The sequence below is a fragment of the Motilimonas thetidivivens genome (assembly GCF_046452435.1).
Taxonomy (GTDB): domain Bacteria; phylum Pseudomonadota; class Gammaproteobacteria; order Enterobacterales; family CBDFNC01; genus Motilimonas.
On sequence record NZ_JBKFDK010000003.1, the window covers coordinates 57672 to 114941 of the forward strand.

Here is a 57270-nt window from a genome sequence, read left to right on the forward strand (position 1 = left end):
CTTTACCCAAGATGGAAGAAGAATATCAACTTATGGTATGGGGCCAGCGCCCAGTCAGTGCCCCTTGGGTGCCCGCCCATATTCTCGTCGAGATGGAGCGGATCGTGCAGGCGCAACATGCGGGCAGCGCTTGTACCAGTGAGGTTGAATAAAGATGCTAGATACACACTACAGTGCCACCGCATGGCAACAAGATAAAGCAAACCAAGTTAAACGGCCAGAAACAGGATTGCGTTACGCCACTTGGAGCAAAGGAAGCATCAAGCTACCTTGGTCACAGCATTACTCTAAGGTTGAACCTTATCAGTATATTGCCGACCGTATTTATGACGCAGAGGAAACAGGAGAAGAAGCCTCTTCTTGGAGTCATACGCGACTTCAATACACAGGGGTTAAGGGTTATACAGCTTTCATAGTAAATTTTCTAGGAGGGGGCTTTGTATATAGTTTTTTGGGAGTTTGTTACTTTATTGCGCTGATACTTATGTATTTGACCGATAAAAATAATTCAATATTCATGACTACTACAGAATTAACAATTATCTTAACAATTATAGTTTTTGGTATCTGTTGTCGTACTCTTTATTCCTATTTCGAAAAACACCCCGAATGGTTTGCTACCGATAATGGCGATGGTTTTTTTCGCCAAACTGGCATGGTCAAAGTAAAAAAGCGCTTCGGTTTAGTCAGTTATCCCTTTACCGATTTTGACGCCTTTGTCGATTTACATGTGGATAGCACCTCAGGGCAAATTTATACTAATTTGGCCGTGGTGCACCGCAATCAAAAGGCAGTATTTTATCTTAACTTAACCGGTGAGTTGCAGGCCACGCCGCAGCAGCATTACCTTTGTTGGGAAATGTTGCAACGTTTTATGGATGTCAGCCAGCCGCTGCCCGATATCCCCCAGCTTGAGCCCTTTAGGCCGTTAGACGCGACTACCGCTGCCCATGATAAGGCCACAGGCCGCAAGGCCGATAAATGGAAAAAAATGTCACCGAAATGGTTTGAGCAGCGCGTGGCCAAGAAATTAAAAAAAGAGCAGACTCGCTTTAATTGGGAAGACATCCCCGACTTATTTGATCAGCAAACTCAGCAGCAAAAGCAGCAACAAGCCCTAAAAGCCGAGCAAGAGGCAGCAGCCTTAAAAAGCGGCAAGGTAAAGCGCTGTCCAAGCTGTAAAGAGTTGGTTGCCAAGCTGGCAGCAAGCTGTGAGCATTGCGGTTATCTAATAAACCAATATGATGCCAGCCAGTTTGTGATGTCGCTACATCAAGCCATCAATCATGGAGATTGGGCCCTTGCCAAGCAGCACCTAGAGCAAGGCGCCGATGCCAATGCCGTTGACGCTAAAGGTTATACACCGTTACAGATTGCAACTAAACGTGGTGATCAGTTAATCATTTCACTGCTATGTGATTACGGGGGAAAATAACATGTAGGTAAATGCACATTAGATTCGCTACGCGAGGCGTTTGAAATCGACAAGCTGATTGACGTTTTCATTCGCCCTGCAAGCCAAGTGCACGTCTTCATCAGTGCGTTAGCTTTTAGGCGTGCCAGTCATGACGAGAGAGTAGAGTATGCCTGTGTATTCAAACGAATGTTACAAATCGGAAACTGCCAATAGCTTGGTTCTTAAAAAGCCAACGCTGCTTGCTGAAACCTTGCAAAAGACCCGAGAGTTGTATGCTGGCATACCTGGTAACTGGTTAAATAAGGAAAGTATTGAAGAATTCATTAGAGAGGGAGATGTAGATGAAGAAATGCTCAATCAAGTACGCGAATCTGCACTTTGCTTTAATCATGAATACCTAAGAGTCCCAGCTTATGAGAAGAGGAGGGGATTGTTTTTTCTACTTCAGACTCTATCTGGATTGGGAAGGGTGATAAGCCTTTATGGCGCTCCTTTGTTTTTGATTATATGCCTAGGTTTTGGTTATTTATCCTATCATATGGGAGATGAATTCTGGTTTGGCGTTATACGCATGACAAAGATATTTTTGTTTAGTATTTTGCTTCCCTGCTTTATCGTTGATTGGGGGATCAAAGCCATTTTACACTACTTTGGGCAACAGCTGTTTGGTGGCTTTACTACGGAATATGAATTTTGCCGAGTTTCTGGTCAGGTTAAGGTCTTTGAGCCGGAAACGGGCACTTTAAAACATTGTTTTCCTTTCTCTGAGTGCGTGGCTGAAACTTGGGCGCAAGTGGGGCATCAGGGTATCGTTATTCGCCATCCTCTGCTCTTACGTCACTACAGCAACCCAGTGATTAAAATTGATGGAGGGCGTTTGGGTGCTGATCGCACTCTTATCGATACCTATGTAACTTGGGATTTTATTCAACGTTATATGGATGTAACCAGCCCTCTTCCTGATATTCCTATTCTGGAATACTGGCGCAGACAAGATGCCACCACAAGACGTTTTGATGAGCGCTCTGGACGCAACCCAAGATACTGGCGGGAGCTGACTAAAGATCAAATAGAAGACGTATTATCACAACAGGATAAGTTAAATGAAGCCGTTTATCGTGCTCGTCTAAACCAGCTCAATGTGGCTAAGTAGGAGATTTTTAAATCGCGAATCATTGGTTTCCACAGTGTGTTTTTGGCTTTGTCGCTATATTTATTCGCGGTTTAAAAACCGCTCCTACCGCATCGTAAGGGAAGTCGGCAAGGGTTCTACGCCTTGGTTTAGCCATATTTAGACACAATAATCGTGATTTAAATTCAATATGTTAGCTGGTGATAACTGGGTTATAGATTTATTGTTAATAGTGTTGGGTTAGAATGCTTTATCTTTTTGTGACTTAATTGCTGAATCGAATGTCCTTGTATCACTCACCTAACCGCGAATACGCAAACACGGCCTATCATGGCCAAGGGCCAAATCCTGCGCCGGCAGCCAATGATAGCTTTTTTAAATCCGTCATCACCAAGGCGAAACTGCCATGGGGGGATATCAATTGGCTTAATCCAACAAAATATCAATATAATAAGGTGGCTGAGCCGGGTAAGTTAAGTCACGATACCTCCATCGATCATCAAACTTATCGCATCGAAAATGGCCCAGATCTTAGTAAATCCATGTCTAAAAATTGCTAACCTTTTTTGTTGGTGTATTGAGCTTTCCGATGGCTTGGGGATATATGTTTTTACTAGCTTTTACATCTACAGTTGTATTCTTTGCAGGTGACGTGTCTGCCGCATTAAAAGCGCTATTCTATATGGGTGCCTGCCCATATTCTCGCCGAGATGGAGCAAATTGTGCGTACGTAGATGGCGCAAGAAAATCAGGTAGAGCAGGTTGAAACGAGTTAATTTTTTTATAGCTGCCATTAAAATATGACAGCTTCAAACAGCCCAGTTATGGCTTTTTAGCCAGTTTTAAATGCTTATAAAAAAATGTTAAGCCCTTGAACAGCATTAACATCAACTCAAGGGCTCAGTGATTTAATATAAATCAATGATGTAAAGGGTTCCTGTATCAATCACTTGATTATCTTTATCAAGGTATTTTTGCTCAAGTTTGCCCTTGCTTGACCAAGTAGAAAAATCATCGTCATTGAGCACCCCAAGGGTGGTGGGGTTGATTAGCCATAAACCCTCTAGTTTATCGTGGGGATAATTCAGTTCTTTCACTAAGTCAGCGACAAGTGTTTTACTTACTGGTGTTATCTGGTGTGCGGCTAATGCCTTCCAACCTTGCTCCATTACCGTTTGCTCAAGGGTTTTTCCTTGTATCGTTAGGCCGAGTTTTTCATCTTGGACTAAGGAATCGCCACTTATAATGGTTTCTAAGTTCGTCGCGTTAGCTAGGCTAATACGATAAATGTGTTTCATGGCCTTAGGATCATCACGTAAAAATGCACCATCTCGTTCAATCACTAAGAATTCGTTTGGTGAGAGCGCAACAATACCCGAGTTAGCGTTTTGATTTTTCTCTTGTTGGTAGAGGTACTGGCCGATTTCCCCTGTTCTTAGGTTAATTGTGACCAATCTAACTAGATTCAAATCTTTGACTGTTTTGTCTGGATTATGCATGGTTGATTGCATTATACCGACTAATGTGGACTCGTCTGGCGTAACGGTTAAGCCTTCCATACCACGGTTAGGGCGTCGATTGGCAAACTCGGCAGGTAGGTTTAGTTGGGTGCGCTTGTCATTGCTAAAGGGATTGATGCGGTTAAGTTCAACACCATCACTGTTGAAATGCACTATATGTGGGCCGTATTCATCGCTAACCCAAAATGTCCCGTCTTTTAAAGCAACAAGTCCCTCACCATCGAGTCCAAAATCATCGAGTTTGAGAGGATTGGTTTGTGAGTTGAATGGTTTATCCGTGTTTTCCGTAATGGGCTGGCCTTTTGTGTCGTAAGGCGTTTCGCCAGTGCCGCCCAAGCCAGAATGATTTGGCAGCCCCGTGATGGGAGTGCCATCGGGTCGTTTTAATAAAATAGTTCGAATAAGGGTTACTTTGCCAGTGGCATTAATTTCAAACAAGCCAATGCGCGGAGTGTAATCTGGGGTGGGAAAAATTTTTCCTTTTCCATGTTCACCTTTTTCATAGGTGGCATTGGGGCCACGATCGGTCAAGGCATAAAATTGATTTTTATTGGTTGGATGCGCCGTCATATCTGAGCCAAAGCCGCCATTGCGGATCTCAAGCATTTGATTGGGTTTGGCAGCATTTACAATATCGTTTCGTAATACTTGATAGGGAAGTGGTGAACTACTTTGTTGTTGGGAAACATGAGCAACAATGGGTGTGTTGGCTTGGGTTAAACCACTATTGAGTAGAAACGCTATCGCTAAACTAGAAAGCCCTATTTTTACCGTCATTTTATTGCCTTTTTTAGTTATGTATTGATTAAACATGGAAGGTTGAGCGGGTCAGAGGGTATAGCGCTAAGATGTAAATTGTGTTTCAGTTTGATGATGCTTTTATGGGAGTTGATTTGCTAAATCCAGCGGTGACATAAATGGTTGAGGTTATTTGTTTAGCTCTTAGTTTAGCGAGTAAAAACATTGAGTAATATTGACTTGCCAAGTACAGCTAGATTGGACTAGTGGCTGCTACGTCGCATAATTTTTTATATAAATCAGGCTGACAAACCACGAGTAGATGAATTGGGTTATTGAAGATCAAGGCTGGCTTCAAACCAGCCTTGTACCAACACTAATAACGAGCAGTCGCTCATTTGGCGTTATTCGTTAATCAGTAAGCTTGCGATATCGGCGGCTGAGTATTCGTGCTTGTATTGGTTTACGACAAGCTGCACGCTGTGCTCGGTCATGCCTTTTACCGCGCTGTCGTAATGCTTTTTCAAGGCGTCAAAATCGACTTTACTGTCATCTCTTACTTTTAGGCGCACGCGAGTAATACAGTGATCGATGGCTGTGATGTTTTCTTTGCCGCCAAGTAATGCAATGGTTTGGGTGATTAGTTCGTTCATGGTTAATCCTTGTTGGTCCTTCATTGTCAAAATAAAAAATCATAGCATCATCATTTTATTATAGTTTTGATGTTTGCCAAGTTTTGCCTAGGACGGTTACCAAGGCTTTTGACGCATGATCAGGTACAAGGCTTCCACTTTGCTTCTGGCCCAAGGTGTTTTACGTAAAAACTTTAGGCTGGATTTGATGCTGGGATCGTGGGTGAAACAGCGAATGTTGATGCGTTTGCCGAGCTCATCCCAACCATAATAGTCGACCATTTCGGTGAGGAGTTTTTCTAGGGTAATGCCATGCAAGGGGTTGTTTGCTTGCACGGGTTTATCGTTACTGGGTTTATTCATTTTTAGCTCACGCTGTTGGTTGTTCTGGAAAGGAAAAGGCTTGGCCTGATTCTAACCAAGTTGGGTATTTTTTCATGATCGATTTAAATAGCTCACTGCTGATCATACTGTTTAACCAGTTGCGAACGAGGGGATAAGGCGCGGTTTCAAACCATTTGCTATCGACCATGGCAAATTGGCGGATAAAAGGCGCAATGGCCAGATCGGCCAGACTCAGTTGTTTACCCGTTAAATACCGGTGCTCGGTTAAGCCGCTTTCTAGTTGTGCAATAAACTCACACGCGTTGGCGAGGTAATCGGCTTGGCTTAGCTCAGGATGGCGATCGGCGTATTTATACTTATCTAACCAAGGTTTAAAGTCTTGATCGTTTTGTTTGATGAGCGCCATATCGTCATTTAGGCTTACTTTAAGTAAGCCAAGCGGGTCCTCTTGCTGCAGGGCCCACAGCATGATGTCTAGGCTTTCATCGATGACGGCACCGCTCTCAAGTTGTAGCACGGGGATGGTACCTTTAGGTGAGATAGCGAGCATTTCTGGGGGTTTATGTTTGAGCACAATTTCGCGTAGTTGCACGCGTTGCCCACTGGCGGCGATGGCAAGTCTAGCGCGCATGGCATAAGGGCAGCGGCGAAACGAATAGAGGATATTTGTCATGGGTTTAACACGTGTTTCATTAAATGGTGCATTATAGGATGCAGATATTAACACATTGTCTGTGTGTTTAGCCTTGGCAATTGATACTTGGTGTTAACACCAACCAGTGCGCCATTGCTTTGCTTGTTTTAGTTCTCGCCAGTCGATTTCATATTCGTTATTGCTATAAACAGCTTGGATCACGCAGCGCACTACCTTGTTGTCTTCGTCGTATTCTACCTCGGAGATGATAAAGTGCTTTTCTTTGTGCGTGGGACTGACCTTGGTCCACTTACTGTGTAGTAATTTTTTGGCTAACACTTGATTCATTAATACTAAGCTCGTTGTTGGGATATTGATTAGTTACGGATAATTATCGGTTACGCATAATTAAGGGTTACGTTTAATATAGTAATTAGGTTCAAGCTAGCTTGCCCGAGGACGTGAGCTGGCTTTTTAGTTTGGCCTATCGCATGTCCAGACAGGGTGTGACATAATGCGCGGCTATTTTATCATCTAACCTTTTATTTAGTTTGGGATCACTGTGCTTACTACTGCAAATCTGACCATACAATTTGGCTCTAAGCCACTGTTTGAAAATGTAAATATCAAGTTTGGCGAAGGCAATCGTTACGGCTTAATTGGTGCTAATGGCTGTGGTAAATCAACCCTGATGAAGATCTTGGGTGGCGATTTAGAGCCTTCTTCTGGCAGTGTGTCGAAAGACCCCAATGAGCGTATCGGTAAATTAAAGCAAGATCAGTTTGCTTATGAAGAGTTTAGTGTGATCAATACGGTGATCATGGGCCATACCGAATTATGGGCGGTGCAGTCAGAGCGTGACGCGATTTACGCCAAGGCAGAGATGACCGACGAAGACGGTATTCGCGCCGGTGATTTAGAAGCCGAATACGCCGAAATGGATGGTTATACCGCTGAATCTCGCGCCGGAGAAATCTTAATCGGGGTAGGCATTCCAGTTGAACAACACTATGGTTTGATGAGTGAAATTCCGCCGGGCTTGAAGCTGCGTGTGTTATTGGCTCAGGTGCTGTTCTCGGATCCCGACATCATGTTACTTGATGAGCCAACCAACAACTTGGACATTAACACCATACGTTGGTTAGAAGGCGTGCTGAAAGAGCGTAACTGCACCATGATCATTATTTCCCACGACCGTCACTTTTTAAACAGTGTGTGTACCCACATGGCCGATCTCGATTACGGTGAAGTGCGCCTTTATCACGGTAACTATGATGAGTATATGACCGCGGCGACGCAGGCAAGAGAGCGTTTGTTGGCCGATAACGCCAAGAAGAAAGCGCAAATTGCTGAGCTAAAAACCTTTGTAAGCCGTTTCTCGGCTAACGCTTCAAAGTCGAAGCAAGCCACATCGCGTGCTAAACAAATTGATAAAATTCAGCTTGATGAGGTTAAACCATCAAGCCGTCAAAGTCCGTTTATTCGTTTTGAGCAAGAAAAGAAATTGCATCGCCAAGCCCTAGAAGTAAGTGGTTTAGGCCATGCCTTTGATGAGCCGCTTTTTGCCGGATTAGATCTGATGGTAGATGTGGGTGAGCGCATTGCGATCATCGGCCCCAACGGTATTGGCAAAACCACGTTGCTAAAATGTCTAGTAGGTGATTTAACACCAAAACAAGGCACGATTAAGTGGTCTGAAAATGCGCAAATTGGCTACTACGCGCAAGATCACAGCCATGACTTTAGTGAGGATATTCCTTTGCTGGACTGGATTGGTCAATGGTCTTCACCGGGCGATGATGAGCAAACCTTACGCAGCATTTTAGGCCGTATGTTGTTTTCACAAGATGATATCAAGAAAACCGTTGGCGTATTATCGGGTGGTGAGCAAGGGCGTATGTTGTTTGGTAAGTTGATCATGCAAAAGCCAAATATCTTAGTGATGGATGAGCCAACCAACCACATGGACATGGAAACCATTGAGTCACTTAACTTAGCATTAGAAAATTATGCAGGCACGCTATTGTTTGTTTCCCACGACCGCGAGTTTGTATCATCACTGGCAACGCGTATTATCGAGTTAACGCCAAACGGTATTGTTGACTTCCAAGGCACTTATGATGACTACCTGCGCAGTCAAGGCGAAGCTTAATCCGCTATTGCCATCAGCTAGCAGATTTTAATAATACTATTTTCAAGGCCCGATAATGTCGGGCTTTGTTGTTTTAAAAAAGAGCAATGAAGTAATGACAAATTCTATCACAGGCACTATTAGCAAAATGCGCACCGAATTGCTTGATGATGAGGCACAATATTATCTGCCTATCAGTCATCAATCGGATGTTACAGAGCTACATTTAAACCCACTTATCGGCCAAGTGATTAGCTTTAGCCATACCGGCAACATCTATTGTGATGCTTGTGCTAAAAAGACCAAGAAAAGCTATTCACAGGGACATTGTTTTGTTTGCATGAAAAAGCTCGCGCGTTGTGACATGTGTATTATGAAGCCTGAGACTTGCCACTTTGAGCAAGGGACTTGCCGCGAGCCGCAGTGGGCCGAGCAGTTTTGCATGACTGATCATTTTGTCTATTTGGCCAATACGTCTGGGCTTAAAGTGGGCATTACCCGTCATAGCCAAATCCCCACCCGCTGGATAGATCAAGGTGCGACGCAAGCCCTGGCTATCTTAAGAGTGAAAAGCCGTTTGCTATCGGGATTGGTGGAAATTGAGCTGGCCAAGCTAGTAGCGGATAAAACCAACTGGCGCGCCTTGTTAAAGGGCGATGCTGCGGATATTGACTTGCATGCCACAGCGCAGCAATTGTTACCGCAAATAGCGCAGCAGCTGGCTCATCTAACCGAGCAATATGGCGAAGATGCCATTACCCCAGTGGATTTGCCGCTGCAATCTATCCGTTATCCGGTCGAGCAATATCCAACCAAGATCAGCAGTTTTAACTTAGATAAGTCGCCAGATGTCAGTGGCACTTTATTGGGTATCAAGGGCCAATATCTGATATTGGATACGGGGGTGATCAACCTGCGCAAATACACTAGCTATGAAATTAGCTGGCTAAGCTAATATCAACTAATCCTCTGCTATTTTTTCACTTTTAGAGGATACAACTGTTAACTTCGGGTTAATTTAGTTGTTTCCTCTGTCCGTTTTGCGCAAGCTCAAATTTTTTGAATATTGTTTGGTCTGAGTATTGCTCTATCTGATTTTGTTGGATAAAAAAGCTGCTGCAAATGCAATACATAAAACTAACAACTGCTATTTGGGTGTTTTGCATGTTATTACTTTGTTAATAGCGGTAGAGCACTTCACAATAGCGCTAAGGGTGGAAAATGACTCAATCAAACTCACTGTTTGCCAAGCTGGCAAATGGCAGCTTAGTGCTGCAAATCATTATAGGGATAGTAGCCGGTGTGGCGATTGCCAGCATTTCTAAAGATGCGGCCCTGCAACTGGCGTTTTTAGGGGACTTGTTTGTTGGTGCGCTAAAAGCCGTTGCACCGATTTTAGTGTTTGTGTTGGTGGCGGCCTCCATCGCTAACCAAAAGCGTAATGCCCACACCAGTATGAAGCCGATTATCATGCTGTACCTTGTTGGTACGCTAGCAGCATCGCTTACCGCTGTGCTGTTTAGTTTTGCTTTTCCGACCACGCTGGTACTGGTCACGGGCGTAGAAGGCACAAATCCACCGCAAGGCATAGGTGAGGTGTTAAATACCTTACTATTTAAACTGGTTGATAATCCTGTTAATGCACTGCTAACTGGCAATTACATCGGTATCTTGGCTTGGGGTGTGGGTCTAGGCTTTGCGCTACACCATGCGACCTCAGCCACTAAGCAAGTGTTTTTGGATGTCAGCCATGGCGTTTCAAGCATAGTGCGTTTCATTATTCGCCTTGCACCTATCGGTATCTTTGGTTTGGTAGCAGGTACGTTTGCCACTACAGGTTTTGCGGCCATTGCCGGTTACGTGCAGCTGCTGGCGGTTTTACTTAGCGCCATGTTGTTTATTGCTCTGGTAGTAAACCCATTGATTGTTTACGTTAAAATTAGACGTAATCCTTATCCTTTAGTGCTGCAATGTTTACGTGAAAGTGGCGTGACGGCGTTCTTCACCCGTTCAAGTGCGGCCAATATCCCAGTGAATATGGCGTTGTGTGAGCGCTTAAAGCTGCATGAAGATACCTATTCTGTGTCTATTCCACTAGGCGCAACCGTGAACATGGGCGGTGCGGCAATCACTATTACTGTGCTGACGTTGGCTGCGGTGAATACGCTAGGCATTGAAGTAGATTTAATGACAGCCTTGCTTTTGAGTGTGTTAGCGGCGGTATCGGCCTGTGGTGCATCGGGTGTAGCCGGTGGTTCATTATTGCTTATTCCACTTGCTTGTAGCTTGTTTGGCATCAGTAACGATGTGGCGATGCAAGTGGTAGCAGTAGGCTTTATCATAGGTGTGATCCAAGATTCAGCTGAAACAGCCCTTAACAGCTCCACCGACGTGGTGTTTACCGCAGCGGCGTGTGAAGCGGATGAAAAAAAGGCTAGCTAGGTTTTAAGCTAACTGCTTATTTGATTATCTTTGGGTCGCTGCTGCGGCCCTTTGTTTTTATGGCCATTGTTATTGCTGGCTTGGTACAGGTAAAATAACCGCTATTTGGCTCTCCATTGTTTTATTTTTCTTAATTGTCTATAGGCCCTTGATGACCTCTATTTGTTCGCCAACGTCATTACCACCGAGTTTGCAAGTGGTGGTGGGATCAACTAACCCCGTTAAAATAGCCGCTGCTCGCGGTGCAATAGCTAAGCTTTTCCCTGACTATGAAGTGAAAGTCCAAGGTGTCGTTGCACCCTCTGGTGTTGCCGAGCAGCCCATGACAGACGCTGAAACCCGTTTGGGGGCCGTGAATCGCTGTCAATATTGCGCTTTGCATTACCAAGGCTATTTGTTTGTGGCGATTGAAGGCGGCGTGGATAATTTTATCGATGGTCCGGCGACGTTTGCTTATGTGGTGATCAGTAATGGCACCCAGCAATCCGTGGGCCGCAGCTGTCAGCTGCCATTACCGAGCCGGGTTTACCAAGCTTTAGAACAAGGAGAAGAGCTCGGTAACGTGATGGATCGTTTGTTTAATACTACTAACATTAAGCAACAAGGCGGTGCCATAGCTTTGCTCACCGCGCATCAAGCCTCACGCACCAGTGTCTATGAACAAGCGTGTATTTTGGCCTTGGCGCCCCTTATCCACAGTGAGCTATATCAGCAGGTGAGCGATGCAATTTGATTGGGTGGTGTTTGACGCCGACGATACCTTGTTTAAATTTGATGCTTTTGCTGGTTTAACTCAGCTGATGGCTGAGTTTGGTGAGCCTTTTAGTCATGGCGATTTTAAGCTATATCAGCAGACCAATTTGCCCTTATGGCAAGCGTATCAAGCGGGGGCTATTTCCGCTAGTACGTTGCAGTGTCAGCGCTTTGAGGGGCTAGCCTTGCGATTAGGGGTGAGTGCGGCAAGTTTAAATGATCGTTTTATTGCCATCATGGCGCAAATTTGTGAGTTGCTACCTGGTGCAAAATCCTTGTTAATGGGGCTAGCACAACGCGCTAATCTGGCCATTATCACCAATGGATTTACCGCAATGCAGCATACTCGACTGCATCATCATGGCTTAACTCACTTGTTTGATCATGTGATTATTTCTGAGCAAGTCGGCGCGGCTAAACCCGATGCCGCCATCTTTCAGCATGCGCTACGTCAGTTTGATGTACAAGATCCCAAGCGAGTTCTGATGGTCGGCGATAATTTAGAAACCGATGTGCTGGGTGCACAGCGCCTAGGCATGCAAACCTGTTGGTTAAATCACACCGGCAAACCTTTCTCCCATACCGAGGTCGATGAGCCTGATTATCAAGTGGCCAGCTTAGATGAGTTAGCGCATCTGCTGTTGCGATAAGGGCTGGAACGAAAATGCAGCCACCTGATCTCGGCCTGCATTTTTGGCTTGATAGAGGGCTTGATCGGCTTCTGCTATCAAGGTTTTGATATCTTTATCGTATTCATACTCCGTGACCCCCGCACTGATGGTGATTGCAGCCGGAAAGGGCGGACGTTGGCTTGAATATTTCACGATTTTGATCATTTTATCTATCAACTTACAAGCCGTAGCCAAATTCACTTGCTCAAGTACTAAGATAAACTCTTCGCCGCCCCAGCGGCCAACGAAATCGACAGCGCGAATATTTTGTTGGATCAAATGTGCGAGTTGTTGCAGCACTAAATCGCCGGTCTGATGTCCGTGTTCATCGTTGATATCCTTAAAGAAGTCGATATCAATCATGGCAATAGCAAAGGCCATTTGATTATCATGGTGTGCATTGTTTGGGTGCTGTTCACGTTGGATTTTGTTGAGAATTTGCTTTAAGTGTTGGTTAATTGCGTGGCGATTAGCGATCCCCGTTAAGGCGTCGGTACAGGCTTGTTGTTTTATTTTCTCACGTTCGGATAAATCATCAATGACCACAATACTGTGCTTGCTATTGTCGGCATGATAGGTCGCAATTGCTATGTTGGCTGGAAAGATGTCGCCACTGATTTTTTTAGCGGTAAAGCTGCGACTGCGATCGGCCATGGGTTTTACTCGCTCAGAGCGCTGAAACTCGTTGCGAAGCTGAATATGCTTTTGCCTTATATCATCAGGAACCAAATCATCAATCCTCAGACTGCCTAAGGCTGATTTGTCGAAATGAAATAGTTCCATGGCGCTGGGATTGGCTTGGGTGATCACCCCATTTTCATTGGCGGTGATAATAGCACTGGGCGCACAGCTAAAAATAATCTCTTTTTCGATGTAGGCTATGCGTAGTTTTTTGTAGCCAAACAGCATATAGGCTATGGCTAAGATACTGACAATAAACAATATATTAACAATTAATAAGAGTTGCTTAGTGATTGCATCGTAGTCTTCCCCCATCTGTTTTAGCATGGCTAAAGGGTGCTGCTGGTGGCTATTTAATATTTCCTTTATTGCGTTCACCGCTAAGGTGTCATCAACCTTAACTTGCTGGTCAATTTCACTGATACTGGCTCCTTGAGCTATCATGGCCCGCAAAATCGGCAGCTTATTGCGGTAGTTGTTGATGACGGTTTGTATATCCAGTACTTGGTTAACATGCTCTGGAGATAATGCAAGGTAACGATCTAACGCTTCAAGACTTTGTTTGACCTGTATTTCGGCATTGATTAAATAATCTGGATTATGACGTAGCACGGCATTTTTGAAATTATGGATAAAGCCACCGTAACCTGTGATATAGATAGCTTGGTTTAGGTAATTTGCTTTCTTTATTTCTAATTGGGTGAAGGCTTCTAAATTTGACCGGGTACCATGTATTCGCATAAAGGTGGCATACAATAATGTCATGATCAGGATGAACAGCCCTAAAGTGACGATGACTACTTTTAATCTTGGCATTGCGCAGGACGGTACGTTTGTCATTGTCTACCCATCTTCATGTTTATTTAATGTAAATTGTAGTTACCGTGATTTGAATTTGCTTAAATTTAGGTTTGATTTATGTTGTTTGTGGCAACATGGGGGAGCTGAGTGAACGTAACCGTCGCTAGCTTATTCCGCTTTAAGGTCTCTGTTTAAGACTCTGTTAATGCCTCTGATAAGGCCTGTTGTTGGTATTGGCGTATTAAAGGCAGGAAATCCTCAATCGGCCGATCTAGGCAATTACTGCTGAGGTAGATGTGATAACCCAAGAGTTGGTTTAGCAAGGTGATGCGATGCCCTAACATGGCATTAAGGCCGCGGTAGCGGGTTTTATTTGGGCTGATAAAATCACGGACATCAAATAAATGATCGCTCGCACAGCTAGGGCAATCGCTGTGATGGCGCATGGCTAAAATGAGTAAAGCCCGTTGCTCAACAATAAAGTGACTGCATAAACGGGGCGATATCGTGTTAAGCAGTGCTTCAGGGTGCCTCAGCTTGATGCCTAAATAGGCAAGCTGTTGTGATGGGTAACCTAAGGTGGGGATATCGACGCGTTGAATATCCTGCCATGCCAATGTAAAGCTACCCTTACTGTGAAAATACGTTAAGCCCGTCTCATCTAATTTGATGCTGATTTCAGGCTCTACTATTTTGGCGATGCCAAGCATCATGCTAATAAACGCTGCTAGCAATAATAACAGCAGGCTTAGGCTATATTGCGGCCAAGCCAGCATAGCGGAAATCAACAACATTAAAGCAATGGCACTGCCATAGGTTAAGGTATAGGCATTGCGCTTAGTGCTGGGTTTGACGGCTAAGGTTTCGATATTGCTTCCCCCTTGCTGACGAGTGGATATTGCAAACTAAACACCACGCCCTGCTGGGCATTGTAGGCTTTGCACGTGCCTTGATGATGCTTTTGGATAATGCTCACTATATATAAACCTAGGCCAAGGTGGCTCTTGTCTGGCTCGGCCTTGGGCATTTCATCACTGCGCATTGACACTAACGAATCAAAGATCGTGAGCCCATGTTGTTCTGGTAGCGCTTGTCCTTGGTTGTATACGTTTATCTGCCAGTTTAGTTCATCTTTGCTTAGGGTTAGGGTGATGGTTGTCCCTGGCGTGGCAAAGTCGATGGCATTGTCTACTAGTTTATCCAGCGCTTGCACCACTAGCTCTGGGTATATCCACGCAGTAAAGTCATCGTCAAGTTGATTGATAAACTCAATCCGTTGCTCTGGCCAAGTGTGCTGGTAGGCTTGGCTTAGCTCGTGAAGTAATTCGGCTACCTTTACTTGGTCGCATTCAAAATCATTTAAACTTTGTTCAAGTCGCTTAGCTTCGCTCATAGCGGTAATAATTTGGCTCAGACGACGACAACCATCGCTAGCTCGGGTGATGAATATGCTTTGTTCGTCATGGCTAACGCCAAGGTGGTTTAAGTTATCCAGTGATGAGCGGATCACCGCCAGAGGGGTACGCAGTTCATGGGATAGCTTTGAGGCAAGGCTACTGAGATAATCCGTTTGTTGTTGTTTGAGCGTTAAGAGTTGATTGAAATTACGTGCCAGCTCACCTAGCTCATCTTGACTCTGCATCAGCGGCAAGTTGCCGTTAAACTCACTATCTTGATTCATTTGCGCTGCGGCGCTGGCACTGAGGCGGTTGACGCGCCAGGTGAGCCAAGTGGCATAACTTAGCAGCCCTAACACAATGACACAAAATGCGATCAAGCTGATAAACAATAGACGATTGAAACTGCTACCCGCGAGGCGGATCAATACCTCACCGCCTTGGCTGGCGATGAGGTAATATTGGCTGTGTTGATTAACTTGTATTGGTTCAACCATTAACAGATGGCTGCGATAGCCCTGTTTAAACCAAGTGGGCTGTTTAAATTGGCTGACAAATTCGGGATATACCAGCTGATTTCGCTCAAACAAATCTCGCCATTGCGGCTGGGTGTCGTTTTGTTGTAGCCAAGCGTACACTTTTTCCATCAACCAAAAACCGGGGATATCTCGATTAACTTTGGGTCCGCTGACCTCACTTAATAACCAGCCTTGTTGATCGACCAAGGCTAATTGGATCCCTTGTTGCACTAGCGGTGTCAGTAAGGCGGTGAGCTCATCATTTTGATGTAATAGTGGCCGTAAACTGCCTTGGGTTCCAAGACTGAAGATCTTCTTCTCGCTGACACTGTCTTCCACGTCAGCAAGTGGGTGGGCGTTGATAGCTTTACTGAATTCACGTTGATAGATTTGCCAATCAAGGCCTAACCCTTGAGCAAAATCACTGAAGGGTAGCTTTAGCTCGATATCCGCGCCTTGTTCATTTTCACGCCAAAAACCTAAGGCTTGATGACGACTTGTGGTCTTTGCGTTGGTTGCATTCAGGTAGAATTCGCCCGCGCCTGATACTTGAATCGGGTAGTGGATGATCTCCCCTTGTTGATTTAACCCTTGCAGTACGATTTGTTGCCACTGGGTTGCTTGGGGCTGATTGTAACGGGGTTTGTCTGTGTTGAGTTGGATCCATAGATACAAATATTTATCTTGGATCTGGGCGCTGAGTTTGAGCGCTTTTTGCTGCGGTTTCGCTTGCCATTGCAGGCTTGGTGGCTGTGGTTGTTGCCAATCGTTGGCGTAACCGTCTAATTGTATTTGATCTTTAGCTTTAACCGCATAAACAGCGGCGCCAAATGTGCTCGGGTGAGGCTGGCGCAGTGCACTGGGTTGCTGTTGTAACACTAGGGCTGCACTCGCCAAGGAGTTCGCTAACATTTGCTCTTGGCTGGTGGCCAAGACTTGAGTAATTTCCTTAATGCTTTGACAACCCGCCCAAGGAAGGCCCAGCATAACAATTGAGATAAGTAATAGCTGGGTCTTTAATTTCACTGTGCACTCCAGCGATAGCCCATGCCATAAGCGGTGCGAATATGATCAAAATTGTCGTCGATCTGCTTGAATTTACGACGGATCCGTTTGATATGTGTGGTGATGGTGTTGTCATCTTGCACCACATTGGCGGCGTCCATCAGCTGTTGGCGCGACTTAACTTGACCGGGGTACTTAGCAAGCGCATGGACAATCCAAAATTCGGTCAGGGTTAATTCTACCGGTTGCTGACCCCAAGTAATGGTCATAGTGAGATTGTTTATTTCCATTTCACCGCGGATCAGCGTGTCACTATTTTGATTGCCGCGTTGCTCAAGGGCATCAACCCGCCTGAGCAGGGCTTTCACTCTGGCGATCATTTGGGTTAGGCTAATGTCTTTGGTTAAATAATCATCGGCTCCGAGTCGTAACCCCGACACTTCATCTAGCTCACTGTCACGCGCGGTGAGAAATATAATGGGTAAGGTAGCTGACTGCTCGCGTAACTGCCTGCAGAGGTCAAATCCGCCTTCATATTCATCGGCTAAGCCAACATCGATAATGGCTAAATCGGGCAAACCATGCTCGACAAAATAATTAAGTGCTTCACTGCGCGTGGCAAAGACATGGACGGTAAAACCTAAGCGTTGAAAAGAGGCTTGATAATTGGCTGCAATGGTTGGCTCATCTTCGACTAAGGCGATAATGCGTTGCATAGCTTTCCTTGATTGGTTCTTTGAGTGCGATTTTTTCTTAATAACAAAAGCTAAGCACTGATTTTCCCATGTTTTTTTTGCGCTTTGTCAGCAAGATCACGTTAATTACTCTGTATCGGTTTTGAATCTGTTGTCACGGTCTATTATTTAATAGACTGCTGCTTTTTACTAGATCAAGCATAAACTTTAACGATTGTTGCAACAAAAGGTGTTTTATGCGTACTTATATTGGCCTATTTTTGCTCTGTTGGTTATGGTGGATGAGCCCTGTAGCCTATGCCAAACAAACCATTACGGTATGGGATCAGCTTTTAACTCATCCCAATAACATAGTGCCGCAATTGTTGATCAAAGCATTGGATGTAACTAAGCCCGAATACGGTGATTATGAGCTTGTGGCTTCTGATCCGATGGAGCAGGGACGTGTGATCCGCTTTCTTGCGCAAAGTCCTAATATTGACATTGCTGTGTTTGGACCCAATAAATTCCGTGAAACCGTGGCCATTCCGGTACGGTTTCCTGTTACAGGTACCTTGCTAAGTTACCGTGTTTGCCTTATTCAGCAAGGTAAACAGTCATTATTTAATGGCATCGCTAACTTGAACCAGCTGGTCGGCTCTAAATTGGTGATTGGCCAGCATCAAGACTGGCCTGATACCTCTATCATGGAAGCCAATGGCTTAACCTTATGGAAAAGCACCAAGTATGCCATTTTATTCGATCAGCTTAGTGTTGGTCGCTTCGATTGTTTCTCTCGTGGTGCCAATGAGATAGTGCAAGAGTTTGAGAGTCACCCTAATAAAGGTTTGGCAATCGAAGATAGCATGATGATTTACTACCCATTTCCGCTATTTTATTTTGTTAATAAAGCGAATCCCGAACTCGCCAAGCGGGTTGAATTAGGGCTTAATCGTGTTTACCAATCGGGTGAATATAACCAAATGTTTAAGCAGGAGTTTGGGGCCTCTCTGACCAAATTGCATTTGGCTGAGCGTAATCCCATTGAATTAGTTAACCCCCAGTTAACCAAAGAAACTGAGCAGGCCATGCTTAAGTTTAAACACCAGTTTGATGACTTGATTAAAACGGCAGGTCAAAGTAAGTGATCTGATTCATTAATTAACGCTAAATAATGAGTCAGTGCATAAGTAATTAGCGCGGAGTAATATATGGAATTTGAACAAATGTTAAAGGTCTTAGCTAGCCACGATGGCTCGGATCTTTACCTTTCTACTGGTGCACCAGCATGCGGTAAGTTTCAAGGGGTATTAAAACCCATCGACAAAACCCGTTTTGAACCAGGGCAAATTCAGGCCATTGCCGATTCGATCATGGATAGCGAGCAACGAGCCATTTTTGAGCAAGAGCTCGAGATGAACTTGGCGCTATCGATTCATGGTGTTGGCCGTTTTCGCGTCAATATTTTTAAGCAGCGTAATGAAATTTCCATTGTGGCGCGTAACATTAAAATGGACATTCCAAAGTTTGAAGATCTCAAACTGCCCGAAGTGTTAAAGGAAGTAATTTTAACCAAAACCGGATTGGTCTTGTTTGTTGGTGGTACGGGCTCGGGTAAATCGACCTCTTTGGCCGCCTTGATTGATCATCGTAACTCGACCCAAGGTGGTCACATCATCACCATTGAAGATCCCATCGAATATGTTCATCAGCATAAGAAGAGTATTATTAACCAACGCGAGGTGGGTGTTGATACTCGCAGTTTCCACGCTGCCCTCAAGAACACCTTGCGCCAAGCGCCTGATGTTATCTTAATTGGTGAGATCCGCGATAGGGAAACCATGGAGCATGCCTTGGCGTTTGCTGAAACGGGTCATTTGGCAATATCGACCCTGCATGCCAATAACGCTAACCAAGCCCTTGATCGGATCATCAACTTCTTCCCTGAAGAGCGCCGCCCACAGCTACTTAATGACTTAGGTAATAACTTACGTGCCTTTGTATCGCAGCGTTTGGTGCCAACGGTTGACGGTAAGCGCTGCGCGGCGGTGGAAGTCATGTTAGGCAGCCCAACAGTAAGGGATATGGTGCAACGGGGCGATTTTGGTTTACTTAAAGAAGTGATGGAGAAGTCCAAAGAGCTGGGCATGAAAACCTTCGATATGGCGCTGTTTGATTTAACCCTTGAAGGCCGAATCACCGAAGAAGAAGCGATTAAATTCTCTGATTCACCGAATAACCTACGGCTGCGCTTTAAATTGCATCATAAAGGCCAAGGTGAAGAAACGTTAGAGCAAGAGCAAGATGGAACGACGATGAAAACGTCATCGGGATTATCACTCAGTCTGGAGCCAATGGACGATCCGGATGAGCCCGAATAAGTCAGCATAATCGGCCGCGAGCCAACAGAAATGGCGCTTGCTGTTGGTTCGCGGCTTGCGTAATTACCACATTAAATCATCTGGAATTTCATAACCCGCGTAAGGGTCTTCTTCTTCAATTTCGGTTTGGGTGGCAGCGGTTTTTTCATGTAGTAGCACGACCGCGTTGGCATCTATGCTGTCCAGGCGTTGTGCGACTTGGTCTAGTACTACGTAAAAGCGCTCATCTAAGGTGACGACCGCTAATAGACCTTTGACTAAATCCTGTTGGATTTTGGCTGTCACCCACAGGGATTTGATGACTTTGTCATAGGTGAACTTGTATTCAACGTCGCCTTCAATATCTTTAATTGCGTTGCGTAAAATGATTTGTTTGACGCGATCTTGGCGCTCTTTTTCAGCGGCGGCGGCTTTACGGGCTTCATTTAATGCCTCGTCTTTTTGCTTTTGCGCTGCTGCAGCTTGCTCTAATTCAAGTTGCAACTCGGTTTTTTCAACCGTGCCTTTTTTCTTTTTCTGTTTTTGTTTTTTGCGCTTTTCAGATTGTGCACTGCGCGCGGCTTGCTTGGAAACTAACCCTGACTTGAGTAGCTGATCGGCTAATGATGACATAACAATAACATTCCAATTTGAATCATACTGGCCACATTTTACCTAGTTTAGTTAAAAACGCGACCGCAAATCGTAGCTGGGCGGTTTAGCAGCGGATCTGCGGGATATCAGACCAACGGGTTGTATACTGCGGCGATAAAAAGGCTCGTCGCATGGCCCAAGGTTTGCTGATGCCTTCGCCGGCCAGTTGCATTACCTGACCAAAGCGTTGATTGATTTGATCCATACAGCGCATTAACGCGGGGTTGGCCCGTTCAACACAAAACAAATCCAGCTGCTGTTGCTGCTCATCAATTAGCTCTAACAAACCGACCCCGACTCGATAATAAGGCACCTGCGGTTGATACAGTTTATCCAGCTGTGCGCTCAGGGCTTTGGCGATGACCGCGCTGTCATTTGTGCCTTGGGCGAAGGTATGAAATAGCTTAAATGACATAGGGTTAGCATCAAAGGGAGAGGTTGCCGCAAAGGCCATCATATAGCGGCATAAGCTGCCTTGCTGGCGTGCTTTTTTGGCTGCAATCGCGCCGTGTTGCACCAGTGCTTGATTAAGACTGGTGCGATCCGTTACCCGTTCACCAAAACTTCGGGTGGAGAAAATTTGTTGTTTATTCGCCCTGACTTGATCCCAACTTTTAACCGCTTCGCCTTTGAGCTCGCGCACCGTATTCGCCAGCTCTATATTCACTTGTGCCTTGGCTATCTCGGGCTTCATGTTCGCTAGCTCTAAGCCATTATTTATGTGTAATAGCGGTAGTTTTTTGGCTAATCGCCGACCTATCCCCCAGATATTTTCAAGCTCCATTTGCCTTAAAATAGCTTGGCGCTGTTGGTCATTATGAATAACACAAACCCCTTGATAGCCAGCTAGCTTTTTCGCCGCGTGATTGGCCGCTTTGGCTAAGGTTAGAGTATTGGCAATGCCGACGCTCACAGGTAATCGTAGCTGAGTCCAGATACAGCGGCGAATAGCGTGGCCAAGTTGTTCAAAATTGGGCCACAAAGGCGCCATGCCTGTTAAATCAAGAAACACTTCGTCGATGCTGTAAACATGCATATTGCTGCAAAACTGCGCCAAAGTTTGGCTAAAGCGAGCGGATAAGTCGGCATAGAGTTCATAATTGCTGGAGCGCACGGCTACCTGATGCTGCTGACAGCGATCTTTAACCTTAAAATATGGGGCAAAGCGGGGGATATTTAGGGCTTTGGCGCGGCTATTCATGGCGCAAACACAGCCATCGTTATTGGTTAACACTATCACAGGGCGACGTCGCAATGACAAATCAAACACCGCTTCGGCGGCGGCGTAAAAACCGTTAATATCAACTAAGGCAAACATCGCTTAATCCAGCAGTAAGTGGCTAGGCTTGTGCAAACGAACCGAGCGGGTGACGACGCCTTCAATGGAGAATTCATCATGCTCGGTAATGGTTACGGGCACTTCTTCATCATTGCCAGAAAGTAGCATTCGCTTGTTAAGATCAAGGATTTTACAGACAAAATTACCGTTATAGTTGGCCACGATAACATCAAGATGGCTATAGCGGTAAGCGCGATCCACAATCAGAATATCATTGTCCATGATGCCGACATTGCGCATACTGTCGCCGCAAGCGCGGCCAATGAAGGTGGCATTAGGATGTTCAATCAAAAGCTCATCTAAGCTTAATCTTTGTTCGGTATAGGTAGCCGCAGGAGATTCAAACCCCGTGATCCCACAGGCCACTTTGATTGGGATGATACGCATTGATATTAAACCTGTATAAATATACAGTAAATAGTAGCAGTGTTCAGGAATTGAGACAATCTCTGTTTTTGCGCGCGGTATGGGTTGAGAAGAAAACACAATTGGGTCAAACGTTATTTAAGATACATGACACACATATAAAATTATGCCATCATGCTTATTTGGGTTTAATGGATGACACTTTTAAACCCTGCGCTTGCTAAACATCTAACTTGCCAATTTAAATAAACGAAAACAAAGCGTTAAGCAAACAAGCGGGGACTGTGATGGGTAAGCTTTGTGAGCATCTCGGGTTGCCAAGGCTTGCTCAAATCCCACAAAAATAGACCAACAAACTAGCTCAATATGCATGGAGCTTGTTAGAATGGCGTGGCCCATAGTCATTAGTTAATAAGCGACAGTCAGCGATGAAGATTACCCTGGTAAATGTCCCTGGTTACACCAATGCCGGTCCAGAGCACTGGCAAACTTACATAGAAAAGAAATTTCAACATACCTTAAGGGTTCAGCAGCAGGATTGGCTTTCACCTGTGCGTGAAACTTGGATCCAAGGCTTAGAAAACACCTTAGCGCAAGTATCAGGTAAGGTGATATTGGTCGGCCACAGCTGCGGTGCCAATACCATAGTGCAATGGGCGCAGCAGTATCAAAATCCGAATGTAATAGGGGCTTTATTAGTGGCTCCCGCTGATATTGATAGCGATGCCGCCGTCAAAGCCATTCAAGTTCAGCGTCCTCAAGCCAAGCAAAAGCTCTGGTTTCCGTCTATTTTGGCTTACAGTGATAACGATGGCCATGCGCGAGCCGAAGTCAGTGAACATTTTGCGCAGTGTTGGGGTAGTGAGCTTGCCTTTTTTAAAGGGGCAGATCATTTTCATACCGAGGCAGGATTTGGTGATTGGCCAGCCGGTGATGCGCTAATTGAAAAGCTGGCTGGGCAACCCTTAGCGCGAAATCGTTAATCAGTACACGTTAAAGAAGAGCTGAGCAGTTAGCTTAGTCTAGCGTGAAATAATTTGTTGAGTGCTTGGCGTAAACCTTCAATCTGAATCGGCTTAGTTAAGAAATCGTCAAATAGGGCTTTTTCTTCATTACGGCAAAAAACATCGGCTGTTAGCGCGACAATCTTACTCGAGTAATTGTCTTGTTTCAGCTGCTTAGTGGCTTCAAGGCCACTGATGCCCGGCAAATTAATATCCATTAAAATCAAATCATACTGGTGCTGAAGCACTTGGTTTAAACAAGCCTCACCAGTATCAACTGTGTCATGACTGACACCAATATTATCCAGTAATGCTTGCAGTACGATTTGGTTTACCTTGTTGTCTTCAACAATTAACACCCGTAGATCGCAGGGCAATTTACCTTGATATTGAGCAATGGCGGGTTGTTCAGGTGATTCAATCAGCGTCAGCGGTAAGCAAACACGAAAGGTGCTGCCATGGCCTAATTCACTGATTAAACTAATATTGCCGCCCATTAATTCAACTAATCCTTTGGTGATGGATAAGCCAAGACCAGTGCCTTCTTGCTCTGATTTATGTTTACCCACTTGTACATACTTATCAAATAAACAAGCTTGATCGGCCTGACTAATACCCACACCTTGATCTTTGATTTCGATGATTAAGTCACTGTTAATGAGATGATAGTTCACAAAAATGTGGCGATGTTCGGGAGTGAACTTGATAGCATTATTAAGTAGGTTTGAAAAAATCTGCGACAGTTTAGTTGCATCCATCATAGCCATGGTTGGCTCGGGTAAACCATTGCTGGATTCAATTATCACGCCTTTTTGCTGTGCTTTGATATTGAGTAAGGCGGTGTTTTTATCAAGCACTTCAACTAAATTGATTGGCGAGGGCTCAAGCTCCATGTTACCGGATTCAATTTTGCCTAAATCGAGCACCGAATTGATAATGCCTAATAAGCGATCACCGCTAAAGGCGATTTGTTGAATGTAGTCTTTTGCCTGTTGGTCAATATCGCACAAGGATTTATGTTGCAGCAGTAAATCTGACAAGCCAATGATTGCATTTAATGGCGTGCGAATTTCATGGGAGACATTCGAAAGGAATTGGGTTTTAAAGCTGTTTGCTAGCTCGAGTTTTTTATTTTGAATTCGTAGCTCAAGCTGAGAAATAACTTCACGCGCTAAAATAGCCAAAGCATGACGCTGTTGCTTAGTGAGCTTTTTTGGCTGCTCACTGATAACACAAAGCGTACCAATATTATGGCCAGATGGTGTTTTTAGTGGCATACCGGCATAAAAACGGATATCAGGTGCGCTTGTCACCAGTGGATTATCAAAGAAGCGTTCATCTTCTAATGCATTGGGCACTTCGAATAATTCATCTTGTAAAATAGCATGAGAGCAAAAAGCAATTTCACGACTCGTTTGCTGAGCATCTAAACCCACTTTAGATTTAAACCATTGTCTATCTGGGTCCACTAAACTAATGAGACAAATCGGCGTTTCGCAAATCTGCGATGCTAACTCGGTTAAATCATCAAATACACGCTCAGCGTCGGTATCAAGCACATCATATTGATAGAGGGCTTGTAAGCGTTCAAGTTCATTATCGGGTAATTTAGCTGGCTTCATAGTCTTAGGATTTTAAGTGGCATACGGATAGTGTAGCCAAGATTATGAAGAGCGTAAAAAAACAAGGCCAACCAAGCAGTTATTGTGTAGTCACTTTAACGTTGGATCAGTTTTACTGATTTTGATGAGTTTACCTAAACCACCTTCCGGTAATTCATCTGTAGTGGGAAACATTCGATCAAAACAATCTACTCATCGAATAACGATTCAGCGCCAATCAACGGGATAAGCCGTAGCAAAACATCTTCCATTACACCATTTTCAGCAGTGGTAATTTTCTTCGCACTGCGGTCTTTCCACGAAAGAGTCTGGATTAAACTTGAAGCAACAACACTTGGTTTATCGAGGTTATTCACTGGCACTTCGGTAGCTTGACCTCGAATACTGGTACTAATCGGGCAGCAAATTAACAACCCGGTTTGCTGATTGTATTCTTTACTTGAAAGGACTAATGCAGGGCGATACTTCCCGATCTCTTTGCCTTTCACAGGCTCAAAATCTAGCCAAACAATTTCATTACGTTTAGGTACATACTGCGCCATTACTCGCCCAACTCTTTATCCGATACAAACGCCAATTCATCAGCATGAGCTGTATGAGCATCTAAACCATTCAATAGCTCTTGTTCACTAAACGGAAAGCGCTTCTTCTGACGTTTGATTGGCTCAATAATAATTTTATTCCCATCGGCTTTAACCTCAATATCAGCCCCTTCAACTAAGCCAAGTTGTTTGATGAAAGCGGCAGGGATTATATTGCCGAGACTATTACCGATTTTTCGTACTTGAGTGCGCATAATTCACCTCATTAGTAGGTACATTGTTATAACATGACTAATTGTACGCCGCCTATGGTCAGTGTCAACTTTGTTATAACAAAAGCTAAGTTTGCTGTCCTAGATTACTGTTCAGCCATTTTGGCTGTGTACTTCAATGCTTAGTAAAATAGGCGAAGTGGCAGACGCAGTTACAATTGGAGTAATTTCAAGAAGATGCTAATGTATTACGCCATTAAGCGACCACGAGTAGCGATTTATTCACGCAGATTGCTGCTAGGTGCGTGGTGATTTACACGCGTAAATATATAACTGAAGGGCCGGATATTACGTTCTCACTCAATTGTGTAAGGGATTTGGATTGAACAAAAGAGAAATCGAGAGTATTACGCAGGTAGTCTTCCCGACACACCAAGATGAGTTCCAACATGCAGAGGTGCTTGTTGTACTGGGTAGTTACAAAGCTACTCAATATAAGATGCCAACTGCAGTACGACTGTACAAGGAGAAAAAAGTCTCCAAACTTCTATTGTCAGGTGGCAACTTGGCAATAGATCAAAAGCCAGAGTTTGAGTCGATGAAAGAGTATGCATTGGATAATGGTGTTTCAGATTCGGACATTATCTTAGAGCGACGCGCAAAAAATACAGTAGAGAATGCACAATATTCCGCAGAGATTATTTTAGAGAGTGACGTCGCGAAAAGGTCAGTTGCAATATTGACAACGGCTTTCCACATAAAGCGGGCTAAGTACTTATTCAAACATGCTTTACCTCAATATTTGGAACTTCACAGTTACTTTGTAAACGATAGCAGTACTCGTAGGGATAATTGGTGGTACACCGAGAGTGCAGTCTCGCGTGTAATGCACAATCATGAGGTGATAAAGCGTTTAGGTGTTAAACCGTACGCATAATCAGGTGATACCGCAAGCAACAGCTGACTGGATATGCACGCCAAGGGATAACAGGTTTCTGACGTTGGTTCTCGGCTTGCGCCATTGTTGCCAGCAAGCCATTCGAACTCTGCGCTTGCAGCGGTCAAGGTCAAGGTCAACACAGCCCGAAGGTATTGGCTTAGTTTGAAGAGCTGATATTTCATCGAGATTAAAGAAAAAGTGGAGATAGCACTATACGGCGCGACGTGAAATCTGAATGTGTTGTGTAGTTAATGCTACCCAGATTTCACGTAGGAGTCCATTTTTCTGTTCAAACGATTATCAACACAGTGTCAGAATAACTTTTCTCATTATTTCAGTAGTTTACCAAGAGATAACGAATCTCATAAGATCCGCAAATCTCAAATTGAATGATGTACCAAATATAACCGAGTAGTCCTATGAATACTCTATTTAACATAATAAACATAATGCGCAGTTGTATATTTGTGGTATTCGTTGTTGTTAAGTGGACTATGTTAATATGCTATGACTTAATAAATGGAGATTTAACCAATATGGGTACTAGACTCAAAATCGGATCAATATGTATTTTGCTGTTATCTTGCTTATATGAGCTAATTTTGGTGCGGAATCATTTTGATATTCTTTCCCTTACGATTTTTCTTCAGTCTCTGGAACAGTTTGATGTGTTCTATCCAAAAACGACCTTTGTTATCTTTGCGTTAGCATGTGCCAGATTTGCTACCTATTTATTTGGTATAGAAAAGAAAACTCACAGAATTGATCATATGGCACGGTATATAACGATTCGAAAGTTAGTGGCAAATCTAAACGATGTTGAGCAGAATTGTTCCATTGAATCTGTGATTCTTCCGATGTGCATCTCTTACCGAAGTGCATATATAGCGCAACACATGTATCCCCAAATGATCTTCAAAACACAGTCCACAGATGCAACAGTCAAGCCCGATATGACTTTTTTGAAATGCCAAGAAATACTGGCTACATTGGAAAGATACTACTGGCTCGCAGTCATATGTCAGGAGCGTTATACTAGTTACCATTACGATGAACAAGAAAGATTACTTGAAATTTGGCATTCATTATCAGAGCACTTTTTTGGCTTAAAAACTATCCTTAATGCTTCTTGCTGGTTTGAAAATAACGCAACCATTGAGTACAAATCAACTTTTTATCGACTGGCTTTTACAACAGTTGACGAAATTGAACAATTGCTCGATATGTATCTCAAGGTATATCGGCCTTTGCTATCCATGGCTGATGAGGTTGAAACCATAAGTGAGCTAGAAAAAAGCATTGCTGATATAAAAACCATACATCAAGAAGAAAAAGTAAAAATTGATAACGTATTACGCCGTGATCAAAATTGGGGAAAATTAAAAGAAATAGAAAAATTTTTGGCTTCGCTATGAAAGAAACTACTAGGTTTTACTGGCTAAGTTCTTGGGATTTTACGTAGCAACACGAAAAAATATAGATCACACTTTTTACCTGATAAATAACAAATATGATTTAAAACTAACCAAGATTGAATCGTTATCATCGTTTTTCGTCTTACTTTGTCATTGGCACATGATATCGGCACTAAAAGTGCATTAGCTTAAGCTAGATATTGTATTTATATACAGTTATTATCCGTATAACGCTAATTATACGGGTAAGCTCATTTTAGGCTATGGTGCCATTTATTCCTTTGTTCCCTCATGCCGATCAATTAGATACTGGCATTGCACAAATCAATACACAGATAACGACGTTGGACAATACCATCACTGACGCCAGCTATAGCTACAGTTTGGCCATTGAGTACTTGGCAGAAAACCGGTTTAACGCCAATAACTTTAAGTCTATTCGCGGTGAATTGAATACGTTATTTAATTGGTTGTGGTTTGTCCAACGCGTGAGCTTGGCTGAGGTTGATCGGATCTTATTGCGTAAGTTTGTTGATTTTTGTAATGACCCGCCGCTTGAGCTTATTGCCCCCACCTCCTACCCCTACTTTGTGAATGACAAACAAACCGGTGAGCAACAGATTAATCCGAAATGGCGACCTTTTGTACTTCGAGGTGAAGCCGGCTATATCCGCAAGGAAGCCACACTAAAGGCGCAGCTTTCCCTGCTCAGTGGGTTTTTCTTATTTTTGGCCGATGTGGAATACATGGATAAAAATCCAGCCGCGGTATTATTGCGTCGACTAAATGTGAATAATACGCGAGTGGCCGAATCGGAAGAAACAGATAAAGGGTTGAGTGAATTACAGTGGCAATGGGTTGAGCGCATGGTAGCGCAACTGGCAAGCCAAGATCCTGATAAACACATGCGAACTAAGCTATTGTTTACAATGCTTTATTATCTTTATCCTCGGGTATCTGAAATTGCAGCTCGGCCTGGATTTACACCGCTGATGAGTCATTTTAAAAAGCACCGTAGCGGCGTTTGGGTGTTTCATATTGCCAAGAGTAAGGGCGGAAAAAGTCGTCAAGTCCCCTGCCCGCCAGCCGTTTTAGATGCACTTAAGCAGTACCGTGCATTTTTAAATTTGCCGCCGTTACCTTTGCCAAATGAACAAACACCACTTTTTGTGCGCCATCAGGCTGGTACTCATGGTCGCGAAAAAGGTATATTGCAAGCTCAGCTTGGTGTGGAAGCCATTCGCGGTATAGTCAATGAAGTATTTGAGCTAACAGCGCAAGCCATGATGGAGCGTTACCCTTATGAAGCCCGAGAATTAAGCGGCTTTAGCGTACATTCACTCAGGCACACTGGGATAAGCCATGCCATAGCACAAAATCAACCACTGCAAACGGTGATGAAAAATGCCGGACACAGTGATTTGACCACCTTATCTATTTATACCTCTGGAACCGTACGTTAACGGTACGCAGTATAGGGAGGAAATTCATGCTGTTAAAGATCACTGCCCCGATATGGGTGAACCTGAGCCAAGGCAAGATAAGCTATAAAAGAGGAACGATGCCAGCTTATTTTCAAACCGAATTAAAGCGAATATTTGCATTTAGCTCGGTCACTGGTGACGTCTATGTGGTGCGCAGGGGTAAAGGTTATGAGTTGAAGTTTTCCAGCAGTATTCCCGATAATTACTGTCAACGTTGTCGTAATGTCTGGCGTGGCTACGGTGCTATAGCGCAAGCACCGGGTGGCCGACGAAAAGGCTAATGGGAAGCTGATCTAATCAATCAGCTTCATGCCTTCTTTACTTAACGCGATTTTACCTTGTTTAAACAGCCCACCTATGGCGCGCTTAAAGGCATTTTTACTTACGCCAAAGTGCTGTGAAATCACTTGCGGATCACTTTTATCACTCAGGTTACTGCTACCGCCATGTTGTGCTAGGTGATCTAAAATCGCCTGACTAAGTTGATCAACAATTTCATGTTGCGGCGGTTGTAGACTTAAATCAATCCGACCGTCATTACGCACTTGCTTAATATAAGCTTGATGACGTTGACCAACGCGAATAGGTTTAAATATTTCATTGCTGTAAATAACCCCCCAGAAGGTGTTATCAACAACGGCCTTGTAACCTAAATCGGTACGCTGAGCGACCATCACATCAACTTGTTGATGCTTTTTGTAGCGTGGTTGCTTCTTATCTAGAAAGCGATCTAGCTTGGTTGATGCAGCAAGACGCTGAGTTTGTTCGTCGCGATAAACATATACAACGTACTTTCTGCCGACTTCCATTGGGGTGCGTTGTTGATTAAACGGCACTAGCAAATCTTTATCTAGCCCCCAATCTAAAAACGCACCAGGGCCGCTATTTGCGAGCACTTTTAGGTAAGCAAATTGGCCGACTTGCGCCAGAGGTTTTTGCGTGGTGGCAATGATCATGTCTTCAGAATCTGTGTACAAGAACGCGTCCAACCAATCGCCAACCTCGCAATCGCTGGGCAGAAACTTATTTGGCAATAACACTTCACCCAGATCACCTGCATCAAGGTATGCGCCAAAAGGCACCATTTTTACAATCTGTAATGAGTTAATTATTCCTGTCTTTGCCATGATCTACACCTGTTTACAATAATCGGCGCATTATAGCTTCATCTGCCTTAAAATGCGCAGCTATTTACATAGCTGTTTGAGCTTTAGCTTGGCAAAACTCGTTTAGCCTATTTGTAAATAAACGAATCCTCGCTTGGTTAACAGCGCGCTTTACTGCGGCGAATCATTTTTTACTCGATGTGTTTTAGGGTAGAATCCGGCCTTATTTTTTTGCTAGGTGCGTTAGCATGGCTCAGCTTTATTTTTATTACTCCACCATGAATGCAGGTAAATCAACCTCATTATTACAATCTGCTTATAACTATTATGAGCGAGGCTTAAACAGCCAAATTTTTACCGCCGCCATCGATAATCGAGTTCAGGTCGGTCGCGTAAGCTCGCGTATTGGTTTAAGCCAAGCTGCTCATGTATATGATGGTGATACGGATATTTTCATGGCGGTGAAGCAGTTAAACAGCAACCAAAAGATCGATTGCTTGTTGATCGATGAAAGTCAGTTTTTGTCAAAAGCACAAGTTAAACAGCTAACGCAAGTTGTCGATGAACTGAATATTCCCACCTTGTGTTATGGTCTGCGCACGGATTTTGTTGGCGAGTTATTTGAAGGCAGTCAGTACTTGTTGGCTTGGGCCGATAAATTAGTGGAGCTTAAAACCATCTGTCATTGTGGTCGCAAAGCCAATATGGTGGTGCGCGTGAACGAGCAAGGCGAGGTGCTAAGAGAAGGTAACCAAATTGAAATTGGTGGCAACGATAAATACATTTCTGTATGTCGTAAGCATTACCATCAGGCATGTTATCAATAACATATATTGCGCGAGTTAACGCTAATTGATTGCCCGACAAGTTGGTAAACGTCAAAGGATCGGGTACACTTTTTTTACATTCATAAGCAAAGAGACATCAACTATGCCATTAGCAACCGCACGCCATATTTTGGTCGACACTGAACAACAATGTAACGAGTTAAAAGCGCAAATCGAAGCGGGAGCTGATTTTGCTCAGCTCGCTAAACAACATTCATCTTGCCCATCAGGCGCTCAAGGCGGTGATTTAGGTGAGTTTGCACCGGGTATGATGGTACCAGAGTTTGATAAGGTCGTATTTAGCGCCCCAGTAAACACGGTTCAAGGTCCAGTGAGAACTGATTTTGGCTATCATTTATTAGAAGTGACTAGCCGCAGCTAAACGCAATAAAAAAGGGAGCAAGCGCTCCCTTCCCTCGCAATTTTTGCATTAATGCACGACAAAATGCTCCCCATCTATCTCGCCGTAACATTGCCCATTTTTGAAGGTTTTCCGATTAAAATAACAAGATAAACAGCACATGGTCTGGTCTTTTTGTGGGCTTGGCGTACAAATTTGCAATACCTTGACGGATGAATGAGGAATAACATAAGTTTGCAACCACCCTCTTTTAGTCTGCTTTTGGGTGTGTAGCATGATCAAGGCATCGGAAAGCTTGTGTGTTGTACGCATAATTAATTTCTCCACAAAAATGAATATTAACAAGTGCCTTCCCATCAATTAGGCAACTCGTTACCCGGTGGCTGCTGCTAAGCAAATGCCAAATTAAGCCGTAACATTCAAAATAGACGAGCAAATCTCACCTGCCAATGTGCTAATTAATCATTTTCAGCATATAGCTAAAGAACTCCTCTAGGTTATTGATTTCAAATAGATGACATCGAGTTAAATTTTTTATTACAAAGCAAAGGTGCGGTATTTATAGCGATGATAGATCCAATTGAATCGATATACTGATAAGGTGCGCCAATAATTATGAATGGAAGCATGATGGCATAATAATATAGCTATTCTTAACTTAATCTGGCCGTTCACAGGCCAAGAGTTACTATTTCAATATGGCTTTTAGCCTAGCTAATGCCCCCGGCTCAGGTAACTGACGCTGCATTTTCCCAGTCAAATAGTGCTCTTTAAATACATCAAACCATGCATTCATAATGGCGCCATTTTGCGGCTCATCTAGGCTGTCGTAGACGAGAGCGGCTACTTCTGCCGTCCCTAATTGATGATCTTGAACACTTTTACGGATCAAGTAACGTGACACCAACTCAGGTGAAAATGACAAGACGGGGAAGCTATCAAGCCAAGGGCTTTTTTTAAACATTTTCCGCGCTTGGCTCCAGCTCGCATCAAGCAAAATAAATAGCGGTACCTTGTCCGAGGCCAGTATCGGCTTATGCACCACTACCCTTTCAGCTTGGCAATATTCCTGTGGAAACACCACGTAGGGCTGATATTGTGGATCATTTAATAACCTGAGCATGGCAGGATCAGGCTCGGTTCTTGACCAAATATAGGCATGACAATCATCAGCTAGGTCGGCAATTAAACGGCCAGTATTGCTGGGTTTGAGCACCTCGTCGTCATACATCACCAATAAAAATGCGGCTTTGCTGTGCAATTTAGGTTTGTGGTCGCAAATGCAAAGGTGAAGATTGATCATACATTGGCGGCATCTGACCACATTAGCGCCACGCGCTAAATATGGCCGAGTTACCCGTGCCATACGCTCTTCGTATAACTGCTGTACTGCGTGTTTTGACATTATTGTTGACTCGGTGCTTGCCAAGCGTCACTGCCGAACAAGGGAACGGTTGACAATGAATGCTTGTGGCTGCCGTTGGTTTCTTTGGTTGAATAGCTTAAATAAAGTAAGGTTTGGTGCTCAGCATCAAATAACCGCCTAACTTTCAAACTTTTAAATAAAATACTCTTTGAGGCCGAGAACACCACCTCGCCGCTCTTCGACTTATCTATTTGATTAATTTGCGCTAACGTAATAGGCCCCGTTTGCCGGCATGAAATGCCCATATCCGAAGGATCGGCAAAATCCAAGTTTGCCTTTATATGGCTAAGATGACAGGTAACACCCGGTATTTTAGGATCGGTTAGCGCCTCGATATGAACATCTTTTGTGGTGAACATACCTAAACTCACCTTGCCCACATCGTCACTACAAGCCATCAGCCCATAGGCTAAAATGGCGACGGTTAATGCCCGTTTCATTGAACTCTCCTAATTTTGACTCAACTGCTGATGTGTTGATGAACTATCACTGCGATAGCGTAACAGCTGTTTATAACCTTGCTTTAACATACCCCGTAAATGCGGTTTTAGATGCGGCTTAACTTGATGCAAGGGGATATTATTTTGGTGACAAAACAAGGCCAAACCATAGCAAGCCTCGGCTTCCGATAACATGGCTTGGCGGCCTAGCTTGCTATTATGGCAACTGCCGCAGCCACCACCTCGAAAGGTAAATGCGCTGTTTGCGACCATGATCCCCGCACCTAAGCTGATAGCTAAAAGCTCGTTTGCTTGCTCGCGCATCGCGTCAGTTGTGACTTGGGCTAGCAATTGCGGCGTCAATACCCACTGACACAACTGAATTGCAAACACCGACACTAAGGCGTTGGGGTTATTAAGATGGCCAGAGTGGTAGTCAATGTAAACGGGTTGAGTCAATACGTTTGTCGCCAGGTTAATCGTCATTGGCGCCGTTAATTGCGCACTATAAGGGGTGTGGTAATTAACCGGAGGCCTGATAGCAAAGCCTTGATGCTGCAGGCCAAAATACAGTTTTAACTGACTTAATGTGGCTTGTGCCAGCTCGTATGCCGATGTGGCCTTAGAGGGGAAATCAGCCACTGTAGGGGTAATCAGTTTGGCTTGGAAATGGTGTTGCTGCTGATATTGAGCAAACCCTTGCATCACCTGCTCTATCCATACTTGTTGCTGTGGTTCAATCAGATCTTGAGGTAAGAACCAAGATTTTATGCGTTGTATAACCAAAAACACTGACTCCTGTTGTCCCTTTTTTGAAACTAGTTGCTTAATGCCATTTCTGACGTAACAATACCACCTTTTTTGCCACTATACGCGTTAAAAGCAAGACAAGGAAACATCATGACTGCAAGTTCGGTAACGAGCCAAATTCAGCAAATGTTAGAAATGCAACATCAAATGAATACCAAGGTACATCCACAATGGTTTGACCAAGGGTTTGCTTGGCACCGCGCCATCTGGGTTGAGTGTGCTGAAATGCTCGATCACTATGGCTGGAAATGGTGGAAAAAACAGACGCCCGATACAGAACAAGTAATGCTGGAATTAGTGGATATATTCCACTTTGGTTTGAGTCTGCGTATTGATGGTAAAACCGCTTTAGAGCAGATCGCCGAGCAGCTTTGCCAAGAGCTAACCCAACCGCACACTGAAGCAGATTTTGCTCAAACATTAGAAAAGCTTGCCAGTGCAGCGGTAACTGAGCGTAGCTTTAATGGTTTTGCTTTTGCCGGTTGTATGAGCCAAATTGGCCTTTCTTTTGACCAACTGTATCGCATGTATGTGGGTAAAAATACCTTAAACCTATTTCGCCAAGACTATGGCTATCAAACCGGTGAATACATCAAAATATGGCATGGCCGTGAGGATAACGAGCATCTGATGGATATCTTAAACCGTCTCGATAGCCAGTCAGCACAATTTGCTAAGGATGTTTATCTCGCCCTTGAGCAAGCCTATCCTGGGCAAACTCATGCATAAATTCATTTAGCGAAGCCTTTCGCTGATGCAAGTTAGCCATCCCCATGAACAGCAACATCAAGTTTGGCTTCATGGGGATTAAAAGCAAATACACGTGTGGCCATCTAACCAATAATGACGTTCAAACCCATCATTCACCTTGGTTGATTTTGAGCCGATAGCGCCTTCAACCAGCAATTGGCTTTGTAAAGTCAGCTTTTCACGCATTAGCTGAGCTGTTTTACCACGTAAATTAACTTCCATTATATGATGGTCAAGTTGCAGTTGAACTTTTGTATAGTCCACATCATTAACGGTTTTAAGATGGTCAATCTTGACCACTTCACCGCTGCAATACACCTGATTCCAATAGAGCTTATTTTTACCTGCACTGCGGATCTGGGTGGCATCCAAATACTTACCCAATATACCTTGGACAAATATGGCATCTCCGGCTTGCAACCCCGTTGCAACAGTTTGTGCTAATTGGTCGAGCACACGCACGGTTAAAAAAGTATCTTGGCTTTTTTGTTCACCTTGCGCCGTTTGCCACGATTTCTTAACCACTATATCCAGTAGTAAAATGGCGGTGCCATCGGCAAAGTATCGCACCGTATTTTGTTTTGACACCAATTGGCCAAGCACCGTGACTTGGCAAGCTAACTTCTGCTCTTTCATCTAGTTACCTTTACTTTAGATAAGAAACTAGGATACCCATTCAAAATATAGATTCAATCACTAATGCGCAGTCATTTAGCGCGAAGCAAACATCACAAAGAAGTAAAATCAATCGACTTAATAAGGCAAAAACTGCGTCATTACCTAATATAACAAGAGACAAAGGTAGCAGAATGCCAATTTAGTCATTTCCAATTCATGCTAGATGGCATATATAAATACCATAGATATTAATTAACCTGCTGATACGGGAAGATAAATGAGAAAAACAGAAATAGTAACCACAGACGATATACTGTTGGTGTTATGTAAGTCCGTTACCAGCGTGCTTTCTAGTGCAACTGCTAGCGACATCAATTACTCCGCCATGGTACAAAAAATAAACAAAACGTGCTTAAAGCCAGATATTGGCTGTTTCGTGCTATTTGATGGTGGTTTTTCTGGCCTAGTGTTAATCAATTTTTCCGCTGCTGCCGCACTCGAAATTTACCATAATTACATGGTAAACATGGGCATCCCAAAAGAAGAGCTGGCCACCATGCATACCTCAGACGATGTAGGTAATGTCATGGGCGAATTAATGAATCAAATCGTGGGCGATTTTACCGGCGCTATCGGTAAGGAATTACACACCTCGATTACCCAAAACCAACCCAAAATGCTGACCATTAATAAGCAAGTAGTTGTCTCTATTGATACCAATTTGGATAGACCCCAAGCACGTCGCGTCACCTTCACCACTGCCAAACACAACATTTTTTATCTTGAACTGGCAATGGACAAAACCGAATTTATTAAACTGCATGATTTTGATCCGAAAGACGACGTCGATCCTGATCAAATCATTAATGACACGCAAAACTCAGCGGCTTCGACCACTAAACCAGCCGCAGCGCCAACGGTAGATATAGATCAAGACTTACTTGATGAGCTCGGGATTTAACAGCTAAGCCCAAGTACAAAAAATAAAGCTAACCTCGGTTAGCTTTATTACCCTCACTAATTTTTTTAAATTAGCATCGCTAATCAACTATTTACTCCCCCTATAATCACCGGATTTGATCCGAATTATTGGTTAAAAGCGCTTCGACGCGTTTGCAAAATAGCCAATATAACCCTATGAAATTAAAGTTATTATTAACTGTAATATTTATGAAATAAATTTTTCTCGTTTCATTTCTAAAAATACTTGCACATTTAGTCATATATGGTATTTTTGCGCCGCTTTTTACATCCGTCAGTCAACTCTAATGACGAAAAAGTGTGAGATAGGAAGATCGCTTAGCTTGATAATCGTCAAGTTGGTGATAAAATGAGCAGCCCTTGCTGTGCGGCCTTAATCTGCGCAGACAAGATAATCGGTATGGGGTAATCAGCCCCCGTAATAGTAGGGATAGTGAGTAGACAAGGTTAGTCCGCGTCTATCATTAACAGATTTAGGAGCCCGAAATGATTATGATCTCTCAACAGACCAACCTATATCCGGTCATCAGTCCATTTTGCCTGATGCCAGAGCCTTGATCGCCCCTTACTCAATTTAAATTTCTCCCTTTTATATTGCTTTGTGTTTGCATGGCCATATGCAGGGGTTTTCTATTTATTCGTTAATTCCGCTAAATCCATGCGTCATTAACACAAAAAATTTATTGTTGGGATAACCAGTATGAATAACGTTGTTAACCTAGGGGTTGAGGAGCTAATCCAAGACCAAATGATTCCTGATTTCAAAGAAGTGTATGACTTAACACCGGATAACGTGTTGTTAAGCCAAGAGCACTATGAATCAGAAGTACGCTCTTACCCAAGGCGTTTCCCGATTGCGATTCAACACGCAAAAGGTGTGCTGGTACAAGATACTAAAGGCCAAACATTCCTAGACTGTCTAGCGGGTGCGGGTGCATTACCTTTGGGTTATAACCACCCTGAAATTAACCAGGAAATCATTGCCAAGTTAAATTCAGGTGTGCCGTATCAAACATTAGATATCACCACACCAACCAAAGATGCCTTCATCAAGGAAGTGATGGATTTTCTACCGACTGAATTTGCTAAAGATGCATGTATTCAGTTTTGTGGTCCATCTGGTGCGGATGCGGTAGAAGCGGCTATCAAGCTAGCTAAACTGTACACAGGCAAGAATACTATTTTTTCTTTCCACGGTGCTTACCATGGTATGACTAATGGTTCATTAGCCCTTACCGGTAACCTAAATGCCAAAGAACGCCGCACGGGTCTGATGTCTGATGTACATTTCTTCCCATTCCCATACTCACTGCGTTGTAAGTTTGGTCTTGGTGGTGAAGCTGGCGATAAAGCCTCTATTCGCTACCTTGAGTCAGTATTACATGACCAAGAAAGTGGTATTGTCAAACCAGCTGCGATCATCGTTGAGCCAATCCAAGGTGAAGGCGGCGTTATTCCAGCATCAGCAGCTTGGTTAAAAGAACTACGTCGTATTACCGAAGAACTAGACATCCTATTGATTTTTGATGAAATTCAATGTGGCGTAGGTCGTTCAGGCCGTAACTATGCATTTGAATACTCAGGCATTGAGCCCGATGTAGTGATCATGTCTAAAGCTATCGGTGGTGGTCTGCCGTTATCTTGTTTGGTCTTTAAGAAAAAATTCGACCGTTGGAATGCAGGTGAGCACACCGGCACTTTCCGTGGCAACCAATTAGCCATGGCAACCGGTGCTAAAGCGCTGCAAATTATCAAGCGTGACAACCTAGTTGAAAATGCGCTGAAGATGGGCCAACGCCTGACTGAAAAATTAAACCAGTTACAAACTGAGGTTGAGTGCATTGCTGAAGTTCGTGGCAAAGGTTTGATGATAGGTATCGAAATCGTTAAACCAGGTGAAGTGAACAAACTGGGTGAGCCATTAGCTAACCCTGAGCTAGCCGCTCGCATTCAACGTGCAGCATTAGAGCGTGGTTTGATCATTGAAAAAGGCGGTCGTCACGGCGCAGTATTGCGTTTCTTACCTCCTCTGATCATTAACGAAGAACAAATTGACTATGCAGCATGGGCTTTTGCTGAAGCTGTAAAAGCGTGTGCGGAGTAAGTTAAGTGAATAATTGGCAACAACATTTTATCCAAGTTGGCCAACACGGTAGCGATGGCTACCGTGACGCTATGAATCAAAGCACGGCGCAATTGGTACAGCTATTTGAAGGGGCTGACAAGCCCTACTCTGCCATGGATGCCAATACCCTGCAGCAAGCGGTTTATGGCTTATCACTCGAGCAAGGGCACGTTGCCCCTCTATCTCAAGTGATAGCTGAAACAGCAGAAGTGGTCGCGCGTAATGGCATCGTAGTACAACACCCTGATTGTATTGCACATTTACATACTCCCCCGCTAATTGCAGGTATCGCTGCCGAGAACTTTATCGCAGCACAAAACCAATCAATGGATTCATGGGATCAATCCGCTTCTGCTACTTATGTTGAGCAGTATGTAACCGATTGGCTATGTCGCAAATTTGGTTTTGATCAGCACAGTGATGGTGTATTCACTAGCGGCGGAACCCAAAGTAACATCATGGCGCTATTAATGGCGCGTGATTGGGCTGCAGATGTGATGTCCGGTCACAATATCCAAAAAGAAGGTCTGCCAGATTACGCGTCTAAACTGCGCATCTTGTGCTCGACCAAGAGCCATTTTACCGTGAAAAAAGCCGCTTCTGTGATGGGCTTAGGTGAAAAGGCGGTGGTGTGCGTGCCCACCAATCGTGATGGCACCATTATTATCAGTGCACTAGCAGAGACACTAGCTCAATTAAAAGAAGCTGAACTGATCCCATTTGTTGTGGTTGGCACGGCCGGCACAACCGATCACGGTGCCATTGATAACCTAACCGCAATCCGCGAATTAGCTGACCAATACAAAATTTGGTTCCATGTGGATGCGGCCTATGGCGGTGCCTTGATTTTAAGTCAGGCTAAAACACGATTAGCGGGTATTGAAACAGCTGATTCTATCACGGTTGATTTTCACAAGCTTTGGTTCCAACCGGTCAGCTGTAGTGCCGTCATGCTTAAAGATAAATCTAACTTCAAGTATTTATTGCATCACGCTGATTACTTAAACCGTGAAAGTGATGATCTGCCAAACTTAGTTGATAAAACCATTTCAACCACACGTCGTTTTGATGCATTAAAAGTGCTAATGACATTACGTGCGGTCGGCAGTGATACACTGGGTGAAATGATCGATCACTTGTTAGCACAAACCCAACAAGTGGCCGCATTAGTTAATGCTCATCCAGAGTTTGAGTTATTGACTGAGCCACCTTTATCAACAGTACTATTTCGCTACACAGGTGATTGCAACCATGACAACATTGACGCGTTCAACCGTCAATTACGAGTGGAATTACTAAAAGCGGGCGTTGCGGTTCTAGGGGAAACAACCGTAGATGGTCAAGCAGCATTAAAGCTAACCATTTTAAACCCTTGTTTAACACTGAACAATTTTAACGAGCTATTCGATAAGATCGTCAATTTTGCGAAAGCGCTTAAATAATTTTTAGGAAATATTATGTCAGTTTTACAAATAGGAGCCGGCGGGGTCGGATGGGTAATTGCACATAAATGTGCTCAAAATAACGATGTTTTCGGTGATATCACGATAGCGTCACGCAATATTGCAAAATGTGAAAAAATCATTGCCTCTATTGCGCTACGCGATAATCAAAAAGACAAAAATGCCAGCATTACAGCAGCACAAGTTGATGCGGATGATCTAGAGGCATTAGTTAAGCTGATTAAAGAAGTACAGCCAAAACTTGTGATTAACGCGGGACCTCCGTGGGTTAATGTCACGATCATGGAAGCCTGTTATCAAACTAAAACGGCTTACTTAGATACATCGGTAGCGACCGATTTATGCAGCCCTGGACAGCAAGTGCCAGAAGCCTACGATCCACAATGGGCGTTTCGTGAGAAATTCGCTGAAGCGGGCATCACAGGTATTCTAGGTGCGGGCTTTGATCCTGGCGTTGTTAGCGTATTTGCTGCTTATGGCCATAAGCACCTATTCGATGAAATTGACACCATAGATGTAATGGACGTTAATGCAGGCGATCATGGACGTAAATTTGCGACCAACTTCGACCCTGAAACGAATATGCTAGAAATTCAAGGTGATTCTTTCTACTTTGAAAATAACGAGTGGCACCAAGTACCTTGTCACAGCCGTGTATTAGAATTTGACTTCCCTGTTGTGGGTAAGCAAAAAGTGTATTCTATGGCTCACGATGAAGTGCGCTCGTTAGCTGAGTTCATTCCAGCAAAACGCATTGAGTTTTGGATGGGTTTCTCTGATCGCTACCTTAACTACTTCAATGTTATGCGCGATATTGGCCTGCTTAGCCCTGATCCAATCAATGTTGACGGCGTTGAGATCCAACCGCTACGCGTACTCAAAGCATTGTTACCGGATCCTACTTCGTTAGCACCTGGTTACACAGGTAAAACCTGTATCGGTACTTGGTTACAAGGTAAAAAAGACGGTAAAGCACGTAGCGTGTTTATCTACAACATTTGTGACCACGAGCAGGCTTATCAAGAAGTTGAGCATCAGGCTATTTCTTACACCACAGGTGTACCGGCCATCACAGCTGCACTACTTTACTTCAAAGGTAAATGGTCTGAGCCAGGTGTGTTCAATATGGAACAACTTAACCCAGATCACTTCCTAGAGCTGATGCCAGAAATTGGCTTAAGCTGGGAAGTTCAAGAGCTGACGCCTAGCGCTTAAATCACAAAGCTCCCAACTGGGGGCTTTTTTTTCAACTGAATATTAGAGCTAAATCATGAACGAACTCGCAACCCCCTACTTCATGATCCATGAAGACAAATTAATTGAAAACCTTGAAAAGTGTAAGCGCCTAAAAGAGTTAAGTGGCGTTAAGCTGGTTCTTGCCCTGAAGTGTTTTTCAACTTGGGGCGTGTTTAAAACTATCGAGCCCTATCTTGATGGCACAACCAGCAGTGGCCCTTATGAAGTTATGCTGGGCTATGAAACCTTTGGTAAAGAAACCCATGCCTACAGCGTTGGTTATAGCGAGCAAGATGTAATCGATGTGGCTGATAAAAGCGACAAGATCATCTTCAACTCACAATCTCAATTGGCTCGCTATGCTCATTTAGTGCCTGATTCTTGCAAAATTGGCCTGCGCATCAACCCTGAGCGCAGCGCAGCGGGACAAGACTTAGCCGATCCAGCACGCCCTTTTTGTCGTCTTGGCGTAAAAAAATCCGCATTAGAGCAAGGCATTGCCAATAAACTTTCTGGCGTTATGTTTCACATGAACTGTGAAAACAAATCCGTGGCCTCTTTTAGTGCCCTACTTGATCACATCAGTGAAAACTTCGCTGATTTACTAGAGCAATTAGAATGGGTTAGCCTTGGCGGCGGGGTGTTTTTCACTTATCCAGGATATGATCTTGAGGGCTTAGCTGCCAAGCTTAAAGCCTTTAGTGAGCTACATGGCGTGCAACTGTACCTAGAGCCGGGTGAAGCGGTGATCACTCGCACCACCGATCTTGTTGTTACCGTGGTTGATATTGTTGAAAACAAAAAACTTACCGCCATTGTTGACAGTGCTACCGAAGCTCACCGTTTAGATACCTTGATTTACAATGAGCCTGCCACCGTGGCAGAAGCCAGTGAAGAGGGTGAGCATGCTTATGTTATCGGCTCTTGCTCATGTTTGGCCGGGGATCAGTTCTGTGAAGCGAAGTTTGATCAGCCGCTGAGTGTGGGTCAACGTTTAACCATTGCCGATAGCGGCGGTTATACCATGGTTAAGCTAAATTGGTTTAATGGTATCAAGATGCCGGCGATCTATTGTCAGCGCACCGACGGTCGCATCGAGCAACTTAACAAATTCGATTACCAAGACTTTAAACGCATGCTATCGACGCAATCAATTAGCTGATAGCGGCTTTGATGCACAATAATGAATTAACCCCAGTTGCCTATGCTCTGGGGTTATTTTTTTAGGCCGCCGTTTGCGACATGTTGGCACTTGCTTGCTCTTCTTTACCATATTTAGCAAGTAGTGAAGTGGATGCTGCCAACAACGCGGTTTCAAGTGTGGGAGTATAAGGCGCAACAACTGGGGTTGTTTGCGTTATGTCTTGTTCCTCTTCGCTGTTTTGAGCCATGTTTTGGGCCATATAGTGCTCGGCTAATTGCGCTTGCGATTGCGCCGCCATCACGGTAACAGCTTGCTTTCTTGCCTCATCGTGATGACTTAAATAGTGCACAGATGATGCTGATAAGCCTTGATTATTTCCAGCAGCCAGATTTACCCCATCAGCAGCCACCCGGTATTTGTATTGGGCTTTTTTAAGCGCTATATAATCACTTTTTAAATCTGATTGCGGTGGCTTTTCAGGAAGCGGGACTGGGCGCTCAACAACACCTCGCTCGGCTTGTGCGCTTAGCTCTTTGGCTGTCGAGGAGAGAGTCACTTTATCGGCAAAACTTAACGCGTTAGCTTGTTGTTGATTTGAACTGGAGGATAAAGGGGCATAAAACGCATTTTGCTTAGTTAAGCCGTTAACCATACGCTGCACTGGCGAGTAAGTGGCTGTATTAGAAATTTGCATAATCACCTCCTATATCATAATGATTATGTTAATGACTAATAGCTGAATCCTAACTGAACAATGTTTATAAAATCTAACCAAGTCCTCAGTGCAAAGTTTTGGTGCTACGATGAAACTGCAATTGCTGACGCCATTTGCCGTGGGCATCACCTGCTAAATAAAAGCCCGCTTCAATGATGGTAGGCTCGACCAGCTGAATAAAATCAGCACTGTGCATTTTTATCATTTGCTGATGTGCGCCGGCATTAAAGTAAATCCAAGGTTGTGATTCTAATTCTTTGGCCATGTAGATAGGCAAATGAAATAGCGGCCCAAGGGGCGGGATGGCACCCGGCTCACATTGTACAAAATACGGCATAAACTCTTGCTCACATGCAAGTAATACCCTATCTGCGTCTATTTCTTTTGCCAGCGCATTAATATCTAGCTTATATGGTGCGGGGACCACCACCATGGCAAGTTGGTCATCTTGGTTGATGATCACCGCTTTAGCTAGGGCAAAACCGGTAATATGGGCGTTTTCGGCCCGCTGTTGAGAGGTATAAGCGGGGGAAAATTCTGCAATATAGTAAGAAACATGATGCGCCTGCAGTAAGCGGTGCAGTTTAGTTTGGATCATAGCCGTTACTCCTGCATAGCCAATAAACAATGATCTGGCCGCTGTGGGCGACTCAAAACAACAAAGCGGCTTGATCCAAGTATAGAAGGAAAACCAATAAGCCAAAAAATGAGATAGTTATCTCCAAGCTAATAATCAACCTGAGCTTTAGATAAGCTATATCGTATAAATAATCCGCAAAAACGCGGTGAATATATCCCTATTCGCTCTGCGTTTTCATCCGTGAAAACGAAGTTTTGCTAGTTATTTATACGATTTCCATTGGCTGCTTCGATTAACCCGAATTGAGGTTAATCACATTGCGCTCTCTCTGAAGTGGCTTAGGTTTAGCTCATTGTAACGAGTAGCTACCCGTGACTAAATGCTGACTAATGCCCTGCCCTAGAGCTAAACCTAGCTTCTTGGTAAAAGCGTCAAGCGGTGATGGCTGCACCGTATAATTGACAATCTCTTCTGCTTTAATAATGTCACGCGCCACTTTGCCTGCACTGCCTAACCCATCGATTAACCCCAGCTCTATGGCTTGCTCGCCATTCCAAATTAAGCCGCTGAACAGTTGTTGGTCGGCGTCTGCCACCAGACGTTCACCCCGACCTTGTTTAACGACATCGATAAATTGTTGGTGCGTTTTATCTAATACCTGTTGCCAAAAAACTTTTTCGTCTTCTTTTAAAGGTGAGAATGGATCAAGAAATGCTTTATGCTCGCCTGCGGTAAAGTGGCGACGCTCAACGCCTAATTTTTCCATAGTATCGGTAAAACCAAAACTGGAAGCGGTGACACCAATGGAGCCCACTAGACTGGCCTTATCCGCATAAATTTCATCGGCTGCGGCGGCAATATAATAACCTCCAGATGCCCCTAACTCCGAGATCACCGCATATACCCGCTTATTGGGATAAATATTGCGCAGGCGCTTAATCTCGTCATAAACATAACCTGCTTGTACTGGACTGCCTCCTGGGCTATTGATATGCAAAATAACCGCTTTGCTCATCTCATTTTCAAATGCGCGCCGTAATCCGGTAACAATCGCGTTCGCATTGGCATCTTGATCGGCGGCAATGACGCCATGTACTTGCACCAGTGCCGTGTGCGTTTCATCCGCGCCTTTGCTTGCTTTTAATGACGACAAATCAATAAATAGATAAAGGCCAACAAACAAATATGCGAATGTCAGTAGTTTAAAAACGACCCCCCAACGCCGAGAGCGCTTTTGTTCAGCGAAACTCTCCTTCATATATTGTTTGATCCATTGCTGTTCGTTATCTTGGCTCACGCATTACTCCCACTTAGCAATATTTTTTAGTAGCTTGTTGTAACATGTTGGCAAGGTTTAGAACAAGTTTTGTTACGGCATAAAAAAGCCGCACTGAATGCGGCTTTATAGTTTATTAACGATTGCAAAAACCAGGCATACTTAACTCCTTTTAAGATCGATCAGTGCTTGTTTTTCTGAATCGGAAAGAAATGCCATGGCTAATCCATTTTGTTGCAATGTCCATAACTGTTCTTGATTCAGGCCTATTTCTTTAGCAGCCACATCATATTCATGCATGATATCGATATTACTAACACCCGGATCATCCGTGTTTAAGCTGACCAAAACACCTTTATCCAAAAACGTTTTGATTGGGTGACTGGCGTAATCGGTTACCGTGGATGTGTGTAAATTACTGGTTGGACACGATTCAACACCGATACGGTTTTGTGCCATATAAGCCAGTAACTTTTCATCATGAATGGCTTTTACGCCATGGCCGATACGGGTTGCGCCTAATTCTTTAATGGCTTGCCAGATACTTTCACTGCCCGCAGCTTCACCGGCATGTACCGTTATTGCTAAATCGCTGGCTCTGACCTTAGCAAAATGTTCATTAAACAATTCGCCAGGAAAACCTAATTCATCTCCCGCTAAATCGATAGCAACCAAATTTTGTTTACAAGCTAATAATGCGTTTAACTCATCTAAACAGGCTTGTTGGCCGAATGTGCGTGACATAATGCCGATCAGGTTCACTTTAACTTGGTGATCTTTCAATCCAGCTTGAACGCCGTCTACAACCGCTTCAACGACGCCCTGCAAAGGTAATTTATGACTCATCGCCATGTAATAAGGGCTAAAACGCAGCTCAGTGTAGTCAAGGCCCGATAAAGCCGCATCGGCCACATTTTCGTAAGCGATACGCTTGACTGCATCGAGATCTGCTAACACGCCAACCATCCAATCTAATTTGGCAAGGAAAGCCACTAAGCTGGATTCCTTTCCTTGAATTTGTACGTGAGGAGCGAGTTCGGCTAATGAATTAGCGGGTAATTGGATATGGTGTTGCTGCGCCAACTCCCAAATCGTATTGACACGAACATTACCATCTAAATGACGGTGTAAATCGACAAGAGGATATTGTTTATTTACCATGAGTGCAGTCCTTATTAGCTCTAATCTACTCAGTGTTAACCCCAGCGAACCTGACTAAGTTGCATGCTAGATATTTAGTCGATTGCTTGATAGGACACAGGCTAAGTAATCGTTTTTGTGATGCCCATTTACAACAAGTCAGGCCGAAGCCTGACTGATGATAGGACACAGGCTAAGTAATCGTTTTTGTGATGCCCATTTACAACAAGTCAGGCCGAAGCCTGACTGATTATAGAATGGACTTTCTATTAGTATACGCTTGATTAGAAGTTGTAGCGTAATGAGTAGATCAGCGCGTTTTGGTTACCGCTTGTGCCTAACTTGTTGTAAGCATAACGGTATTGTAAGCCAGCTGTGATAGATTCAGTGGCGTTCCACCAAAAGCCAACCGCACCGTTCATTGATGTGTCATCACTCTCACCTGATACAGCAATGTAATCATCATCACGACCAAATTCCATTTCGTGCCAGTTAGACACCCAGAAGTTTTGATCAAAAGCGGTGAAGTTGTAAACCGCAGTCCAACCCGCCATACCACCATTGAAATCAGAGAAACCTTCGTTCCAAGCTGGGTTTGTAATGGTGTAATGTACGCCAACCCAAGGTGCTACGAACCAGCCTTGACCTTCAAAACGGTATTGACCACCAACAACGGTGTTGTTCGCAGAGAAGAATTGACCGTCGGTCGCGTAGTGCTGTGCGTATGCACGGAAACCTGACTCACCTAATTTGTATGCAATAGAGCCTTTGTATGCTGTGCGGATTTCATCCGAGCCTTCTTGTACGTTTTCAAGGTCGAAGAAACCATATACTTCACCCCAAGTAAAACCTGCACCACCCTCTAACTCAAGGTAAAGGAAATCTTCTTGGTGTCCAGCGCGTTGTTCAGTACCTTTCGACCAATCTAAATAGTTAGCGCTGATGTTACCAAAACCGTATAAGTATTCTGCACTCGCAGGTGCACTTAGACCCATAGTAACTGCGGCTGCAATAGCGATTTTTTTCATTTTTATTCCCTGTCTTTGCTTACGGTAATTAATTTGCATGTACGTGAACAGTGTTGCGGTACTTGTGCCTGTACTTGCGTTGACAGGGGGGGAGTTTATAGCGAGTCAATCAAATAAAGTGGCTCAATATCACATTTTTAGCTGTTATTAGATTGGCTTTTTTTGGTGTTAACCTCTGGTGTTTATTTATAAAAACATTATAAATTGTACTGAAATTATCAAATTTAGGTTTTTGTGCTATTTACGCCGCACTAATTGATTAAATTTCATACAATTTTCATCACACATTCGTGTAACTGGTGAATCAGTGTGCCATCTTTATCGTGCTTTTTATCAACTCGAGGTTCCCGAGGCTAACACTCGATATATTCGAGGTATGATAATTAACCTAAAAATCGGCTTTTTAACTAGGAGATTCGATGCTTGAAATAGCGGCATCTAATAGTTCTGCTAAGCTCATCGGTTGCTGGCTAATACCCAAACGCATTGCCGGTGTTTGCTCATTTTTCAGAGACTGACAAAAGTTATAGATACAACGCTGAATTTCAAGCATCGGATCCAGTGGCTTAGCGCTTTTGAGGTTTAAGCATTTGTTTTGCCGAAACCATTGATGAACCAATCGCGGGCCATCGGCATCGAACAAGGAAAACGGTACTTTATATTGATTGCGATAGGTAATGGGACAATAGGCACCATAATGCGTGCCGTACCAACGATCGCTCCACCAACCTATGTTATTGCCATTGGCTGGAAGCTCCTGCCCCCCTGTAAAATGGCGATAGACAAAATACACTTCCGCCTGATCAGCAAATATTTCTTCGCTACATGCCATCAATGCAGCACCACGAATGGCACTTTCATGCTCAATGTAATGATGAAAATGGGTTGCCTTAGACGTGATTAAACTCAACAGTTGAAAGTGAGCATAAGCCAGAATACTGGGCATAATATATTGCGCCCCCCGAATGTTGGCCAGTTGCCCATAATGCAAAGATTCAAAATGCGGACGGCGCATGGTGCTTTGATATCGCTCGGTTAAAGCCGCCAGAATCGAAGGTAATTTTGGCGTCGGCAAAACACTGCTATTGGCTCCCGGATAAGGCTTGGCTAGCGTTTCATTAAGCAATAAATTATGACTGTATAAAATACAATAGCCTGACTGCGCTTCTGTGGTGGCAATGCTCCACAACGCTTTATGACCGGCATATTGGCTTACGTCACTTTCGCTGTGCAGTGCCAAAAAATCCCTTTGCAATACGCTTTGCTCTCGGGCTCGACTAAATTCCCGCAAAATATTCGCCAGACGATTGAGTAGCTGATAATAAATTTTAGGGGCACAATCAAGGTCGGCGATCACTTCTGTTGTCGGCGTTTGCTTGGCAATATGACCCAACAATGACAATAGCATGTCGACTTGTTTAACGGCCTTTACCGTATAAACTTGGCCACAGTTTTGACATTTTAAACGTTGCTGTCCTGCTTTCGTGTGGCCATATCGATTTGATTTGATGGTGTGTTGATCGTTAGCAAAGTACTGGCTTTGGCAATGGCTACAGCCACTAAGGGTTCGGCTAAAGTGACTTACAAGTTTATCTTTTATCACGGTTGCAACGCTTTCATCATCCACCAAAGGAGGGTAACTACCACACGCTTTACAGTGAATTGCTGGATAACCTAAATGGTTACTTTCCATTTCATATTCATCACTTTCCACCACCCCTAAGTTATGGCACGGGTAGCTTTTACAGCAGTTAAAATGGCTTCTCATTGCATCAAATCCTAAACAGTACGGCTAATCGCATCACTACATTTTCTTAATATTAATTAGCGCGTACGAGCCAACAAAACAACATCATTGGTTAATATTTATAAAATTAAATTATTTTAGGACTAAATATGTGATTTAGATCGCTATACAGCATCAGCTTCAGCCCTATTCTGAATATATCAACAGAACACAGCAATGCAGGGATGAATATGAATGAAGTAATTTTAGCAATGTTAGCGGGCTTTATTGTCGGCGTTATATTTAGCGCACTTAAGCTCCCTATTCCTGCACCGCCAGTGCTCAGCGGTATCATGGGGATTGTTGGCGTTTACCTTGGTGGTAAAGCTTACGCAATGATTATCGAACGTTTTTTTTCGTAATACGATTTTAGATTAAAGAAAGGATTTACAACATGGCTACTCCACATATTAATGCCAACTTAGGTGACTTTGCAGAAACTGTTTTGATGCCGGGCGACCCACTGCGCGCTAAGTTTATTGCTGAAACATACTTAGAGAATGTAAAGCAAGTCACCGATGTACGTAATATGCTCGGCTTTACCGGCGAATACAAAGGCAAACGTATTTCGGTTATGGGCCACGGTATGGGTATCCCTTCTTGCTCTATCTACACCCATGAATTAATCAGTGAATACGGCGTTAAAAATATTATTCGTATTGGCAGCTGTGGCGCTATCAGCGAAGACGTTAAATTAATGGATGTGATTGTGGCCATGGGCGCGAGCACAGACTCAAAAATCAACCGTATGCGCTTTAAAGACCACGACTTTGCAGCCATCGCTGATTACAACATCTTAGAAAAAGCCGTTAATAATGCTCGCGCACAAGAGATAAATGTTCGAGTTGGTAATGTTTTCTCAGCTGATCTTTTCTACACACCTCAGCCTGAAATGTTTGATGTAATGGAAAAATATGGCATCTTGGGTGTAGAGATGGAAGCTGCTGCCTTATACGGTGTTGCCGCTGAATTAGGTGCCAATGCACTTTGTATCTTAACTGTGTCAGATCATATCCGCCGCGGCGAGAAACTATCAGCCGAGTTAAGACAAACCTCGTTCAATGACATGATGCAAGTTGCCCTAGCAACTGCGATTGAGCTGTAAGGAGCAATCATGGCTAATCAATTAGTGCAACTTAGCAAGCTGACTTCTGTGGTTGCCGATACCGGCGATCTCAGTGCTATCAAGCAATTTAAGCCAGAAGATGCTACGACTAACCCATCACTGATTTTAAGTGCATCGAAATTACCCGAATACGCCCCGCTTTTTGATGATGCAATTGCTTACGCTAAACAAGCAAGCACACAAGTTGAGCAACAAATCGATGCGGCAAGTGATTACCTAGCCGTTGCTATCGGCGCTGAAATTGTCAACCAAGTACCTGGACTTATTTCAACGGAAGTCGATGCCAGATTGTCCTACGACACGCAGGCCAGCATTGCTAAAGCAAAACAATTGATTAGCCTTTACCAAGCTAAGGGCATAGATAAGAGCCGCGTATTAATCAAACTGGCTTCGACTTGGCAAGGTATCAAGGCGGCAGAGCAACTTGAGCGCGAAGGCATCCGCTGTAACTTAACCTTGTTGTTTTCATTTGCTCAAGCACAAGCCTGTGCTCAAGCTAATGTGTACTTGGTATCTCCTTTTGTTGGCCGTATTTACGATTGGTACAAAAAACAAAATAACATCGAATACACAGCGGAAAATGATCCCGGCGTGGCTTCCGTCACTAAAATCTACAACTTCTATAAGCAACACGGTTATGCCACTGTTGTAATGGGAGCAAGTTTTAGGAATGTTGGTCAAATCATCGCCTTAGCTGGCTGCGATAAATTGACCATAGGTCCAGGGTTATTGGCTCAACTTGAACAAAGTAGTGAGACAGTGGCACCTAAGCTAACGCCTGCTGTTGAAGTAACTGATAAACCAACAGCGCTAACAGAAGCCGAATTTTATTGGCAACACAATCAAGACCCGATGGCAGTTGAAAAGCTCGCCGAAGGTATTCGCTTATTTGCCGCTGACCAAGAGAAGTTAGCCGCTATGATCCAAGCGCGTCTTGAAAACCAATAATTGAACAGCCAGCCGCACAACGAGGTAATAACGATGAAAAGAGCCATTATTTTAGTAGCCGATTCATTTGGTATTGGTGCAAGCGCCGATGCCGAGAAGTTTGGTGACCAAGGTAGCGATACCTACGGCCATATTGCTAAGCAATGTGCGGCAGGTCTATGTGATAATTCAGAGCGCAGCGGTGCACTTTCGCTGCCGAATTTAGAGCAGCTTGGCCTTGGCCTTGCTGCCAAAGAATCCACGGGTAAATTACCCGCAGGCTGCAGTGATTCGCCAAATATCATAGGCGCCTATGGCTACGCGGCCGAGTTATCAACCGGTAAAGACACGCCATCGGGTCACTGGGAAATTGCCGGTGTACCTGTGTTATTTGACTGGGGATACTTTGAACAAAAGCAAAATAGTTTTCCAATCGAGCTGCTAGATAAAATTGTTAAACGAGCCAATTTGCCGGGCTATCTCGCTAATTGCCACGCTTCAGGCACCCAAGTGCTTGATGATTTTGGCGAAGAGCACATGCAAACCGGCAAACCGATTTTTTACACTTCGGCAGACTCAGTTTTTCAAATTGCATGCCATGAAGAAACCTTTGGCCTTGAGCGCCTGCTTGAACTTTGCTTGATCGTACGCGAAGAGCTTGAGCCTTATAACATCGGCCGCGTGATTGCCCGCCCATTTATTGGTGAAGGCAAAGGCCAATTTGCACGCACCGGCAATCGTCGTGATTACTCCCTTGAGCCGCCCGCGCCAACTGTGTTGGATAAGCTGGTCAATGAAGGTAAGGGTGAAGTGATCTCGGTGGGTAAAATTGCTGATATATATGCGCACTGTGGCATCACCAAGAAAACCAAGGCGACTGGTATTGGCCCGTTATTAGATGCCACCCTAGCAGAAATGGCGACCGCTCCTGAAAACAGCATCGTATTCACCAACTTAGTTGATTTTGATTCAGCCTATGGCCATCGCCGCGATGTTGCGGGATATGCCCAAGCGCTTGAATATTTTGATAGTCGTTTGCCCGAGATCATCAATGCCATGCAAGCCGACGATATTTTGATTATCACGGCTGATCACGGCTGTGATCCAACATGGCAAGGTACAGACCATACCCGTGAACATATTCCCGTTTTGATTTACGGCGAAAAAGTTAAACCTGGCTTTCTCGGTAAAAGTGACACCTTTGCCGACATAGGCCAAACCTTAGCCAGTTACTTTGGCTTAAGTGCCATGGATTATGGTGTAAATAAACTGTAAGACCAATTGCTAACCCGCCTTAGGCTTGAATTTGGTGATTTTTTTCCAAGTTCTGGCTTGAGGTTCGTTGACTATAGACTCCATCCTTTTCCTTTGTGTTACTTCCCCTTTTGCCAGTCTGTCCATTGACTGGCTTTTTTTTGCCTGTTTTTTTCCAACCCAAGCAACAAGCCCAGTGTTAATCCATCTCAAAGCTCGCCATCATTTATAAAAACTACGCTAAAGCAGGCAACGCAAACCTTATAAAACCGATTGAAAGAATATAGCGGTCAAGCAATAAGCAACACCTATGGTAAAGATCGAAAGAAATCTCCACGATTAGCCTCAAAAATGTGAGGCATGGAAGAATTCTAAGCTTGTATTTCAGGCATATTTCACTGGCAGATTTTAAACAGGGGTTCACCCCAGTTAATGTTGTCTTTTAGATATTTTTATACAGCGGCCATCAAGCCAATAGTGAAGTATTCTAAGCAACAACTAAATTAAGATTAAACGTAGACCCGCCAGTTTGGCAGCACAGTGATTAACTAGATATATAAAAGGAACTATCATGGCAGCAATAATGAGTCTTATAGGGATAGGTGCACTGCTCTTCATTGCCTATCTTTTAAGCGATAACAAAAAAGCAATTAATTACCGTACTATATTCGGTGCGTTTGCAATTCAAGCGGGTTTAGGTGCGTTTGTACTGTATGTCCCATTTGGTAAAGATGTACTGGAAAGCATTTCTGGTGCGGTGCAATCTGTTATTGACAGTGCGCAAGCCGGTATCGATTTCTTATTCGGCGGCCTAGTCAGCGGTAAGATGTTTGAAGTATTTGGCGGTGGCGGCTTCGTATTCGCGTTCCGTGTACTTCCTATCATTATCTTCTTCTCATCACTGATTGCGGTACTGTACTACTTAGGCGTAATGCAGTGGATCATCAAGCTAATTGGTGGTGCCCTACACAAGGTACTACGTATTAGTAAGCCAGAAGCTATGTCTGCAACAGCAAACATCTTCGTGGGTCAAACTGAAGCACCGCTTGTTGTTCGCCCATACATTCCAAAAATGACTCAATCTGAACTGTTTGCCATCATGGTAGGTGGTCTAGCAAGTGTGGCTGGCTCAGTATTAGCAGGTTACGCAGGTTTAGGTGTAGAGCTTAAATACCTGATCGCGGCATCATTCATGGCGGCACCAGGTGGTCTATTAATGGCGAAAATGATCAAGCCAGAAGTAGAGCAAGTAGTTGACATGGACGCTGCCATTGCAGACCAAGATAACGAAAACGCAAACGTTATCGATGCAGCGGCTTCTGGTGCTTCTTCTGGTCTACAGCTTGCTCTTAACGTAGGTGCGATGTTACTTGCTTTCATCGGTCTAATCGCCCTAATGAACAATTTGGTAGGCTACATTGGTGGTTGGTTCGGCGCTGAAAACTTCACTATCCAATTAATCCTAGGTTACCTATTTGCTCCTCTTGCTTGGTTAATCGGTGTGCCATGGGCGGAAGCAGTTCAAGCGGGTAGCTTCATCGGTCAAAAACTGATCCTAAACGAATTTGTGGCTTACATTGATTTTGTTGGTGTGCGTGACACCCTATCTATGCACACCCAAGTTATTGTAACCTTCGCACTTTGTGGTTTTGCTAACCTAGCATCGGTTGCTATTCTACTAGGTGGTCTAGGTACTATGGCGCCAACACGTCGCCATGATATTGCACGTCTAGGTATGAAAGCCATTGCCGCAGCATCATTAGCTAACTTTATGAGTGCTGCACTAGCTGGTTTCTTTATCGCCCTTTAATAAGCGATAACCCTTTATTGAAAACCGGCCTTGATGGCCGGTTTTTTATTTCTATCTAAACCAAAACCTATCTAACCTCAATTCTGGTTAATGGATCCTGCCAATGAATATCGTATGAATAAGTAGCAAAACTTCGTTTTCAGGGAGGAAAACGCAGAGCGTATAGGGACATATTCACCGCGTTTTTGCGGATTATTTATACGATTTAGCTTATCCATAGCTCAGGTTATCTAGCTTACCCTTTGATCTCAGCCAGCACAGCGCCCGTTGCTTGAACCAAAGCTTGATAAGTCAGTCCAATATCCAGCCCACGTTTACCGCCACTCACATATATCTGTTCGAAATCCTGTGCCGAACTATCAATAAAAGTCGGTAGTCGCTTTTTTTGACCGATAGGGCTGATCCCGCCAACGATATAACCCGTCGTGCGCTCGGCGTCTACCGGTTGAGCCATCACCATTTTTTTGAGCTTGGCCGCCTTTGCCAAGGCTTTCAGATCTAACATGCCTGCAACAGGGACAATGGCGACAACCATTTTATGCTTATCATTGGCATCGCAAGCCAGTAAGGTTTTAAATACGGCTTCTGGGGCTAAGCCCAACTTATCGGCGGCTTCCTTACCGAAATCCTGATTCGATTTATCGTGCTGATATTCAAACAGCTGATGAGGAATTTTTTTCTTTTGCAACAGGTTAACGGCAGGCGTCATAGGCTTTCCCAATGAAATTGATGAGATTAAGGCTTAGTGATACAAAGTTTACGCTAGATTGGAGAGCAAAAAAAAGCCCCAACTTAATGGGGCTCGTGATTATCTAATTTCGAAGTTAGCTTATTTTGTTACCGGTGGCAGCGTATCAAAGTAGCTAGCATGACCATTTACAAACTTGCTGCCTTGCGTGCGGTCCCAGTTAATTGACCAAGTCATAACACCGCGTAGGTTGTTGTAACCTTCTGGGTTTTGCAGTACGTATTTACCACCAAAGCTCTTACCTGAAATCAGGTAATCCATGGCTTTTTGCGTATCCGCTACACTAACATAACCGCCAGATGGCGCTGCCGCAGGAATAGACGGTAGACCGATAGCCACTTGATCAGGACGTAGACCTGGGAAGAAGTGGTCGCCAACCTTGAAGCCAGCTAACATCATTTCTGTCATCGCCACGATAAAGTCAGGCGTTCCTTGACCGTATGCTTGGCCGTCTAACGCATTGATACTACCTGTGTTGTATAACTGAACATGGATAACCGTTAATTCATCACGTAGTGCGTGAATAATTGGCAGGTAAGCACCTTCTAATGGACCATATGCACGGTAACCACTTTGTACATATAGGGTTTCTGGTGCCATGGTTAAGATCAGGTCACCGTTGAAGTGCGCGATAATATCTTTCACTGCACGGATCATATTGACCGTGGTCACCGTGGTTGGGTTACGGAAGTCTTTATCGTTAGTATCTAGCGCTAGCGTTGAGCCACCTTCTAAATCGATATCTAGACCATCAAAACCGTAGTTTTCAATCATGGCTATCATGCTGGTAGTGAACTCTTCACGCTCAGCATCAGTTTTCAATTTAACATGGGCATTAGCACCACCAATCGAAATCAACACTTTCTGACCGCGAGCTTGAACAAATTCAATGTCCGCTTTCATTTGCTCTTCACTGTGGCCTAATTTAGTTTGGATTTCTAGGATCATGTCTGATTCACTGCCACGTTTTGGCTCAGCAAATGACACGTTAATGATATCCCACTCAGGTGATACTTCAGGAAGTAACGGGAAACCACTGCCGTTTTCAAAGTTATGCCAGTAACCAATCACAGCGCGATCTGCTAGTGGTGGAATGCTGGTCGCTTTAACGGTTTTAGTTGCTTCTGCTTGGTTAGCCTTGCTGTCGGTTGCAACCACTTTAACGATATGATCGCCATCGGTGTTAAACACTAGATTGTAGCTATATGGGAAGCTGGTATCTGTGCCCACCAAAGCGCCATCTTGGTAGAAATCAACCTTAGTAATGGTTGCAGGAATCGATTCTGCAGCCACTTCAATCGCAACTGGCTTGCCTGTGTTTACTTTCGCCTTGCTTGGCTCAGTGATGCTAACAACGACAGGTTGGTCGCTCACCTTGATATTACTAAGAGCCACACCCGTTAGATTTTTACTGTCGGTTGCAACAGCTTTAAGTGCAATATCACCTAAATCCATCGCTTTGTAACTCGTGGTAAACGGTGCATTGGTATCTATGCCAATTGATACACCATTGGCAAAAAATTCAACGCTAGAAATGGTACGGTTTGCATCGGTAGATTTAGCATTAACAGTGACGTCAATTAAGCTACCTTGAAGATGCGCACTGCCCTTAGCGGGTGCGCTAAAGCTCACTTCAGTGACCACAGCAGGACAAGCTTTCACTTCAACCCACGCGTCTTGCCATGCACTACCCACACCTGGCTCGTAATAGAATGCTTGCGCCGATGAACACCAGCCGCCAATCACACACTCATAGCCTTTTTCGTTATTTTGAACAATATCGCCAGCTGCGTATACCGTGCCCGCTTTGTACATAGGCTCATCACACACGCCAGATGATGGCGGTTGTGTTGGTTCAATTGTCGGTTCTTGAGTTGGCTCTTGAGTTGGCTCTTGAGTCGGCTCTTGGGTTGGCTCTTGGGTTGGTTCTTGAGTTGGCTCTTGTGTTGGTTCTTGTGTTGGCTCTTGTGTCGGCTCTTGTGTTGGCTCTTGTGTTGGTGTTACGCCGCCACAGCTAATTTCATCCCAGAACCAGTTTCCGCCAGCTGCTGGCGTTTCCCATGAACCTGGGCTGTTTTTAGCTTGGAAACAACGGCCGTTGTAAATCACTTTATCGCCGTTGGCCACCTTAGTTTGCCCCGGTATCCACTCAATCATATCTGAT

The 57270-nt window shown here is 44.0% G+C and carries 57 protein-coding genes and 1 pseudogene (2 of these 58 running past the window's edge); 29 read left to right on the forward strand and 29 right to left on the reverse strand.

Annotated elements, in window-relative coordinates:
• The 4 genes from ACK8OT_RS03455 to ACK8OT_RS03470 all read left to right on the forward strand — a co-directional run.
• Positions 1-152 carry the final stretch of a hypothetical protein gene (locus ACK8OT_RS03455; protein WP_410195116.1) on the forward strand. Its footprint begins 940 nt before the window's first position, so the window shows 152 of its 1092 coding nt (coding positions 941-1092); its start codon lies off the left edge, out of view; the stop codon is at positions 150-152.
• 2 nt (positions 153-154) lie between these two features.
• Positions 155-1435: a zinc ribbon domain-containing protein gene (locus ACK8OT_RS03460; protein WP_410195117.1), complete on the forward strand. Its 1281-nt coding sequence runs from the start codon at positions 155-157 to the stop codon at positions 1433-1435.
• A 148-nt stretch (positions 1436-1583) separates the two neighbouring features.
• The gene (locus ACK8OT_RS03465; protein ID WP_410195118.1) at positions 1584-2570 is read left to right on the forward strand and encodes a hypothetical protein; all 987 of its coding nucleotides are present in this window, start codon (positions 1584-1586) and stop codon (positions 2568-2570) included.
• A gap of 260 nt (positions 2571-2830) precedes the next feature.
• Positions 2831-3109 carry a hypothetical protein gene (locus ACK8OT_RS03470; RefSeq protein ID WP_410195119.1) on the forward strand — a complete coding sequence of 93 codons (279 nt, stop codon included), beginning with the start codon at positions 2831-2833 and terminating at the stop codon, positions 3107-3109.
• A 348-nt stretch (positions 3110-3457) separates the two neighbouring features.
• Here the strand turns inward: ACK8OT_RS03470 and ACK8OT_RS03475 are convergent, their stop codons facing one another.
• The 5 genes and pseudogenes from ACK8OT_RS03475 to ACK8OT_RS03495 form a co-directional block, all read right to left on the reverse strand.
• On the reverse strand, positions 3458-4846 hold the full coding sequence (locus ACK8OT_RS03475; protein WP_410195120.1) for an esterase-like activity of phytase family protein: 1389 nt from the start codon (positions 4844-4846) through the stop codon (positions 3458-3460).
• A 365-nt stretch (positions 4847-5211) separates the two neighbouring features.
• A complete protein-coding gene (locus ACK8OT_RS03480) occupies positions 5212-5460 on the reverse strand; it encodes a PTS glucose/sucrose transporter subunit IIB (RefSeq protein ID WP_410195121.1) in 249 nt (82 codons plus the stop codon).
• A 102-nt stretch (positions 5461-5562) separates the two neighbouring features.
• A pseudogene (locus ACK8OT_RS03485) lies at positions 5563-5802 on the reverse strand (VF530 family protein); the annotation flags it as partial.
• Positions 5803-5809: 7 nt separating this feature from the next.
• Positions 5810-6457, reverse strand: coding sequence for a glutathione S-transferase (locus tag ACK8OT_RS03490; protein WP_410195122.1), 648 nt, complete (start codon positions 6455-6457; stop codon positions 5810-5812).
• A gap of 93 nt (positions 6458-6550) precedes the next feature.
• Positions 6551-6766, reverse strand: a complete 216-nt coding sequence (locus tag ACK8OT_RS03495; RefSeq protein WP_410195123.1) for a TIGR02450 family Trp-rich protein — start codon at positions 6764-6766, stop codon at positions 6551-6553.
• A gap of 214 nt (positions 6767-6980) precedes the next feature.
• On the opposite strand from ACK8OT_RS03495, the gene ACK8OT_RS03500 reads away from it, so the two are divergent.
• The 5 genes from ACK8OT_RS03500 (at position 6981) to yjjG (ending at position 12394) form a co-directional block, all read left to right on the forward strand.
• On the forward strand, positions 6981-8570 hold the full coding sequence (locus ACK8OT_RS03500; RefSeq protein WP_410195124.1) for an ABC-F family ATPase: 1590 nt from the start codon (positions 6981-6983) through the stop codon (positions 8568-8570).
• A 94-nt stretch (positions 8571-8664) separates the two neighbouring features.
• Complete coding sequence (locus ACK8OT_RS03505) at positions 8665-9504, forward strand: DUF2797 domain-containing protein (RefSeq protein WP_410195125.1); 840 nt, start codon at positions 8665-8667, stop codon at positions 9502-9504.
• 266 nt (positions 9505-9770) lie between these two features.
• Positions 9771-10991, forward strand: a complete 1221-nt coding sequence (gene sstT / locus ACK8OT_RS03510) for a serine/threonine transporter SstT (protein ID WP_410195126.1) — start codon at positions 9771-9773, stop codon at positions 10989-10991.
• A 151-nt stretch (positions 10992-11142) separates the two neighbouring features.
• Complete coding sequence (yjjX, locus tag ACK8OT_RS03515) at positions 11143-11724, forward strand: inosine/xanthosine triphosphatase (RefSeq protein WP_410195127.1); 582 nt, start codon at positions 11143-11145, stop codon at positions 11722-11724.
• Positions 11714-12394, forward strand: a complete 681-nt coding sequence (gene yjjG / locus ACK8OT_RS03520; protein WP_410195128.1) for a pyrimidine 5'-nucleotidase — start codon at positions 11714-11716, stop codon at positions 12392-12394. Before yjjX ends, yjjG begins: the two co-directional genes overlap by 11 nt.
• On the opposite strand, the gene ACK8OT_RS03525 is transcribed toward yjjG, so the two are convergent.
• From ACK8OT_RS03525 to pdsR, 4 genes are all read right to left on the reverse strand, one after another.
• Complete coding sequence (locus ACK8OT_RS03525) at positions 12371-13936, reverse strand: sensor domain-containing diguanylate cyclase (protein ID WP_410195129.1); 1566 nt, start codon at positions 13934-13936, stop codon at positions 12371-12373. The genes yjjG and ACK8OT_RS03525 overlap by 24 nt on opposite strands.
• 152 nt (positions 13937-14088) lie before the next feature.
• Positions 14089-14691 (reverse strand): DUF2982 domain-containing protein, encoded by a 603-nt coding sequence (locus tag ACK8OT_RS03530; protein WP_410195130.1) that lies wholly within the window; start codon positions 14689-14691, stop codon positions 14089-14091.
• Positions 14692-14753: 62 nt separating this feature from the next.
• The gene (locus ACK8OT_RS03535; RefSeq protein WP_410195131.1) at positions 14754-16838 is read right to left on the reverse strand and encodes an ATP-binding protein; all 2085 of its coding nucleotides are present in this window, start codon (positions 16836-16838) and stop codon (positions 14754-14756) included.
• Positions 16835-17533 (reverse strand): proteobacterial dedicated sortase system response regulator, encoded by a 699-nt coding sequence (gene pdsR, locus ACK8OT_RS03540; RefSeq protein WP_410195132.1) that lies wholly within the window; start codon positions 17531-17533, stop codon positions 16835-16837. Before pdsR ends, ACK8OT_RS03535 begins: the two co-directional genes overlap by 4 nt.
• Positions 17534-17748: 215 nt before the next feature.
• Between pdsR and ACK8OT_RS03545 the strand changes: the two genes are divergently transcribed.
• Together ACK8OT_RS03545 and ACK8OT_RS03550 are read left to right on the forward strand one after the other, a co-directional pair.
• Complete coding sequence (locus ACK8OT_RS03545; protein ID WP_410195133.1) at positions 17749-18639, forward strand: hypothetical protein; 891 nt, start codon at positions 17749-17751, stop codon at positions 18637-18639.
• 63 nt (positions 18640-18702) lie between these two features.
• Complete coding sequence (locus ACK8OT_RS03550) at positions 18703-19872, forward strand: PilT/PilU family type 4a pilus ATPase (RefSeq protein WP_410195134.1); 1170 nt, start codon at positions 18703-18705, stop codon at positions 19870-19872.
• 63 nt (positions 19873-19935) lie between these two features.
• Here the strand turns inward: ACK8OT_RS03550 and ACK8OT_RS03555 are convergent, their stop codons facing one another.
• From ACK8OT_RS03555 to umuD, 3 genes are all read right to left on the reverse strand, one after another.
• The gene (locus tag ACK8OT_RS03555) at positions 19936-20484 is read right to left on the reverse strand and encodes a DUF2058 domain-containing protein (protein WP_410195135.1); all 549 of its coding nucleotides are present in this window, start codon (positions 20482-20484) and stop codon (positions 19936-19938) included.
• Between the two features lie 85 nt (positions 20485-20569).
• Positions 20570-21823 (reverse strand): Y-family DNA polymerase, encoded by a 1254-nt coding sequence (locus ACK8OT_RS03560; RefSeq protein ID WP_410195136.1) that lies wholly within the window; start codon positions 21821-21823, stop codon positions 20570-20572.
• 3 nt (positions 21824-21826) lie between these two features.
• Entirely contained in the window at positions 21827-22231 is a 405-nt protein-coding gene (gene umuD, locus ACK8OT_RS03565; protein WP_410195137.1) for a translesion error-prone DNA polymerase V autoproteolytic subunit, read from the reverse strand.
• A 407-nt stretch (positions 22232-22638) separates the two neighbouring features.
• On the opposite strand from umuD, the gene ACK8OT_RS03570 reads away from it, so the two are divergent.
• Complete coding sequence (locus ACK8OT_RS03570; protein WP_410195138.1) at positions 22639-23193, forward strand: RBBP9/YdeN family alpha/beta hydrolase; 555 nt, start codon at positions 22639-22641, stop codon at positions 23191-23193.
• A gap of 29 nt (positions 23194-23222) precedes the next feature.
• Here the strand turns inward: ACK8OT_RS03570 and ACK8OT_RS03575 are convergent, their stop codons facing one another.
• The 3 genes from ACK8OT_RS03575 to ACK8OT_RS03585 form a co-directional block, all read right to left on the reverse strand.
• Complete coding sequence (locus tag ACK8OT_RS03575; protein ID WP_410195139.1) at positions 23223-24836, reverse strand: GAF domain-containing hybrid sensor histidine kinase/response regulator; 1614 nt, start codon at positions 24834-24836, stop codon at positions 23223-23225.
• Between the two features lie 188 nt (positions 24837-25024).
• On the reverse strand, positions 25025-25378 hold the full coding sequence (locus tag ACK8OT_RS03580) for a type II toxin-antitoxin system PemK/MazF family toxin (protein ID WP_410195140.1): 354 nt from the start codon (positions 25376-25378) through the stop codon (positions 25025-25027).
• Positions 25378-25632 carry an AbrB/MazE/SpoVT family DNA-binding domain-containing protein gene (locus ACK8OT_RS03585; protein ID WP_410195141.1) on the reverse strand — a complete coding sequence of 85 codons (255 nt, stop codon included), beginning with the start codon at positions 25630-25632 and terminating at the stop codon, positions 25378-25380. The genes ACK8OT_RS03580 and ACK8OT_RS03585 overlap by 1 nt, the downstream gene beginning before the upstream one ends.
• 340 nt (positions 25633-25972) lie before the next feature.
• On the opposite strand from ACK8OT_RS03585, the gene ACK8OT_RS03590 reads away from it, so the two are divergent.
• The 4 genes from ACK8OT_RS03590 (at position 25973) to ACK8OT_RS03605 (ending at position 29710) form a co-directional block, all read left to right on the forward strand.
• Positions 25973-26527 carry a YdcF family protein gene (locus ACK8OT_RS03590; RefSeq protein ID WP_410195142.1) on the forward strand — a complete coding sequence of 185 codons (555 nt, stop codon included), beginning with the start codon at positions 25973-25975 and terminating at the stop codon, positions 26525-26527.
• 539 nt (positions 26528-27066) lie between these two features.
• Entirely contained in the window at positions 27067-27945 is an 879-nt protein-coding gene (locus tag ACK8OT_RS03595; RefSeq protein ID WP_410195143.1) for a hypothetical protein, read from the forward strand.
• 263 nt (positions 27946-28208) lie between these two features.
• A complete protein-coding gene (locus tag ACK8OT_RS03600; protein ID WP_410195144.1) occupies positions 28209-29408 on the forward strand; it encodes a tyrosine-type recombinase/integrase in 1200 nt (399 codons plus the stop codon).
• Between the two features lie 26 nt (positions 29409-29434).
• Positions 29435-29710: a DUF3634 family protein gene (locus ACK8OT_RS03605; protein ID WP_410195145.1), complete on the forward strand. Its 276-nt coding sequence runs from the start codon at positions 29435-29437 to the stop codon at positions 29708-29710.
• 12 nt (positions 29711-29722) lie between these two features.
• Here ACK8OT_RS03605 and ACK8OT_RS03610 read toward each other — a convergent pair whose 3' ends face one another.
• Positions 29723-30556: a CvfB family protein gene (locus tag ACK8OT_RS03610; protein WP_410195146.1), complete on the reverse strand. Its 834-nt coding sequence runs from the start codon at positions 30554-30556 to the stop codon at positions 29723-29725.
• A gap of 227 nt (positions 30557-30783) precedes the next feature.
• Between ACK8OT_RS03610 and ACK8OT_RS03615 the strand changes: the two genes are divergently transcribed.
• Complete coding sequence (locus ACK8OT_RS03615; RefSeq protein ID WP_410195147.1) at positions 30784-31362, forward strand: thymidine kinase; 579 nt, start codon at positions 30784-30786, stop codon at positions 31360-31362.
• 103 nt (positions 31363-31465) lie between these two features.
• On the forward strand, positions 31466-31744 hold the full coding sequence (locus tag ACK8OT_RS03620; RefSeq protein ID WP_410195148.1) for a peptidylprolyl isomerase: 279 nt from the start codon (positions 31466-31468) through the stop codon (positions 31742-31744).
• A 48-nt stretch (positions 31745-31792) separates the two neighbouring features.
• Here ACK8OT_RS03620 and ACK8OT_RS03625 read toward each other — a convergent pair whose 3' ends face one another.
• From ACK8OT_RS03625 to ACK8OT_RS03640, 4 genes are all read right to left on the reverse strand, one after another.
• Positions 31793-32035, reverse strand: a complete 243-nt coding sequence (locus ACK8OT_RS03625; RefSeq protein ID WP_410195149.1) for a hypothetical protein — start codon at positions 32033-32035, stop codon at positions 31793-31795.
• Positions 32036-32411: 376 nt separating this feature from the next.
• A complete protein-coding gene (locus tag ACK8OT_RS03630) occupies positions 32412-33128 on the reverse strand; it encodes a tRNA-uridine aminocarboxypropyltransferase (protein ID WP_410195150.1) in 717 nt (238 codons plus the stop codon).
• Complete coding sequence (locus ACK8OT_RS03635) at positions 33128-33589, reverse strand: CreA family protein (protein WP_410195151.1); 462 nt, start codon at positions 33587-33589, stop codon at positions 33128-33130. The genes ACK8OT_RS03630 and ACK8OT_RS03635 overlap by 1 nt, the downstream gene beginning before the upstream one ends.
• Before the next feature lie 9 nt (positions 33590-33598).
• Positions 33599-34375 (reverse strand): hypothetical protein, encoded by a 777-nt coding sequence (locus ACK8OT_RS03640; RefSeq protein WP_410195152.1) that lies wholly within the window; start codon positions 34373-34375, stop codon positions 33599-33601.
• Between the two features lie 114 nt (positions 34376-34489).
• Here ACK8OT_RS03640 and ACK8OT_RS03645 point away from each other — a divergent pair, with 114 nt between their 5' ends.
• Positions 34490-35128 (forward strand): dUTP diphosphatase, encoded by a 639-nt coding sequence (locus ACK8OT_RS03645; RefSeq protein WP_410195153.1) that lies wholly within the window; start codon positions 34490-34492, stop codon positions 35126-35128.
• Positions 35129-35206: 78 nt separating this feature from the next.
• Here the strand turns inward: ACK8OT_RS03645 and ACK8OT_RS03650 are convergent, their stop codons facing one another.
• Entirely contained in the window at positions 35207-35785 is a 579-nt protein-coding gene (locus ACK8OT_RS03650; protein WP_410195154.1) for a single-stranded DNA-binding protein, read from the reverse strand.
• Positions 35786-36044: 259 nt separating this feature from the next.
• On the opposite strand from ACK8OT_RS03650, the gene ACK8OT_RS03655 reads away from it, so the two are divergent.
• From ACK8OT_RS03655 to nspC, 5 genes are all read left to right on the forward strand, one after another.
• The gene (locus ACK8OT_RS03655) at positions 36045-36728 is read left to right on the forward strand and encodes a DUF3334 family protein (RefSeq protein WP_410195155.1); all 684 of its coding nucleotides are present in this window, start codon (positions 36045-36047) and stop codon (positions 36726-36728) included.
• A 720-nt stretch (positions 36729-37448) separates the two neighbouring features.
• Complete coding sequence (locus ACK8OT_RS03660) at positions 37449-38852, forward strand: diaminobutyrate--2-oxoglutarate transaminase family protein (RefSeq protein ID WP_410195156.1); 1404 nt, start codon at positions 37449-37451, stop codon at positions 38850-38852.
• A gap of 5 nt (positions 38853-38857) precedes the next feature.
• Positions 38858-40315, forward strand: coding sequence for a pyridoxal phosphate-dependent decarboxylase family protein (locus ACK8OT_RS03665; protein WP_410195157.1), 1458 nt, complete (start codon positions 38858-38860; stop codon positions 40313-40315).
• 15 nt (positions 40316-40330) lie between these two features.
• Positions 40331-41551 (forward strand): carboxynorspermidine synthase, encoded by a 1221-nt coding sequence (locus tag ACK8OT_RS03670; RefSeq protein WP_410195158.1) that lies wholly within the window; start codon positions 40331-40333, stop codon positions 41549-41551.
• 55 nt (positions 41552-41606) lie between these two features.
• Entirely contained in the window at positions 41607-42734 is a 1128-nt protein-coding gene (nspC, locus tag ACK8OT_RS03675) for a carboxynorspermidine decarboxylase (RefSeq protein ID WP_410195159.1), read from the forward strand.
• A gap of 61 nt (positions 42735-42795) precedes the next feature.
• Here nspC and ACK8OT_RS03680 read toward each other — a convergent pair whose 3' ends face one another.
• The 6 genes from ACK8OT_RS03680 to ACK8OT_RS03705 all read right to left on the reverse strand — a co-directional run bounded on the left by ACK8OT_RS03680 (position 42796) and on the right by ACK8OT_RS03705 (position 49223).
• Positions 42796-43410 carry a hypothetical protein gene (locus ACK8OT_RS03680; protein WP_410195160.1) on the reverse strand — a complete coding sequence of 205 codons (615 nt, stop codon included), beginning with the start codon at positions 43408-43410 and terminating at the stop codon, positions 42796-42798.
• Between the two features lie 85 nt (positions 43411-43495).
• Positions 43496-44029, reverse strand: coding sequence for an aminoacyl-tRNA deacylase (locus ACK8OT_RS03685; protein ID WP_410195161.1), 534 nt, complete (start codon positions 44027-44029; stop codon positions 43496-43498).
• A gap of 331 nt (positions 44030-44360) precedes the next feature.
• Positions 44361-45308, reverse strand: a complete 948-nt coding sequence (gene sppA, locus ACK8OT_RS03690; RefSeq protein WP_410195162.1) for a signal peptide peptidase SppA — start codon at positions 45306-45308, stop codon at positions 44361-44363.
• Between the two features lie 141 nt (positions 45309-45449).
• Positions 45450-46448 carry an adenosine deaminase gene (gene add / locus ACK8OT_RS03695; RefSeq protein ID WP_410195163.1) on the reverse strand — a complete coding sequence of 333 codons (999 nt, stop codon included), beginning with the start codon at positions 46446-46448 and terminating at the stop codon, positions 45450-45452.
• Positions 46449-46711: 263 nt separating this feature from the next.
• Positions 46712-47455, reverse strand: coding sequence for an outer membrane protein OmpK (locus tag ACK8OT_RS03700; protein ID WP_410195164.1), 744 nt, complete (start codon positions 47453-47455; stop codon positions 46712-46714).
• 403 nt (positions 47456-47858) lie between these two features.
• Positions 47859-49223 (reverse strand): hypothetical protein, encoded by a 1365-nt coding sequence (locus ACK8OT_RS03705; RefSeq protein ID WP_410195165.1) that lies wholly within the window; start codon positions 49221-49223, stop codon positions 47859-47861.
• Positions 49224-49432: 209 nt separating this feature from the next.
• Here ACK8OT_RS03705 and ACK8OT_RS03710 point away from each other — a divergent pair, with 209 nt between their 5' ends.
• The 5 genes from ACK8OT_RS03710 to ACK8OT_RS03730 all read left to right on the forward strand — a co-directional run bounded on the left by ACK8OT_RS03710 (position 49433) and on the right by ACK8OT_RS03730 (position 54358).
• Positions 49433-49603, forward strand: a complete 171-nt coding sequence (locus tag ACK8OT_RS03710; RefSeq protein WP_233070260.1) for a XapX domain-containing protein — start codon at positions 49433-49435, stop codon at positions 49601-49603.
• Positions 49604-49635: 32 nt separating this feature from the next.
• Complete coding sequence (gene deoD, locus ACK8OT_RS03715; RefSeq protein ID WP_410195166.1) at positions 49636-50346, forward strand: purine-nucleoside phosphorylase; 711 nt, start codon at positions 49636-49638, stop codon at positions 50344-50346.
• Positions 50347-50355: 9 nt separating this feature from the next.
• A complete protein-coding gene (gene tal / locus ACK8OT_RS03720; protein WP_410195167.1) occupies positions 50356-51315 on the forward strand; it encodes a transaldolase in 960 nt (319 codons plus the stop codon).
• Between the two features lie 33 nt (positions 51316-51348).
• Positions 51349-52569 (forward strand): phosphopentomutase, encoded by a 1221-nt coding sequence (locus ACK8OT_RS03725; protein WP_410195168.1) that lies wholly within the window; start codon positions 51349-51351, stop codon positions 52567-52569.
• A gap of 550 nt (positions 52570-53119) precedes the next feature.
• A complete protein-coding gene (locus tag ACK8OT_RS03730; RefSeq protein WP_410195169.1) occupies positions 53120-54358 on the forward strand; it encodes a NupC/NupG family nucleoside CNT transporter in 1239 nt (412 codons plus the stop codon).
• Between the two features lie 235 nt (positions 54359-54593).
• On the opposite strand, the gene ybaK is transcribed toward ACK8OT_RS03730, so the two are convergent.
• Positions 54594-55067, reverse strand: a complete 474-nt coding sequence (ybaK, locus tag ACK8OT_RS03735; protein ID WP_410195170.1) for a Cys-tRNA(Pro) deacylase — start codon at positions 55065-55067, stop codon at positions 54594-54596.
• A gap of 120 nt (positions 55068-55187) precedes the next feature.
• Positions 55188-57270 carry the 3' portion of an Ig-like domain-containing protein gene (locus tag ACK8OT_RS03740; RefSeq protein WP_410195171.1) on the reverse strand. The gene runs 326 nt beyond the window's last position, so 2083 of the gene's 2409 nt are visible here — the last part of the coding sequence; the start codon falls outside the window, past its right edge; the stop codon is at positions 55188-55190.

Bases quoted from the DNA above. Each gene is read 5' to 3' on its own strand.
- ACK8OT_RS03460 (WP_410195117.1), top strand. From the start codon at position 155: ATGCTAGATACACACTACAGTGCCACCGCATGGCAACAAGATAAAGCA.
- ACK8OT_RS03465 (WP_410195118.1), top strand. From the start codon at position 1,584: ATGCCTGTGTATTCAAACGAATGTTACAAATCGGAAACTGCCAATAGC.
- ACK8OT_RS03470 (WP_410195119.1), top strand. From the start codon at position 2,831: ATGTCCTTGTATCACTCACCTAACCGCGAATACGCAAACACGGCCTAT.
- ACK8OT_RS03475 (WP_410195120.1), bottom strand. From the start codon at position 4,846: ATGACGGTAAAAATAGGGCTTTCTAGTTTAGCGATAGCGTTTCTACTC.
- ACK8OT_RS03480 (WP_410195121.1), bottom strand. From the start codon at position 5,460: ATGAACGAACTAATCACCCAAACCATTGCATTACTTGGCGGCAAAGAA.
- ACK8OT_RS03490 (WP_410195122.1), bottom strand. From the start codon at position 6,457: ATGACAAATATCCTCTATTCGTTTCGCCGCTGCCCTTATGCCATGCGC.
- ACK8OT_RS03495 (WP_410195123.1), bottom strand. From the start codon at position 6,766: ATGAATCAAGTGTTAGCCAAAAAATTACTACACAGTAAGTGGACCAAG.
- ACK8OT_RS03505 (WP_410195125.1), top strand. From the start codon at position 8,665: ATGACAAATTCTATCACAGGCACTATTAGCAAAATGCGCACCGAATTG.
- sstT (WP_410195126.1), top strand. From the start codon at position 9,771: ATGACTCAATCAAACTCACTGTTTGCCAAGCTGGCAAATGGCAGCTTA.
- yjjX (WP_410195127.1), top strand. From the start codon at position 11,143: ATGACCTCTATTTGTTCGCCAACGTCATTACCACCGAGTTTGCAAGTG.
- yjjG (WP_410195128.1), top strand. From the start codon at position 11,714: ATGCAATTTGATTGGGTGGTGTTTGACGCCGACGATACCTTGTTTAAA.
- ACK8OT_RS03525 (WP_410195129.1), bottom strand. From the start codon at position 13,936: ATGACAAACGTACCGTCCTGCGCAATGCCAAGATTAAAAGTAGTCATC.
- ACK8OT_RS03530 (WP_410195130.1), bottom strand. From the start codon at position 14,691: ATGTTGTTGATTTCCGCTATGCTGGCTTGGCCGCAATATAGCCTAAGC.
- pdsR (WP_410195132.1), bottom strand. From the start codon at position 17,533: ATGCAACGCATTATCGCCTTAGTCGAAGATGAGCCAACCATTGCAGCC.
- ACK8OT_RS03545 (WP_410195133.1), top strand. From the start codon at position 17,749: ATGCGTACTTATATTGGCCTATTTTTGCTCTGTTGGTTATGGTGGATG.
- ACK8OT_RS03550 (WP_410195134.1), top strand. From the start codon at position 18,703: ATGGAATTTGAACAAATGTTAAAGGTCTTAGCTAGCCACGATGGCTCG.
- ACK8OT_RS03555 (WP_410195135.1), bottom strand. From the start codon at position 20,484: ATGTCATCATTAGCCGATCAGCTACTCAAGTCAGGGTTAGTTTCCAAG.
- ACK8OT_RS03560 (WP_410195136.1), bottom strand. From the start codon at position 21,823: ATGTTTGCCTTAGTTGATATTAACGGTTTTTACGCCGCCGCCGAAGCG.
- umuD (WP_410195137.1), bottom strand. From the start codon at position 22,231: ATGCGTATCATCCCAATCAAAGTGGCCTGTGGGATCACGGGGTTTGAA.
- ACK8OT_RS03570 (WP_410195138.1), top strand. From the start codon at position 22,639: ATGAAGATTACCCTGGTAAATGTCCCTGGTTACACCAATGCCGGTCCA.
- ACK8OT_RS03575 (WP_410195139.1), bottom strand. From the start codon at position 24,836: ATGAAGCCAGCTAAATTACCCGATAATGAACTTGAACGCTTACAAGCC.
- ACK8OT_RS03580 (WP_410195140.1), bottom strand. From the start codon at position 25,378: ATGGCGCAGTATGTACCTAAACGTAATGAAATTGTTTGGCTAGATTTT.
- ACK8OT_RS03585 (WP_410195141.1), bottom strand. From the start codon at position 25,632: ATGCGCACTCAAGTACGAAAAATCGGTAATAGTCTCGGCAATATAATC.
- ACK8OT_RS03595 (WP_410195143.1), top strand. From the start codon at position 27,067: ATGGGTACTAGACTCAAAATCGGATCAATATGTATTTTGCTGTTATCT.
- ACK8OT_RS03600 (WP_410195144.1), top strand. From the start codon at position 28,209: ATGGTGCCATTTATTCCTTTGTTCCCTCATGCCGATCAATTAGATACT.
- ACK8OT_RS03605 (WP_410195145.1), top strand. From the start codon at position 29,435: ATGCTGTTAAAGATCACTGCCCCGATATGGGTGAACCTGAGCCAAGGC.
- ACK8OT_RS03610 (WP_410195146.1), bottom strand. From the start codon at position 30,556: ATGGCAAAGACAGGAATAATTAACTCATTACAGATTGTAAAAATGGTG.
- ACK8OT_RS03615 (WP_410195147.1), top strand. From the start codon at position 30,784: ATGGCTCAGCTTTATTTTTATTACTCCACCATGAATGCAGGTAAATCA.
- ACK8OT_RS03620 (WP_410195148.1), top strand. From the start codon at position 31,466: ATGCCATTAGCAACCGCACGCCATATTTTGGTCGACACTGAACAACAA.
- ACK8OT_RS03625 (WP_410195149.1), bottom strand. From the start codon at position 32,035: ATGCGTACAACACACAAGCTTTCCGATGCCTTGATCATGCTACACACC.
- ACK8OT_RS03630 (WP_410195150.1), bottom strand. From the start codon at position 33,128: ATGTCAAAACACGCAGTACAGCAGTTATACGAAGAGCGTATGGCACGG.
- ACK8OT_RS03635 (WP_410195151.1), bottom strand. From the start codon at position 33,589: ATGAAACGGGCATTAACCGTCGCCATTTTAGCCTATGGGCTGATGGCT.
- ACK8OT_RS03645 (WP_410195153.1), top strand. From the start codon at position 34,490: ATGACTGCAAGTTCGGTAACGAGCCAAATTCAGCAAATGTTAGAAATG.
- ACK8OT_RS03650 (WP_410195154.1), bottom strand. From the start codon at position 35,785: ATGAAAGAGCAGAAGTTAGCTTGCCAAGTCACGGTGCTTGGCCAATTG.
- ACK8OT_RS03655 (WP_410195155.1), top strand. From the start codon at position 36,045: ATGAGAAAAACAGAAATAGTAACCACAGACGATATACTGTTGGTGTTA.
- ACK8OT_RS03660 (WP_410195156.1), top strand. From the start codon at position 37,449: ATGAATAACGTTGTTAACCTAGGGGTTGAGGAGCTAATCCAAGACCAA.
- ACK8OT_RS03670 (WP_410195158.1), top strand. From the start codon at position 40,331: ATGTCAGTTTTACAAATAGGAGCCGGCGGGGTCGGATGGGTAATTGCA.
- nspC (WP_410195159.1), top strand. From the start codon at position 41,607: ATGAACGAACTCGCAACCCCCTACTTCATGATCCATGAAGACAAATTA.
- ACK8OT_RS03680 (WP_410195160.1), bottom strand. From the start codon at position 43,410: ATGCAAATTTCTAATACAGCCACTTACTCGCCAGTGCAGCGTATGGTT.
- ACK8OT_RS03685 (WP_410195161.1), bottom strand. From the start codon at position 44,029: ATGATCCAAACTAAACTGCACCGCTTACTGCAGGCGCATCATGTTTCT.
- add (WP_410195163.1), bottom strand. From the start codon at position 46,448: ATGGTAAATAAACAATATCCTCTTGTCGATTTACACCGTCATTTAGAT.
- ACK8OT_RS03700 (WP_410195164.1), bottom strand. From the start codon at position 47,455: ATGAAAAAAATCGCTATTGCAGCCGCAGTTACTATGGGTCTAAGTGCA.
- ACK8OT_RS03705 (WP_410195165.1), bottom strand. From the start codon at position 49,223: ATGAGAAGCCATTTTAACTGCTGTAAAAGCTACCCGTGCCATAACTTA.
- ACK8OT_RS03710 (WP_233070260.1), top strand. From the start codon at position 49,433: ATGAATGAAGTAATTTTAGCAATGTTAGCGGGCTTTATTGTCGGCGTT.
- deoD (WP_410195166.1), top strand. From the start codon at position 49,636: ATGGCTACTCCACATATTAATGCCAACTTAGGTGACTTTGCAGAAACT.
- tal (WP_410195167.1), top strand. From the start codon at position 50,356: ATGGCTAATCAATTAGTGCAACTTAGCAAGCTGACTTCTGTGGTTGCC.
- ACK8OT_RS03725 (WP_410195168.1), top strand. From the start codon at position 51,349: ATGAAAAGAGCCATTATTTTAGTAGCCGATTCATTTGGTATTGGTGCA.
- ACK8OT_RS03730 (WP_410195169.1), top strand. From the start codon at position 53,120: ATGGCAGCAATAATGAGTCTTATAGGGATAGGTGCACTGCTCTTCATT.
- ybaK (WP_410195170.1), bottom strand. From the start codon at position 55,067: ATGACGCCTGCCGTTAACCTGTTGCAAAAGAAAAAAATTCCTCATCAG.